The organism is Blautia sp. XA-2221, from assembly GCF_028767025.1.
Taxonomy (GTDB): domain Bacteria; phylum Bacillota; class Clostridia; order Lachnospirales; family Lachnospiraceae; genus Blautia_A.
The window spans coordinates 1-57,671 of record NZ_JAJQXX010000010.1 but is presented as its reverse complement, the minus strand read 5'-3'; the positions used below and the strand labels follow the sequence as shown (position 1 = coordinate 57,671).

The 57,671-nt window shown below is 45.0% G+C and carries 52 protein-coding genes, 4 tRNA genes, 1 pseudogene and 1 riboswitch; of the genes and pseudogenes, 10 read left to right on the top strand and 47 right to left on the bottom strand.

From position 1 onward, the window contains the following. Positions 1–105 precede the first annotated feature (105 nt). Entirely contained in the window at positions 106–4,572 is a 4,467-nt protein-coding gene (locus tag LU279_RS09495) for a PolC-type DNA polymerase III (protein ID WP_274422300.1), read from the bottom strand. A gap of 13 nt (positions 4,573–4,585) precedes the next feature. Continuing rightward, the gene (ispG, locus tag LU279_RS09490) at positions 4,586–5,641 is read right to left on the bottom strand and encodes a flavodoxin-dependent (E)-4-hydroxy-3-methylbut-2-enyl-diphosphate synthase (RefSeq protein WP_274422299.1); all 1,056 of its coding nucleotides are present in this window, start codon (positions 5,639–5,641) and stop codon (positions 4,586–4,588) included. Positions 5,642–5,994: 353 nt separating this feature from the next. On the opposite strand from ispG, the gene LU279_RS09485 reads away from it, so the two are divergent. Beyond that, positions 5,995–7,020, top strand: coding sequence for a branched-chain amino acid aminotransferase (locus tag LU279_RS09485; protein WP_274422298.1), 1,026 nt, complete (start codon positions 5,995–5,997; stop codon positions 7,018–7,020). Between the two features lie 85 nt (positions 7,021–7,105). Here the strand turns inward: LU279_RS09485 and LU279_RS09480 are convergent, their stop codons facing one another. Both LU279_RS09480 and thyA read right to left on the bottom strand, forming a co-directional pair. After that, entirely contained in the window at positions 7,106–7,597 is a 492-nt protein-coding gene (locus LU279_RS09480) for a dihydrofolate reductase (protein ID WP_274422297.1), read from the bottom strand. A 20-nt stretch (positions 7,598–7,617) separates the two neighbouring features. Then, the gene (gene thyA, locus LU279_RS09475) at positions 7,618–8,466 is read right to left on the bottom strand and encodes a thymidylate synthase (protein WP_274422296.1); all 849 of its coding nucleotides are present in this window, start codon (positions 8,464–8,466) and stop codon (positions 7,618–7,620) included. Between the two features lie 102 nt (positions 8,467–8,568). Here thyA and LU279_RS09470 point away from each other — a divergent pair, with 102 nt between their 5' ends. After that, on the top strand, positions 8,569–9,087 hold the full coding sequence (locus LU279_RS09470) for a VanZ family protein (protein ID WP_274422295.1): 519 nt from the start codon (positions 8,569–8,571) through the stop codon (positions 9,085–9,087). A gap of 73 nt (positions 9,088–9,160) precedes the next feature. Here the strand turns inward: LU279_RS09470 and LU279_RS09465 are convergent, their stop codons facing one another. From LU279_RS09465 to LU279_RS09455, 3 genes are all read right to left on the bottom strand, one after another. Continuing rightward, positions 9,161–9,661, bottom strand: coding sequence for a hypothetical protein (locus LU279_RS09465; RefSeq protein WP_274422294.1), 501 nt, complete (start codon positions 9,659–9,661; stop codon positions 9,161–9,163). Positions 9,662–9,751: 90 nt separating this feature from the next. After that, a complete protein-coding gene (gene malQ / locus LU279_RS09460) occupies positions 9,752–11,320 on the bottom strand; it encodes a 4-alpha-glucanotransferase (RefSeq protein WP_274422293.1) in 1,569 nt (522 codons plus the stop codon). Positions 11,321–11,696: 376 nt separating this feature from the next. Next, a complete protein-coding gene (locus LU279_RS09455) occupies positions 11,697–12,626 on the bottom strand; it encodes an alpha/beta fold hydrolase (RefSeq protein ID WP_274422292.1) in 930 nt (309 codons plus the stop codon). Between the two features lie 274 nt (positions 12,627–12,900). On the opposite strand from LU279_RS09455, the gene LU279_RS09450 reads away from it, so the two are divergent. The 3 genes from LU279_RS09450 (at position 12,901) to LU279_RS09440 (ending at position 14,536) form a co-directional block, all read left to right on the top strand. After that, positions 12,901–14,013, top strand: a complete 1,113-nt coding sequence (locus LU279_RS09450) for a DUF5067 domain-containing protein (RefSeq protein ID WP_274422291.1) — start codon at positions 12,901–12,903, stop codon at positions 14,011–14,013. A 146-nt stretch (positions 14,014–14,159) separates the two neighbouring features. After that, on the top strand, positions 14,160–14,375 hold the full coding sequence (locus tag LU279_RS09445; protein ID WP_274422290.1) for a DUF378 domain-containing protein: 216 nt from the start codon (positions 14,160–14,162) through the stop codon (positions 14,373–14,375). Further along, positions 14,375–14,536, top strand: coding sequence for a hypothetical protein (locus LU279_RS09440; RefSeq protein ID WP_274422289.1), 162 nt, complete (start codon positions 14,375–14,377; stop codon positions 14,534–14,536). The genes LU279_RS09445 and LU279_RS09440 overlap by 1 nt, the downstream gene beginning before the upstream one ends. 36 nt (positions 14,537–14,572) lie before the next feature. Here the strand turns inward: LU279_RS09440 and LU279_RS09435 are convergent. The 3 genes from LU279_RS09435 to epsC form a co-directional block, all read right to left on the bottom strand. Beyond that, positions 14,573–14,645: transfer RNA gene (locus LU279_RS09435), tRNA-Gly, on the bottom strand. Between the two features lie 5 nt (positions 14,646–14,650). Then, positions 14,651–14,721: transfer RNA gene (locus LU279_RS09430), tRNA-Gly, on the bottom strand. Between the two features lie 194 nt (positions 14,722–14,915). Next, entirely contained in the window at positions 14,916–15,848 is a 933-nt protein-coding gene (gene epsC / locus LU279_RS09425; RefSeq protein ID WP_274422288.1) for a serine O-acetyltransferase EpsC, read from the bottom strand. Between the two features lie 126 nt (positions 15,849–15,974). Here epsC and LU279_RS09420 point away from each other — a divergent pair. The 4 genes from LU279_RS09420 to pckA all read left to right on the top strand — a co-directional run bounded on the left by LU279_RS09420 (position 15,975) and on the right by pckA (position 19,362). After that, positions 15,975–16,062: transfer RNA gene (locus LU279_RS09420), tRNA-Ser, on the top strand. A gap of 52 nt (positions 16,063–16,114) precedes the next feature. After that, positions 16,115–16,185 (top strand) — tRNA-Trp (locus LU279_RS09415). Between the two features lie 79 nt (positions 16,186–16,264). Next, entirely contained in the window at positions 16,265–17,320 is a 1,056-nt protein-coding gene (locus LU279_RS09410; protein WP_274422287.1) for an RluA family pseudouridine synthase, read from the top strand. Between the two features lie 437 nt (positions 17,321–17,757). Beyond that, positions 17,758–19,362 carry a phosphoenolpyruvate carboxykinase (ATP) gene (pckA, locus tag LU279_RS09405; RefSeq protein ID WP_274422286.1) on the top strand — a complete coding sequence of 535 codons (1,605 nt, stop codon included), beginning with the start codon at positions 17,758–17,760 and terminating at the stop codon, positions 19,360–19,362. Between the two features lie 48 nt (positions 19,363–19,410). Here pckA and pepT read toward each other — a convergent pair whose 3' ends face one another. After that, positions 19,411–20,628, bottom strand: a complete 1,218-nt coding sequence (gene pepT / locus LU279_RS09400) for a peptidase T (RefSeq protein WP_274422285.1) — start codon at positions 20,626–20,628, stop codon at positions 19,411–19,413. 308 nt (positions 20,629–20,936) lie between these two features. Between pepT and LU279_RS09395 the strand changes: the two genes are divergently transcribed. Then, complete coding sequence (locus LU279_RS09395; RefSeq protein WP_274422284.1) at positions 20,937–22,169, top strand: 6-phosphofructokinase; 1,233 nt, start codon at positions 20,937–20,939, stop codon at positions 22,167–22,169. A 56-nt stretch (positions 22,170–22,225) separates the two neighbouring features. On the opposite strand, the pseudogene LU279_RS09390 reads toward LU279_RS09395, so the two are convergent. The 36 genes and pseudogenes from LU279_RS09390 to LU279_RS09215 form a co-directional block, all read right to left on the bottom strand. Next, positions 22,226–23,617: pseudogene (locus tag LU279_RS09390) on the bottom strand (uracil-xanthine permease family protein). Between the two features lie 187 nt (positions 23,618–23,804). Beyond that, positions 23,805–25,637 carry a S8 family serine peptidase gene (locus tag LU279_RS09385; protein ID WP_274422283.1) on the bottom strand — a complete coding sequence of 611 codons (1,833 nt, stop codon included), beginning with the start codon at positions 25,635–25,637 and terminating at the stop codon, positions 23,805–23,807. Between the two features lie 101 nt (positions 25,638–25,738). Further along, positions 25,739–25,987, bottom strand: coding sequence for a spore coat protein (locus tag LU279_RS09380; protein ID WP_274422282.1), 249 nt, complete (start codon positions 25,985–25,987; stop codon positions 25,739–25,741). A gap of 12 nt (positions 25,988–25,999) precedes the next feature. Beyond that, a complete protein-coding gene (locus LU279_RS09375; RefSeq protein WP_274422281.1) occupies positions 26,000–26,185 on the bottom strand; it encodes a hypothetical protein in 186 nt (61 codons plus the stop codon). 56 nt (positions 26,186–26,241) lie between these two features. Then, on the bottom strand, positions 26,242–27,687 hold the full coding sequence (gene glgA, locus LU279_RS09370) for a glycogen synthase GlgA (RefSeq protein ID WP_274422280.1): 1,446 nt from the start codon (positions 27,685–27,687) through the stop codon (positions 26,242–26,244). Positions 27,688–27,744: 57 nt separating this feature from the next. Then, positions 27,745–28,554, bottom strand: coding sequence for a sporulation transcription factor Spo0A (spo0A, locus tag LU279_RS09365; RefSeq protein ID WP_274422279.1), 810 nt, complete (start codon positions 28,552–28,554; stop codon positions 27,745–27,747). A 328-nt stretch (positions 28,555–28,882) separates the two neighbouring features. Beyond that, positions 28,883–30,091, bottom strand: a complete 1,209-nt coding sequence (gene spoIVB / locus LU279_RS09360) for a SpoIVB peptidase (protein WP_274422278.1) — start codon at positions 30,089–30,091, stop codon at positions 28,883–28,885. A gap of 78 nt (positions 30,092–30,169) precedes the next feature. Continuing rightward, complete coding sequence (gene recN, locus LU279_RS09355) at positions 30,170–31,861, bottom strand: DNA repair protein RecN (RefSeq protein WP_274422277.1); 1,692 nt, start codon at positions 31,859–31,861, stop codon at positions 30,170–30,172. Between the two features lie 12 nt (positions 31,862–31,873). Continuing rightward, positions 31,874–32,326, bottom strand: a complete 453-nt coding sequence (gene argR, locus LU279_RS09350; protein WP_138269984.1) for an arginine repressor — start codon at positions 32,324–32,326, stop codon at positions 31,874–31,876. A 21-nt stretch (positions 32,327–32,347) separates the two neighbouring features. Beyond that, positions 32,348–33,208 (bottom strand): NAD(+)/NADH kinase, encoded by an 861-nt coding sequence (locus LU279_RS09345; protein ID WP_274422276.1) that lies wholly within the window; start codon positions 33,206–33,208, stop codon positions 32,348–32,350. A gap of 12 nt (positions 33,209–33,220) precedes the next feature. After that, positions 33,221–34,030 carry a TlyA family RNA methyltransferase gene (locus LU279_RS09340; RefSeq protein ID WP_274422275.1) on the bottom strand — a complete coding sequence of 270 codons (810 nt, stop codon included), beginning with the start codon at positions 34,028–34,030 and terminating at the stop codon, positions 33,221–33,223. Further along, on the bottom strand, positions 34,027–35,922 hold the full coding sequence (dxs, locus tag LU279_RS09335) for a 1-deoxy-D-xylulose-5-phosphate synthase (RefSeq protein ID WP_274422274.1): 1,896 nt from the start codon (positions 35,920–35,922) through the stop codon (positions 34,027–34,029). The genes LU279_RS09340 and dxs overlap by 4 nt, the downstream gene beginning before the upstream one ends. 16 nt (positions 35,923–35,938) lie before the next feature. Continuing rightward, positions 35,939–36,838, bottom strand: a complete 900-nt coding sequence (locus tag LU279_RS09330) for a polyprenyl synthetase family protein (protein ID WP_274422339.1) — start codon at positions 36,836–36,838, stop codon at positions 35,939–35,941. After that, positions 36,816–37,052 carry an exodeoxyribonuclease VII small subunit gene (xseB, locus tag LU279_RS09325; RefSeq protein WP_022067043.1) on the bottom strand — a complete coding sequence of 79 codons (237 nt, stop codon included), beginning with the start codon at positions 37,050–37,052 and terminating at the stop codon, positions 36,816–36,818. Before xseB ends, LU279_RS09330 begins: the two co-directional genes overlap by 23 nt. After that, complete coding sequence (xseA, locus tag LU279_RS09320) at positions 37,049–38,260, bottom strand: exodeoxyribonuclease VII large subunit (protein ID WP_274422273.1); 1,212 nt, start codon at positions 38,258–38,260, stop codon at positions 37,049–37,051. The genes xseB and xseA overlap by 4 nt, the downstream gene beginning before the upstream one ends. A 2-nt stretch (positions 38,261–38,262) precedes the next feature. Continuing rightward, positions 38,263–38,784, bottom strand: coding sequence for a transcription antitermination factor NusB (nusB, locus tag LU279_RS09315; protein WP_274422272.1), 522 nt, complete (start codon positions 38,782–38,784; stop codon positions 38,263–38,265). Between the two features lie 31 nt (positions 38,785–38,815). Then, on the bottom strand, positions 38,816–39,202 hold the full coding sequence (locus LU279_RS09310; protein ID WP_274422271.1) for an Asp23/Gls24 family envelope stress response protein: 387 nt from the start codon (positions 39,200–39,202) through the stop codon (positions 38,816–38,818). A gap of 168 nt (positions 39,203–39,370) precedes the next feature. Further along, positions 39,371–40,960, bottom strand: coding sequence for a peptide chain release factor 3 (locus LU279_RS09305; protein ID WP_274422270.1), 1,590 nt, complete (start codon positions 40,958–40,960; stop codon positions 39,371–39,373). 142 nt (positions 40,961–41,102) lie between these two features. Next, positions 41,103–41,876: a SpoIIIAH-like family protein gene (locus LU279_RS09300; protein WP_274422269.1), complete on the bottom strand. Its 774-nt coding sequence runs from the start codon at positions 41,874–41,876 to the stop codon at positions 41,103–41,105. A gap of 10 nt (positions 41,877–41,886) precedes the next feature. Continuing rightward, on the bottom strand, positions 41,887–42,255 hold the full coding sequence (locus LU279_RS09295; protein ID WP_274422268.1) for a hypothetical protein: 369 nt from the start codon (positions 42,253–42,255) through the stop codon (positions 41,887–41,889). Further along, positions 42,194–42,763, bottom strand: coding sequence for a stage III sporulation protein AF (locus LU279_RS09290; protein WP_274422267.1), 570 nt, complete (start codon positions 42,761–42,763; stop codon positions 42,194–42,196). The genes LU279_RS09295 and LU279_RS09290 overlap by 62 nt, the downstream gene beginning before the upstream one ends. After that, a complete protein-coding gene (locus LU279_RS09285) occupies positions 42,760–43,929 on the bottom strand; it encodes a stage III sporulation protein AE (RefSeq protein ID WP_274422266.1) in 1,170 nt (389 codons plus the stop codon). Before LU279_RS09285 ends, LU279_RS09290 begins: the two co-directional genes overlap by 4 nt. Beyond that, on the bottom strand, positions 43,926–44,312 hold the full coding sequence (locus LU279_RS09280; protein ID WP_274422265.1) for a SpoIIIAC/SpoIIIAD family protein: 387 nt from the start codon (positions 44,310–44,312) through the stop codon (positions 43,926–43,928). The genes LU279_RS09285 and LU279_RS09280 overlap by 4 nt, the downstream gene beginning before the upstream one ends. 27 nt (positions 44,313–44,339) lie before the next feature. Next, complete coding sequence (gene spoIIIAC / locus LU279_RS09275; RefSeq protein WP_274422264.1) at positions 44,340–44,534, bottom strand: stage III sporulation protein AC; 195 nt, start codon at positions 44,532–44,534, stop codon at positions 44,340–44,342. A 37-nt stretch (positions 44,535–44,571) separates the two neighbouring features. Then, positions 44,572–45,090 carry a stage III sporulation protein AB gene (locus LU279_RS09270; RefSeq protein WP_274422263.1) on the bottom strand — a complete coding sequence of 173 codons (519 nt, stop codon included), beginning with the start codon at positions 45,088–45,090 and terminating at the stop codon, positions 44,572–44,574. After that, a complete protein-coding gene (gene spoIIIAA / locus LU279_RS09265; RefSeq protein WP_274422262.1) occupies positions 45,084–46,004 on the bottom strand; it encodes a stage III sporulation protein AA in 921 nt (306 codons plus the stop codon). Before spoIIIAA ends, LU279_RS09270 begins: the two co-directional genes overlap by 7 nt. A gap of 59 nt (positions 46,005–46,063) precedes the next feature. Continuing rightward, positions 46,064–46,612, bottom strand: a complete 549-nt coding sequence (locus tag LU279_RS09260; protein WP_274422261.1) for a 4'-phosphopantetheinyl transferase family protein — start codon at positions 46,610–46,612, stop codon at positions 46,064–46,066. Continuing rightward, on the bottom strand, positions 46,609–48,438 hold the full coding sequence (locus tag LU279_RS09255; RefSeq protein WP_274422260.1) for an ATP-dependent helicase: 1,830 nt from the start codon (positions 48,436–48,438) through the stop codon (positions 46,609–46,611). The genes LU279_RS09260 and LU279_RS09255 overlap by 4 nt, the downstream gene beginning before the upstream one ends. A gap of 12 nt (positions 48,439–48,450) precedes the next feature. Next, positions 48,451–49,899 (bottom strand): glutamate--tRNA ligase, encoded by a 1,449-nt coding sequence (gene gltX / locus LU279_RS09250; RefSeq protein ID WP_274422259.1) that lies wholly within the window; start codon positions 49,897–49,899, stop codon positions 48,451–48,453. 101 nt (positions 49,900–50,000) lie between these two features. Beyond that, positions 50,001–50,234, bottom strand: a complete 234-nt coding sequence (acpP, locus tag LU279_RS09245) for an acyl carrier protein (protein WP_022066858.1) — start codon at positions 50,232–50,234, stop codon at positions 50,001–50,003. 121 nt (positions 50,235–50,355) lie between these two features. Continuing rightward, positions 50,356–51,549 (bottom strand): FtsW/RodA/SpoVE family cell cycle protein, encoded by a 1,194-nt coding sequence (locus LU279_RS09240; protein ID WP_274422258.1) that lies wholly within the window; start codon positions 51,547–51,549, stop codon positions 50,356–50,358. 39 nt (positions 51,550–51,588) lie between these two features. Further along, the gene (locus LU279_RS09235; protein WP_274422257.1) at positions 51,589–52,716 is read right to left on the bottom strand and encodes an ABC transporter ATP-binding protein; all 1,128 of its coding nucleotides are present in this window, start codon (positions 52,714–52,716) and stop codon (positions 51,589–51,591) included. After that, positions 52,716–53,672 (bottom strand): FecCD family ABC transporter permease, encoded by a 957-nt coding sequence (locus LU279_RS09230; protein WP_442870152.1) that lies wholly within the window; start codon positions 53,670–53,672, stop codon positions 52,716–52,718. The genes LU279_RS09235 and LU279_RS09230 overlap by 1 nt, the downstream gene beginning before the upstream one ends. Before the next feature lie 111 nt (positions 53,673–53,783). After that, a complete protein-coding gene (locus LU279_RS09225; RefSeq protein ID WP_274422255.1) occupies positions 53,784–54,929 on the bottom strand; it encodes an ABC transporter substrate-binding protein in 1,146 nt (381 codons plus the stop codon). A 2-nt stretch (positions 54,930–54,931) separates the two neighbouring features. Continuing rightward, a complete protein-coding gene (locus LU279_RS09220) occupies positions 54,932–55,804 on the bottom strand; it encodes a hypothetical protein (protein WP_274422254.1) in 873 nt (290 codons plus the stop codon). A gap of 80 nt (positions 55,805–55,884) precedes the next feature. Beyond that, positions 55,885–57,180: a sirohydrochlorin cobaltochelatase gene (locus LU279_RS09215; RefSeq protein ID WP_274422253.1), complete on the bottom strand. Its 1,296-nt coding sequence runs from the start codon at positions 57,178–57,180 to the stop codon at positions 55,885–55,887. 213 nt (positions 57,181–57,393) lie between these two features. Continuing rightward, a riboswitch (cobalamin riboswitch) is annotated at positions 57,394–57,584 on the bottom strand. Between the last annotated feature and the right edge of the window lie 87 nt (positions 57,585–57,671).

Genomic DNA, 57,671 nt, shown 5'->3' with positions numbered 1-57,671 from the left:
TGCCGCAAAAATATCCTGTAATCCCAGATATTTTAAGGTTCTTATCCGTCAACTGTTCACTGCAAGCCAGCAGGCTGATACCGTGTGAACAGCCATATACGACCGTCACACCACATCAAACAGAGAAAACTGGTTGGACTGGGGAATATCTCCAAACAGTCCCAGATCATCCATAAGATCAATGACCGTCTTACTGACCTTGGTGCGGTCACGGAAATCATCCTTGGACAAAAATTTCCCCTGCTTTGCAGCCTCTACCACAGCCTCCGCAGCCTTATCTCCCATTCCGTCAATGCTGTTCAGCGGAGGGAGCAGCTTTCCGTCAATAATCTGGAATCGGTTTGCATGAGAACGGTAAATATCAATAGGAAGAAACTCAAAACCTCTGGCATACATTTCCTGGACAATACGCATATCTCTAATGGAATCCTGTTCCTTTTTTGACGCCTCATCGCCTTTTTTGCGAAGCTCTGCCAGATAATATTCCAGTCTGTCCCGTCCCATACACATGGTTTCATAGGAAAAAGCAGTTGCACGGATACTGAAAAACGCAGCATAATAGGCCAGTGGAATAAACACCTTAAACCAGGCAATGCGCCATGCCATCATAACGTAGGCTGCCGCATGAGCCTTTGGGAACATATACTTGATTTTTTTACAGGACCAGATATACCATTCCGGAACATTATGTTCCCTCATAGTAGCCTCCCACTCGTCACGAAGACCCTTACCTTTACGCACGCTCTCCATAATGGTAAATGCAAGGCTACTCTCCACTCCCATACTGATCAGATAGATCATAATATCATCTCGGGTACAGATTGCGGTAGAAATAGTAGCTTTTCCCTCCTGGATCAGTGTCTGGGCATTTCCCAGCCATACGTCCGTACCATGAGCAAGTCCCGCGATCCGGACCAGATCAGAAAAATATTTGGGCTGTGTGTCAATCAGCATCTGCATGGCAAAGTCTGTACCAAACTCCGGCACCCCCAGACAGCCAAGCTTACAGCCTCCAATATCCTCCGGAGTGATACCCAGTGCTTTTGTGCTGGCAAAAAGGGACATAACTTCTTTGCTGTCAAGAGGGATCTCCTGAGCATTCTTTCCGGTCAGATCCTCCAGCATACGGATCATGGTAGGATCATCGTGTCCCAGAATATCCAGTTTCAGAAGGTTTCCGTCAATGGAATGATAATCAAAATGAGTGGTAATGATATCGCTGTTCTCGTCATTTGCAGGGTGCTGTACCGGCGTGAACTTTTCGATTTCCTCACCTTTTGGAAGAACAATGATCCCTCCCGGATGCTGTCCTGTGGTACGGCGGATACCTGTGCATCCCTGAACGATCCGGTTGATCTCACAGTACCGCTTGTGCTGACCATGCTCTTCAAAATAATTTTTTACATAGCCGAACGCTGTTTTTTCTGCAAGAGTACCGATAGTTCCCGCCTTAAAGGTCTGTCCTTTTCCAAAAATAACCTCTGTATATTTATGGGCGTTTGCCTGATATTCACCAGAAAAGTTAAGGTCAATATCCGGTTCCTTGTCCCCTTTAAATCCCAGGAAGGTTTCAAAAGGAATATCAAATCCTTCTTTTATCATTTTTGTACCACAGTGAGGACAGTTTTTATCAGGCATGTCACAGCCTGCCATACCTCCGAATTTTTTTACTTCCGGAGAATCAAAATCACTGTATTTACAATTTGGACAGATATAGTGAGGAGGCAGAGGATTTACCTCTGTGATACCTGACATAGTAGCTGCCAGAGAGGATCCTACAGATCCTCTGGAGCCTACCAGATAACCGTCGTCATTTGATTTCCACACAAGCTTCTGGGCTATGATGTACATAACCGCATATCCGTTGGAAATAATGGAGTTCAGCTCTTTTTCCAGACGTTCTTCCACAATTCCCGGAAGCTTCTCCCCATAGATCTCATGGGCTTTTTTAAAGCAGATATCACGGAGATCCTGGTCGGAATTGGGAATCACAGGCGGAAATTTGTCCGGATGGATAGGAGATATTTTTTCAATCATATCTGCGATCTTATTGGTGTTGGTAATAACAACCTCTTCTGCCTTTTCACTTCCCAGATAGGAAAATTCCTCCAGCATTTCTTCTGTCGTGCGAAGATAAAGAGGAGCCTGATTATCCGCGTCCGAAAATCCGTTTCCCGCCATGATAATACGCCGGTAAATCTCGTCCTGAGGATCCATAAAATGAACGTCGCAGGTTGCCACCACCGGCTTTTTAAACTGTTCGCCCAGCTTTACGATTTTTTTGTTCAGCCCTATCAGATCCGCCTCTGAGTTTACAGTATCGTTTTTGTCGCTGGCGATCATAAACGCATTATTTCCAAGAGGCTGGATTTCCAGATAGTCATAAAAATCCACCAGTCGGGCAATTTCCTGATCCGGCGCATTCCGAAGAAGAGCCTGATAAAGTTCTCCCGCCTCACAGGCGCTTCCGATGATCAGTCCGTCCCTGTGCTCCAGAAAAACACTTTTGGGAACTCTTGGCCTTCTCCTGTAATATTTCAGGTGGGACTGACTTACAAGCTTATAAAGATTGATACGTCCAGTCTCATTTCTGGCAAAAATAACCGCATGGTAGGTGGGAAGCTTTTTGATAGTATCCACAGATACATTTCCCTGGCTGTTCAGGGCATCTACATCAAAAATATCCCTCTCTCTCAGCATTTCCACAAATTTTACAAAAATATCCGCGGTGCAGGCGGCGTCATCTACTGCCCGGTGATGATGGGCAAGAGAAACTCCCACTGCTTTTGCTACCGTATCCAGTTTGAACCGGTTCAGCGCCGGCAAAAGGAAACGTGCCATTCCCACTGTGTCAATGTAGGTAAAATCATCGCTGATGCCCTGCCGCTTGCAGTTTTCTATGATAAAGCTCATATCAAAATCCGCATTGTGGGCAACCATTACCGCACCCTGGCAGAATTCCAGAAACTTCGGAAGAATGGTTTCAATATCCGGAGCATCCATCACCATTGCATCATTGATACTGGTAAGCTGCTCGATCCGGTAGGGAATGGGAACCTTAGGGTTCACAAAAGTAGAAAATCTGTCTGTGATCACACCTTTTTCCACCCGGACTGCTCCGATCTCAATGATCCTGCAGGTCAGAGGAGAAAATCCCGTTGTCTCTATGTCAAATACCACAAAGCTTCCGTCCATGGACTGCCCCTTACTGTTGGTGACGATCCCCTTCAGGTCATCTACCAGATATGCCTCCATTCCGTAAAGCACCTTAAAATCAGAATCTTTCGGCACACAGCCTCCCCAGGCGTCAAAACAGTGGTTTGCCTCGGGAAATGCCTGAACAACACCGTGATCGGTAATGGCAATGGCTTTATGTCCCCACTCATAGGCACGTTTTACCAGAGCCTTTGCCTCGGTAACGCCGTCCATATCACTCATTTTTGTATGACAGTGAAGTTCCACTCTTTTCTGAGGACTGGTATCCATTCTTGTGCTGGTAAAATCTGCAATTTTTTTAATTCCGGCAATGGAGCCGATAGTCAGTTCACTGTCAAAACGGTCAATGGTGGTAACGCCCTTCAGCTTCAGAAACGCTCCCTTTTTGATTTCTTCTTTTACCTCCGGAACCTGCTCGTTCCTCAGGAACATTTTGATCACAATGGAATCCGTAAAATCCGTAACAGGAAAAATGAGAATAGTTTTTTCATTCCGGATTTCTCTTGCCTCCACGTCCAGAACCTGTCCCCGGATGATGACTTCTCCCATTTCTCCTGTAATACTCTCCAGAGGAATGGTTTCTCCCTCAAAATCTCTTCCATATATAACATCCGGATTACTGTCTCTGCGGAACCCTCCCCTGAAGTCGCCTCCGTGTCCTTTTTTGTCAAAGGACTTTTTCTCCTGCTTTCCTTTACCGGAAGCTTTTTTATTCTCTTTTTTGTCAGAGCCTGAAGAGGCATCCTCCTGTTTCGGCGTTTCTTCCTCTTTATCCAGCTTTGCATGTTTCAGGACATTTTCCACTTCCTGCTCAATCTGAAGCGCCGCATTCTTCCGATACCGGCTTTCCTGAGCCTCTTCAAACTGAAGCTCAATCTTCAGATTCATTCCGCAGCGCTCACAGAACACCTTATGAAGATATTCCACAAGAATCTCACTTTTTTCCCGGGCGATCACAGAATCCGGAAGCACCAGATCCATTTCCTCTGTGCCGGAAAAAGTGATCCTGGACCGTTTAAAAAGATTGTATTCCAGCATATTATAATTTCGAAGCTCCAGTTCCATACTGGACCGGTACACTTCCAGAAAATTATCCGGAGTATACTGCCTGGACAGGTGGAACTTTTCGATCACAGTTACCTGCATCTGGATTCCCGGAAAGCACTGTCTTTCAATCTGCTGCTGCAGTTCTATGATATATTTTTTGTGGATCCACCGCTCACTGCTGATATAAACCCACAGTCTGGTCTTATCCGGATTGCAGGACACTCTGGTAACAGCTACCATATCCAGAAGCTCCTGCAGCGGATCTTTGATCTTCAGATTTGGAAATACGTCAAAAAAATCTTTTTCCATTTTTTCCTCTTTCTTACTCTTCCCAGTGAAGAAGCTCTTCTCTCAGGGTATCCAGAAGCTGGTCCTCCGGAACCTTTTTTACGATCTCCCCTTTTTTAATCAGCAGCCCTACGCCTACTCCTCCGGCAATTCCAATATCAGCCTCTTTCGCTTCTCCCGGTCCGTTTACCACGCAGCCCATAACAGCCACTTTAATATCAAGAGGGATGTCCTGAACCATTGTTTCCACCTGGTTTGCAAGACCGATCAGGTCAATTCTTGTACGCCCACAGGTAGGACAGGACACCACCTCGATCCCTCCTTTTCGAAGTCCCAGCGTTTTCAGAATCCGCTTTGCAGATTTGATCTCTTCCAGAGGCGACCCGGTAAGAGAAACTCTGATGGTATCTCCGATTCCCTGAGAAAGAATGATCCCAAGCCCTACTGCTGATTTGATGTTTCCGGAATAAAGGGTTCCTGCCTCTGTAATTCCCACATGAAGAGGATACGTTGTCTTTTCTGCAATCAGTTCATGGGCTCTGGCGCACATCATAACGTCTGAAGATTTAATACTGATAACCAGATTGTCATATCCCATATCCTCAATGATCTTCACCTTGTCCAGAGCGCTTTCCACCAGCCCCTCAGCAGTGACACCATGATATTTTTCCACCAGTTCTTTTTCCAGTGATCCGCTGTTTACGCCTACTCGGATGGGAATATTTCTTTCCCTGGCCACATCTACAACTGCTTTTATTCTCTCTCTGCTTCCGATATTTCCGGGGTTGATGCGGATCTTGTCCGCTCCGTGCTCCATTGCTGCAATGGCAAGTCTGTAGTTAAAATGAATATCTGCTACCAGTGGAATATGGATCTGTTTTTTGATCTCAGAAAGAGCTTCTGCCGCTGCCATATCCGGAACCGCGCACCTGATGATCTCACAGCCTGCTGCCTCCAGTTCCAGAATCTGTTTTACCGTTGCCTCCACATCATCTGTTTTTGTATTTGTCATAGACTGGATCAGAATGGGATTTCCTCCTCCAATCTTTTTATTTCCGATTTTTATAACCTTCGTATGTTCCCGGTACATAATCTTCCTCCTGAAAAATATATTATGAAACACAAAAAACTGCCACAGCTTTTCCGGAATTTCCGGCTGTGTGACAGCCCTTTTTCTTTATCTCTGGATTTACAGAAACTTTGCTTTCAGATTATTTTCCATTTGCGCCATCTCCGACCTCTGTTTTCCTGTTTCCATCAGACTGCCTCTGCTTTTTGGAAACTGCTTCCGTGCAGACTGTAATTTTATTATAACGAAGTACCATTCAAAATACAAGTTTTCATTGAAGTTCACTGACAAAAGTGCTACACTGATTATATCTCACAGTAACGTGGCAAAGTATTTAAAAAACTGTTGTCACAGGATAACAGGAGGATGATATTATGGAAAAAAAGAACATTGACTGGGGAAATCTGGGTTTTGGCTATATCCAGACTGATTATCGTTTTGTCTCAGACTTCAAAAACGGTTCCTGGGACGAAGGAAAGCTGACAGAAGACGCAAATGTTGTGATCAGCGAATGTGCCGGCGTCCTTCAGTATGCACAGACTGTTTTTGAGGGAATGAAAGCATACACCACAGAAGACGGACGAATCGTAACTTTTCGCCCTGACCTGAATGCCGAACGTATGGAAAACTCTGCAAAAAGACTGGAAATGCCTGTATTTCCAAAAGACCGGTTCATCCAGGCTGTACTGGACACGGTAAAGGCCAATGCAGCCTACGTTCCACCCTTTGGTTCCGGGGCAACCCTTTATATCCGTCCCTATATGTTTGGAACCAATCCCGTAATCGGTGTAAAGCCTGCTGACGAATATCAGTTCCGTGTTTTTACCACTCCGGTAGGTCCGTATTTCAAAGGAGGAGTGAAGCCTCTTACAATCCGTGTTACAGATTTTGACCGTGCTGCCCCTCATGGTACAGGTCATATCAAAGCCGGACTGAATTATGCTATGAGTATACATGCGATCATGGATGCACATCGCCAGGGCTATGACGAAAATATGTATCTGGATGCCGCTACCAGAACAAAGGTAGAAGAAACCGGCGGCGCCAACTTTATTTTTGTCACAAAGGACGGGAAAGTGGTTACTCCGAAATCTGACAGTATTCTTCCTTCCATTACCCGCCGTTCACTCATCTATGTAGCACAGCATTACCTTGGTCTGGAGGCAGAAGAGCGTGAAGTTACTCTGGATGAGGTAAAAGATTTTGCAGAGTGCGGTCTTTGCGGTACCGCAGCAGTCATTTCTCCTGTAGGAAAAATCGTGGATCACGGAAAAGAAATCTGCTTCCCGTCCGGCATGACAGAGATGGGACCTGTGACCAAAAAACTTTATGAAACACTTACCGGTATCCAGATGGGACGTCTGGAAGCTCCAAAGGGCTGGATTCAGGTAATCGAATAAGCGCTTCCAAAAAGTCAAACGCTGCAGAGAAATACAAACTCTGCAGCGTTTTCTTTCGGAACCACGTCCGTCATATGTAATATTTTTATTTTACTCTTTCGTATTTTACAAATTCGTATTCCAGATCAAAATAAGTCTGTTCTTCACTTCTGGCTGTGATCTCCCATTCCGGGGACTCATCCAGATTTGGGAAATAACGGTCTGCCTCATATCCAAAATCAATTTTTGTCACATGAGCTGTATCGCAGTAAGGAAGAAGCTGTTTATACACACTGTCTCCGCCAACACAGTAAACCTGCTCTGACGGATATTTTTTTATTTCTTCCAGAAGCTCCTCGATACTGTGGACCACAGTAGCATCCTTTACCTTAAAATCCTGATTTGTGGTAAGAATAATGTTGGTTCTGTTTTTCAGGGGAAGTCCTCCCGGAAATGTTTCCAGCGTTTTTCTGCCCAGAACGATCACCTTTCCGGTTGTCTCCTGGCGGAACATCTTCATATCTGCCGGAATGGCTACAAGAAGTTTATTATCCTTTCCGATAGCCCAGTTTTTATCAACTGCTACAATTATATTCATGGTGTTTTTCCTTTCTGTTCTCAGATTGCAATAGGAATGTTTTTGATCTGCGGCCAGGTCTGATAATTTTCCACGATCAGATTGTCCACTGTAAAGTCATAAAAATCTTTAATCTCAGGATTCAGTTTCACAACAGGCGCCGGATACGGTGTTCTGCCGATCAGCTCTTTTATCACAGGAATATGTCTGTCATAAATATGACAGTCCGAGATCACATGAACAAGCTCTCCCGCCTCCATATCGCACACCTGGGCAAACATCATCAGAAGAATGGAATACTGGCATACATTCCAGTTGTTTGCTGCCAGAATATCCTGGGATCTCTGATTCAGGATTGCATTTAAAGTCAGTCTGTCTTTTCCCGGCTCCTTTGTTACATTAAAGGTCATAGAATATGCGCAGGGATACAGGTTCATTTCATGAAGATCCTGATGTACATAAATATTTGTCATAATCCTGCGGCTGTAAGGATTATGTTTCAGATCATACAGTACACGGTCTACCTGATCCATCATCCCCTCTTTGTACTCATGCTTCACCTGCATCTGATATCCATATGCCTTGCCGATAGAGCCTGTTTCATCAGCCCAGCTGTCCCAGATATGACTGTTCAGGTCATGAATGTTATTTGACTTTTTCTGCCAGATCCACAGAATCTCATCCATAGCGCTTTTCAGTGCGGTTTTGCGGAGAGTCAGAGCAGGAAATTCCTTCCTGAGATCATATCTGTTTACCACACCAAATTTCTTTATTGTATAAGCAGGAGTTCCGTCCTCCCATACCGGACGTACCTTTTCTCCCTCTGTGCTGGTACCGTTTTCAATTACGTCTTTGCACATATTAATAAATATTGTATCTGCAACACTCATGTCCGCGCCTCCCTTTTCATAAAGTTTTTTTATTATACCATACCCGGGCTGCGATTGCCAGAGTGCTTTACAAACTACTGCTGCCGTGCTATATTAATACCCATGAAAAAAATACTTATAACACTTTTAAAACCGCTTTCGTTTCTGCCAGCTTTGCTGATGATGTATATTATTTTTTCATTTTCAGCCCAGACCGGGGAGGTGTCCGGGAATCTCAGCTACAGAATCAGCTACCAGATTGTGGAAACCAAAAACGAACTTCTCAATACAGAAAAAAGCTATGAAGAGCTTGCATACGAGGCAGACCAGATTCATTACTATGTCCGCAAGGCTGCTCACATGACAGAATACTGCCTGCTTGCCGTTGCTGTTTCTTTTCCATTTTATGTATATCGTATCCGGGGACTGCGGCTGTTTCTTCTTGCCGGGATTATCTGTGTGGGATTTGCCGGTCTGGACGAATATCATCAGTCCTTTGTGGCCGGCAGATCTCCGGGGATCCGGGACGTAGGCTTTGACAGCCTGGGAGCTTTGATCGGAATCCTTCTGGTTCAGCTTTTTTGCTGGTCCACTCTGCACTCGCCCTCTTCCGGAAACAAAAAACGCCGAAGGAAACGCTAAAACTTCAGGACGGGGGAACATGGATGTCCATGTTCCCCCGTCCTTTTACCAATATTCTCATCTTTTCCGGAGCTTATTCCTGATCTCCGTCATTTTCCTGTTCTTTTTGTTCTTCAGAATCCTGTGCTTCCTGGGCTTCTTTTTCTGCTACATTTCCCGCAAGTTTTGCACGATCTGCAATGGTCATTCTCTTAGGCTCCTGAACCGGCTCAACAGGATGTTTCTTTTCCTCTTCTGCCGCAGCAGCCTTTTTGGCATCGCTTCTCTGTTTGGCGATTTTGGCTGCCACAAAAAGCATTCCTGCGCCAATTACCAGAAAGGCAGCCCCTGCAATAAAAAATCCCCAGCTTGCGCCTTCCTCGCCTTTCAGCACATTTTCGCAGAGCTTATATCCTGTATAAAGGAGATATACTCCGGCAAGAAGCAGCAGTCCAAAATTTGCTACAGGTCTTTCCTTTTTTTGCGGTTCAGAATCTGCCGCAGCCTTCTCATTGCTTTCGGATGCCTGGATCTCAGTTTCTTCTTTTACTTCTGTATCAACAGCCGTTTCCAGTTTTTCATTTTTTTCTTCCATATAAATGTTCCTTTCGTATGCTTTGTATTTTCTTATATCTTTTTGGATTGCTGATTTTACAGCCTCCATATATAGCAGAGATGGTACTGATCAACATTCTGTGTTGTCTTCTTCCCGTTCCTCTTCCGGATTCTCTTCACCTGACTGCTCTTTTGTTTCCGGCGCCGGTTCTTCCTTTTTCAGACGTCCGTAGATCCGGTTCAGTTCTCCCATTGTATAAAGGGTAATATCTGAAAGCTGTCCTTTTTGCATTCTCCATCTCCAGTTCAGTCCCAAAGTGGAAGGCGCATTCAGTCTTGCTTCGTTGCCCAGGCACAGATAATCCTGAACAGGAATGACAGCCAGATCTGCCACACTGGCCAAAGCTGTACGGATCAGCCCCCATACACAGTCATTCACAGGTCTGTCATAGCAGTTGATATATGCACGTACAAACTCATTGTCATGTCCCTGCAGCCTTTCCAGCCATCCCTTTGTTGTCTCATTATCATGAGTTCCTGTATACACCACACAGTTTCTGTCATATTTATGAGGAAGATATTCGCTGTTCTCACTTCCGTCAAAAGCAAACTGCAGTACCTTCATTCCCGGGAATCCTGTATCCTTCACAAGTTTTACCACACTGTCAGTCAAAAATCCAAGATCCTCTGCGATCACGCAAAGCTTCTGCACATTCTTTTTCAGCACGTCAAAAAGTTCCAGACCCGGGCCGTCTTCCCAGTGACCGTTTTCTGCTGTAATATCTCCGTAAGGAATAGAATAATATTCGTCAAAGCCTCTGAAATGGTCTATTCTTGCCACATCATACCGCTCCATACAGTAGGTCATTCTCTGTATCCACCACGCATAACCGGTAGCTTTATGCCTTTCCCAGTCATAAAGAGGATTGCCCCACAGCTGTCCGGTGGCAGAAAACGCATCCGGCGGGCAGCCTGCCACAGCCTTCGGACTACAGTCCTCATCAATCTGAAACAGCTCCGGATCAGCCCACACATCTGCGCTGTCAAGAGCAACATAAATAGGCACGTCACCTATGATCTTAATCCCTTTTCTGTTGGCATAGGATTTCAGTTTTCTCCACTGTTTTTCAAAAAGATACTGCTGGAAACAGTAAAATCCCACGTCCTCTGCCAGCTCGCTTTCCGCTCTTTTTACATATCCGGAACTGTGGTCTTTCAGCTCCTTAGGCCAGTCCAGCCAGCTCTCTCCGTTCCTGCTGTTTTTGATCGCCATATAAAGAGCATAATCCTTCAGCCAGATCTGATTCTCCCGCACAAAACTCTGATATTCTCTGTCGTTTCCCAGATCTGCTCTATCATAGGCTTTTCTGAGAAGTGGAAATCTGCCGTTATATATTTTTTCATAATCCACATAGCCAGGATCATCTCCCCAGCTGCAGGAAGTACATTCGTCTTTTGTAAGAAGTCCTTCCCTCACCAGTTCATCCAGATCAATAAAATATGGATTTCCCGCAAAGGTAGAACAGGACTGATAAGGAGAGTCTCCATATCCTGTGGGACCAAGAGGAAGGATCTGCCAATACTGCTGACCTGCTTTTTCCAGCTGATCCACAAACTCATAAGCTTCTCTGGAAAAACACCCGATTCCATATTCTGACGGAAGGCTTGAAACAGCCATTAAAACACCGCTTGCTCTCATTTATTTTTCTCCTTCGTGTTTTCGCACTAAATGAATCCGGCTTTTCAGGTCCATACATATACAAAGTCTTAGTTTTTGCCGGTCACCCGGAGAATATTATACCAATCCGGGTGCTTACGGTCAAGGAAAAAGCCGGGGACATCTCCCCGGCTTTTACACCTTTCAACACAGCGCTGTGCGGACACTAACACAAGCTCACCTCTGTCCTCCGTCTGTTTTTCTGACCTTCCGCAGCCCGCCAGACAAAGAACACATAAAAGGCATATAAAAATTATTTTTCGTATTTTTTTCACAGAGTTCTCTCCTTTATCCATACAGATATATTCCTCCATAGTATGGACAGAAAAGAACCTTCTATTCAGGAAGTTTCTTATACTCAGAAACCTTTCTTCCTGATATATATCGAGATATCTCTGAATACCCGCTCTCGGTCTTTTTCATTCAGGATCTCATGACGCATTCCAGGATAAAGCTTGCCTTTTACATCCCTGTATCCTGCCTCTCTCATTTTCTGAACTGCCGCTGCAAACTGACGAACATTACCCATACACGGATCGTCTGCCCCACTGATAAAAAGAACAGGCATATCCGGCTTCGTACAGTTCCAGTGTTTCACATCATAGGCTCTTTTCATCAGCTGGAACAGCGCCAGATAAGCGTCATCCGTAAACGTAAATCCGCAAAGCTCTGATTCCGAATACGCCTGATATACCTCCGGATCCGAACAGATCCATGCATTCCTGTTCTTTTCCTCACTGAATCTGGCTGCATAATTTCCAAAGGACAGCATTTCCAAAAGACGGCTTCTGTGTTTCATTCCAAACAGCTTTCCTTCCAGCTTTGCGATCACAGTTCCTGCAATTCTCGCCCGCCGGTTGCTGGGTGAACCGCAGACGATCAGCATATCCATACAGTCATCATGCTCTGCTGCAAAAGCCCGCACGGCCAGAGAACCCATGCTATGTCCCATGAGGATCAGTGGAAGATCCGGAAATTTCTCTCTGATCTGCCGGTTGACACTGGCAATATCCGCCAGCATGGCGTCCGCCCCTCCGCCGTACATATATCCCAGATCATCCCCGGAGCGGACACTCTGCCCGTGTCCTCTGTGGTCGTGGATCACTGCCACATACCCCAGAGAAGCCATGTACTCCATAAACGGCTCATACCGTTCCTTGTGTTCGCTCATCCCATGTACCAGCTGTATCACGCCTTTATACGGCATTTCCTCCGGACAGATACTGAGCGCTGAGATTCTCAGTCCGTCTGCATCTGATCTGAAAAACTGTCTGTATCTTTTTACCATATCTATATTCCTCCTGCATCTCATTCTGCCAGTTATTTTTTATTTTATTCCCTTTTTCTTTCCTTCCTGTAATTTATATGTAACCATTGTCCTCTAAAGTATTTTATGTTTTTGAACTATATTTTACCAGACTGCTGCAAACAGAGCCGACCACAACATTTATTCCTGAGATACAGGATAATCTTGTCAACCAACCGTGTGCTCTGGTATAATAAATTATGTAACATTTACACAGACACTTTCAAAAGACTATTTATAAAAACAAGGAGGAGCTATGGATCAACAAAATCAGGAGAACAGTCAGGGACAGATTACTGCTTCCGAAAACACCTCTCCTATCAAAAAGAAAAAGAAGAAAAAAGGACTGATCATTTTTCTTGTAGTCCTGCTGATTGCCGCAGCTGCCGGCGCAGGCTGCTACTTTATGGAGCGCCAGAAGCCTGTCTCCACAGTCAAATCATTTCTGGAACATGTGCGTACTATGAATTTTGAGGGAATGAAATCCCTGCTTCAGAGCAATGACATGTCCGCTCTTGACAACGCAGATATTACAAATGAAGCTTACCACGCATTTTTCCAGGGCGTCAACCAGAAAATGACCTATGAGATCAAAAAAATCAATTTCAATCTTGCCAGCGAAACTGCCACTGTTACCGCAAAAATCAAATATATTGACGGATCAGATATTTATAAGGAAACTATTACCGAATTTTTAAAACAGATTGTTTCCACTGCTTTTTCCGGTCAGGAGCTTACTGAGGAACAGACACAGCAGAAGCTCGCAGCCCTTCTGGAGGAAAAATCCAAAACTGTCAAAGATAAGTTTGCAGAAGCAGAAATTTCCTATCCTCTTATTAAAGCAGGAGGACAGTGGAAGATCGTATCTCTGGATGCAGAAACCGTTCGCATGATGTCCGCAAACTTTACAAATGTACAGGATGAGATCAATCAGTCTCTGGAAGAAATGGAAGCTTCTGGAACGCAGCCTGAGCAGGAAGCGCCTCAGGCGTCTGCAGACGGTAAGATTGATATGAGTAACGACAAATTTACCATTCACTATAAACAGCATCGGGTGACAACTGATTTTGCCGGAGCGCCATGTCTTCTTGTATATTATGATTACAGCAATAACGGAACTTCTGCTTCCAGCGCCATGGTTGATGTCAGTCTCCAGGCTTATCAGAACGGAACTCTTCTGGAACCTGCAATTCCGGAAGCAGATGACGAAGCCATTGATCAGTTTATGGCTGAAGTTCAGCCGGGACAGGCAGTTACTGTATGCCAGGCCTTTACTCTTCAGGATAAATCGGACGTAACACTCCAGGCAGGAGAAGCCTTCAGTTTCGGCGGCGGAACGGTTGCTTCTCAGATATTGAAAATCAAATAATTTGTTATGTAAAACATGGAAGTAATGCAAACGCTCAGACATTCTTTGATATAGCGTAGAATTTGTTAAAATATTCGCAGCTGAAAAATGCTGCGAATATTTTTTTATTTTTTCGAAATACTATATGCATGAAAGGATGGTGACTTATGGATTATAAATTTTTACAGTATTTTGCACTGACCGTTACTATTATAGGCGCGGTCAACTGGGGACTGATCGGCTTCTTTAACCTGAATCTGGTATCTCTGATCTTCGGAAGCATGAGCTGGATATCCCGGATCATTTACGGACTGGTAGGACTCTGTGGTCTTTATCTTCTTTCTTTATATGGAGTAATCGGACAGGAAAGGCAGGACATGTAATGGAGCCAGATACAGAAAACAAAACCACGAATTCATATTCTTCCGCAGTACCTGCGGAGCTTCCTGATAACTGTGTGGAAAAAATCCGTGATTTTGAAAGAGAACTGAATAAACAGGGATACTGGAATATTGCTCTTGTTGCTTATCAGATAAAAGAATAAAACAAAAAAGTCAGGAACAAGTTCCTGACTTTTAAGAGCGATAGACGGGGCTCGAACCCGCGGTCTCGACCTTGGCAAGGTCGCGCGTTACCAACTACGCCACTATCGCATAAGAGCGGGTGATGGGAATCGAACCCACGTATCCAGCTTGGAAGGCTGGTGTTCTACCATTGAACTACACCCGCAAGTGTTTGTCTTGTGAGAGTTTTTTGTGTTTCCCTCAACCGACTTCGTTAGTATATAATACCTCAACCCAAATGTCAACACTTTTTTTGAAAAAATTTTATTTTTTTTTAAAAAGTTACAGGAGTGCCTGTTCTGCAGGCTGATACAGCAGTACAGACACTCCTGTTTTCTGTTGATCTTATCCCTGATCCGGTTAATTTTCCCAGTCCCACACGTCAGCTTTGGAAACTGTGTTCCTTGGCTTTTTGATTACAAGCTCCGGACTTTTTGCGCTTACCTTCGTATTGGCAGGAATCGACGAGGTAATAAAAGTATTTCCTCCTATGATCGTATTCTCACCAATCACCGTCTCTCCTCCAAGGACCGTAGAATTAGAATAAATCGTCACATTATCACCGATCGTCGGATGACGTTTCACATCCGCAAGCTGCTGCCCCTGTCTGGTAGAAAGCGCCCCCAGAGTTACCCCCTGATACAGCTTTACATTTTTTCCGATCTCTGTTGTCTCGCCAATGACAACTCCGGTACCATGGTCAATAAAAAAATAGTCTCCAATGGTTGCTCCCGGATTAATATCAATTCCGGTTTTTCCATGAGCATATTCTGTCATAATACGTGGAATATACGGAACCTTTTCTATATAAAGAATATGAGCCAGACGATATACATAAATAGCAAACAGTCCCGGATAGGAAAAAATAATCTCTTCCTTACTTTTTGCCGCCGGGTCTCCGTCAAATCCCGCCTGGACATCCTTCAGAAGTTTTTTCTGCACTTCCGGAAGCTTTTCAAAAAAAACATCACAAATAGTTTCCGCTCTTGCACATGCCTCATCTTTCTGCATATCCTGATCTGCATAAAGAAATGCAATTTCCACCTGACTTTTCAGTCTGTCATAAAAATCATTCAAAAGAAAAGCTGTAAACTGCTCCGGAAACAATCTTGCCGCTGTATCCTCTCCAAAATATCCCGGAAATATTACAGACCGGAGATCTCTCACCAGATCAATGATCACAGATCTGTTAGGAAGGCTTCTGCCATTTTTGGGCATAAACAGTTCTTCCCTGTCATAATTCTCTGTAAGATTTTCTGCAGCTTTTAAAACTGCTTCTTTTTTTCTGCTCATAATTCCTCCTGTCTGCTGAATTCTTTTTATCTTATAATATAGTATAGCTTTTTCTATGCGTCAAGAAACAGATTCCAAAAATAATTTGACTTTCCCCGAAACAGCCGATATAATAAAATTTGTCATGGAGATGTACCCAAGAGGCTGAAGGGTCCGCACTCGAAATGCGGTAGGTCGGGTAACCGGCGCGAGGGTTCAAATCCCTCCATCTCCGTCTTGACAAACAGATTCTTTCGTAGTATAATGTTTTTGTTTGATGCACATACAGGGGATTGGTCAAATGGTATGATAGGGGTCTCCAAAACCTTTGGTGGGAGTTCGATTCTCTCATCCCCTGCTATTACAGATATCCGGAATTCTAAAATGGATTCCGGATATTTTTATTTTAGCTCTCTAAAATTCTCGGGAGGAAACATATGGAACGTATTCTTACCTTTACTGTAAATGAAAATTCCAATTCACACACAGTCGGCCAGGTTCTGCGCTTACAGGGAGGACTGACAAAACATCAGATCTCCCAGGCAAAATTCCGCCCACAGGGAATTTGCAAAAACGGAATCCAATGCCGGGTCACAGAGTCTGTTTTTCCGGGAGATGTGATCACTGTATGTCTGGAAGAGCCTGGTATGAGTTCTGCACATCTGGAATTCCCGTCTGATACTTCTCTGCCACCGCTGAAAATCCTGTACGAAGATCAGGATCTTTTTGTGGTAGACAAGCCGGCAGGAATTGTCACTCATCCCTCCGGACGGCATTACTGCGACAGTCTTGCCAATCAGGTTTCCCGGTACTTTTGTTCCAGAAATGAAAACATTGTTATCCGCCCTGTAGGAAGACTGGATCGTGAAACCTCGGGAATCGTTATCTTTGCCAAAAATCAGACCGCAGCTGCCAGGCTTCAGGCGCAGCGCTTCCACAATCAGTTAAAAAAACAATATCTGGCTGTGGTATCAGGATACCTGCCTGTTGATCCCTGCTCTGAAAAAAATATGCTTCCATCCTCTTCGGAGTTTTTTTCATGTGCACACACCATCAGTCTTCCCATTGGTCCGGATCCCAAAGATTCCCGTAAGATGACTGCATGGCTGTCAGACAACCTTGCTTCCGACGCCTTTCCTGCCAATCCTGAAAAAAATATCGCATCCCAATGTCCGGTAACAGCTCCAAACAAAAGTTTTAAGACCGCCGTCACCCATTATCAGGTGATCCACAGTACCTCCGACTGGTCTTTTGTCACGCTCTGTCTGGATACCGGACGGACTCACCAGATCCGTGTGCACATGAACGCCATCGGGCATCCCCTTCTGGGCGATACCTTATACGGAAATACTCCGGCATCTCATGCACCTGTTCCTTTTACAAGAGCTGCTCTCCATGCCTGGAAATTGTTTCTAAACCATCCTTTTGATGACAAAAGCCTTGTTTTTGAGGCTCCGTTGCCAAAAGATTTTTCTTCTATGATTCCATTCTGAGCCCTGGATGCTGCCGCCGCACGGGCGGAAACTTTACGCCCGTCACCGTCCACTCCGTTCCTTCTTTTTACTACTGCCTTTTCATTTATTTCATATCTTCCTTCATATTCCATAATACTCTGCCGTATCTTGCATCCCCCGTAAAATACTTTTTATCGGCTGTATAATTCCTTTGATTTCGGCTGCTATAGCAAAGTTTTTCCCTATCGGGATCGTATAACACCTATATTTCGGGTAATTTTTGTCCAGTTTTGTATCTGAAACATTTTACTGACTTTTTTGCATTGTTAAAAAATTATTTTTCAGTTGATTTTGTCCCGCATTTATGTATAATATATAGAGGAAAGCTATAGTTCCACTTCTTTCACAAGATAACATAAGGTCTGACAGTCAGGCTGTTATCCTATTACTATTTTAAGAAAAGAGGTAAATGTAAGATGGCAAAAATTGATTTAACCAAGTACGGCATTACCGGAACCACAGAAATCGTACACAATCCTTCTTATGAAATGTTATTCGAAGAGGAAACAAAACCAGAGCTTGAAGGCTTTGAAAAAGGCCAGGAAAGTGAACTTGGCGCAGTCAACGTTATGACTGGTATCTATACCGGCCGTTCACCTAAAGACAAATTCATCGTTATGGATGAAAACTCCAAAGATACTGTATGGTGGACTTCCGATGAGTACAAAAACGACAATCATCCGGCTTCCCAGGAAGCATGGGACAGCTGTAAAGAGCTTGCTCTGAAAGAGCTCTCCAATAAGAGACTTTTCGTAGTAGACGCTTTCTGCGGCGCTAACCATGACACACGTATGGCTATCCGTTTCATCGTTGAAGTAGCTTGGCAGGCTCATTTCGTAAAGAACATGTTCATCGTTCCTACTGAGGAAGAGCTTGAGAACTTTGAGCCGGATTTCGTAGTATACAACGCATCCAAAGCTAAAGTAGACAACTACAAAGAACTTGGTCTTAACTCTGAGACAGCAGTTCTTTTCAACATCACAAGCCGTGAGCAGGTTATCCTGAACACATGGTACGGCGGAGAAATGAAAAAAGGTATGTTCTCCATGATGAACTACTATCTGCCGCTTAAGGGCATCGCTTCCATGCACTGCTCTGCAAACACAGATATGAACGGAGAAAACACAGCTATCTTCTTCGGACTTTCCGGAACAGGTAAAACAACTCTTTCCACAGACCCGAAACGTCTCCTGATCGGTGATGACGAGCATGGCTGGGATGACAACGGTATCTTCAACTTTGAGGGCGGATGCTACGCAAAAGTTATCAACCTTGACAAAGATTCTGAGCCGGATATCTACAATGCGATCAGACGTAACGCTCTTCTTGAGAACGTTACTCTTGACAAAGACGGAAAGATCGACTTCGATGATAAGAGCGTAACAGAAAACACTCGTGTTTCCTACCCGATCGACCACATCGACAATATCGTTCGTCCGGTTTCCGCAGCTCCTGCAGCTAAGAACGTAATCTTCCTTTCCGCAGATGCTTTCGGCGTACTGCCTCCAGTATCTGTTCTTACACCAGAGCAGACTCAGTACTACTTCCTGTCTGGTTTCACAGCTAAACTTGCTGGTACAGAGCGTGGAATTACTGAGCCTACACCAACCTTCTCCGCTTGCTTCGGACAGGCTTTCCTTGAGCTTCATCCGACAAAATACGCAGAAGAGCTTGTTAAGAAGATGGAAGCAAACGGCGCTAAAGCTTATCTTGTAAACACAGGATGGAACGGCTCCGGAAAACGTATCTCCATCAAAGATACTCGTGGTATCATCGATGCAATCCTTAACGGAGACATCAACAACGCACCGACCAAGACTATTCCGCACTTCAACTTTGAAGTTCCGACAGAGCTTCCGGGCGTTGATACAAACATTCTTGATCCTCGTGACACCTACGCAGACGCTTCTGAGTGGGAAGTAAAAGCAAAAGATCTTGCACAGAGATTCGTTAAGAACTTCGCTAAATACGAAGGAAACGAAGCTGGCAAAGCTCTTGTTGCAGCAGGTCCTCAGGAATAATTCTTATAAGCGGCAAAAAAGGATGTGATTACTCACATCCTTTTTTTGTTACTGTGCAAATCTCTTTAAAATTCCCAGCATCACATTGACTGCTGTATCCATTCCCTCTGCCGTAATATGCTCATATGGTCCATGGAACGCATAGCCGCCTGTTCCAAGATTCGGACAGGGAAGTCCCCGGAAACTGAGCCGTGATCCGTCTGTGCCTCCGCGGATAGGATCTGTATCCGGTTCCATTCCCTGCTCTCTGATGGCATCCTTTGCATAATCTACAAGCTGCATACACGGTTCAATTTTTTCTGCCATATTGCGGTACTGTTCATGGATTTCAAGTCTTACCGTTCCCTGACCATATTTTTCGTTCATAAGCTTTTCAATATGTCTCAGAGTATTTTCTCTTGCCTCAAAAGAAGCTGCGCTGTGATCCCTGACGATATACTGAAGGGTTGCCTTTTCTACAGTGCCTTCCATTTCACAGAGATGGAAAAAGCCTTCATACAGCTCTGTATGCGCAGGAGTTTCCAGTCCCGGAAGCATACTATTGATCTCCATTCCAACAAGCGCTGCATTTACCATTTTGTTTTTGGCTTCGCCCGGATGAATATTAAATCCCGTAATTTTAAATATGGCATCACTGGCATTAAAATTCTCGTATACGATTTCATTTTCGCAGCCGCCGTCTGCCGTATAGGCATACTGCGCTCCAAATCCCGGAATATCCATCTTATCTGCGCCGCTTCCCACCTCTTCATCAGGGGTAAAAGCAATGCATACCTTTCCGTGAGGCATGGTTCCTTTAAGCAGCTCTTCCGCAACTGTCATGATCTCTGCGATCCCGGCCTTGTCATCCGCCCCCAGAAGAGTAGTGCCGTCTGTAGTGATCAGTGTTCTTCCCTTCAATTTCTTAAGATGAGGAAACGTCCGGACAGAAAGTACCTTTCCGCTGTCCCCAAGAACGATATCCTCTCCGCTGTAATTTCTGTGGATCTGTGGATTTACATGCTCTCCGCAAAAATCCGGAGCAGTATCCAGATGGGCAATCAGTCCAATGGCAGGTTTGTCCTCATACCCCGGAGTTGCCGGAATAGATCCGTATACATAACAGTTCTCATCCACTCTTACGTCCTTCACTCCGAGATTTTTCATTTCTTCTGAAAGAACCTCTGCAAGGTCAAACTGGCGTCTGGTACTTGGCGTTGTATTGCTGTTTTCATCACTTGTTGTATGGATTTTTACATAATTCAACAATCTTTCATATGCTCTCATAATCTTCTCCTGTTCTGATGATAAATGTACAGTGCAGCCTTCCGGACAAAAAGCCGCAGTCTTTTTCTGAATAAATCCATTATAATATAAGAATGTTTAAAATACAACGAAGCCTTTTTCTGTTTCTGGCTACTGTTCACGACCTTCACTGTAACTGTTGCTGTTCATTCGTTCCCGATAAGCTGTGTTACTATTCATAACTTTTACTGTACTGTAACTGAGTTTTTTCTCTGTTTGTCATTCCTTCCTTCATGTGGTATACTTGCATCAGTAAGAAATCCTACAATTATCCATATCGGAGGTACAAAATGACAAAAAAGAATCTGATCGTCGGACAGTCCGGCGGCCCTACAGCAGTGATCAACAGCAGTCTTTACGGAGTGGTTTCCGAGGGAATTGCTCATTCTGATGAAATTGGCGAAGTTTACGGTATGGTAAACGGAATCGAAGGCTTTCTTGAGGACAGGATTCTGAATTTCCGTGAAGCTCTGCCAGGCGAACAGCTGGATCATCTGAAACATACACCAGGCGCTTACCTTGGCTCCTGTCGGTATAAACTTCCGGAATCTCTGGAAGATCCGATTTACCCTCTTCTTTTCCAGAAATTTGAAGAACTGAATATCGGCTGGTTCTTCTATATCGGAGGCAACGACTCCATGGACACTGTAAGCAAACTTTCCCGGTATGCTGCTCAGACAGGCAGCTCTATCCGCGTGATCGGCGAACCGAAAACCATTGACAATGACCTTGTTCATACCGATCATACCCCGGGATACGGAAGCGCTGCAAAATATGTAGCGTCAACAGTACGTGAGATCACTCTGGATGCCAGTGTTTATGAAAAAAAATCCGTAACCATCATTGAGATTATGGGACGTCATGCCGGCTGGCTTACTGCTGCCTCTGCCCTTGCCCGTAAATACAAAGGCGACAATCCTTTCTTTATTTATCTCCCGGAAAGCGCTTTTGATACAGAAAAATTCCTCAAAGATGTAGAAAACGCTTTTGAAAAGAACTGTAATGTAGTTGTGTGCGTTTCTGAAGGAATCCATGACGCAGACGGTACCTTTATCTGTGAATATGACAGTTCTGTAGGTACAGATACCTTTGGTCATAAAATGCTTGCAGGCTGCGGAAAATATCTGGAAAATCTGGTTCGTGACCGTCTTGGCGTAAAGGCCCGTTCTGTGGAACTGAATGTAAGTCAGCGCTGCTCTGCTTCTCTTATCTCCGCCGCTGATCAGGAGGAAGCTGTTTCCGCCGGACGTTTCGGCGTTCAGGCTGCTTTAAACGGCGAGACAGGCAAAATGGTTTCCTTTGTACGCTGTCAGGCTGACGACGGCTCCTATAAAATGGAATGTGGACTGGAAGATGTAAATCTGATCTGCAATGAAGAAAAAGAAGTTCCGGCTGAATGGATCACCGAAAACGGTTCTGATGTATCAGAAGAATTTATAAAATATGTGACTCCGCTTGTTCAGGGCAGTGTCAACGTACCTCTGGGAGAGGACGGACTTCCTGTATTTGTTTACAGAAAATAAAAATCACCAGACATCATAAAAGAAGCTGCCGCTGGCAGCTTCTTTTATGATGTCTGTTATTCCGCAAATTCTCTGCGATCTCTCTCTAATTGTTCTTCTACTTCTTTTTGTTTACGCTCTTCTTCTTTTTTCTCATCCCTGCTTTTGGGGAGGATCACATTCAGAAGCACAGCAATGATTGTTGCAAGCACTACCGGAGATTTTCCAAAAATTACCGTAACCCATTCCGGAAAAGTAGAAAGCGCTGCTGTTGCCTGAGAAACACCTACTCCCAGCGCTGCTGCAAGACCTACGATTGAAGAATTGCGGTAATCCATTTCCGCGGAAGCTACCAGTTTCATTCCGGTCATTGCTATAGAAGCAAACACAGAAACCGTTGCTCCTCCAAGCACACACTGAGGAATGGTAGTAAGCAGCGCTGAAAATTTCGGAACAATACCTGCCACAGCAAGAATTACTGCTGCCAGTCCCAGAACACATCGGTTAATAACCTTTGTTGTGGTGACAATACCAACATTCTAACTGTAAGTTGCTGTTGGCAGACATCCAAAGCAGGCGCTTAAAATATTAGTCAGTCCATAAGCCACAATACCATTTTGAAGTTCTCCGTCCTTAGGTGTCCGGTTCATGGCTCCGATCGTAGTTGCAGAGTAATCTCCGATAGCCTGTACAGAGTTAATGGCAAACAGAATTCCAATAGCCACACAAGAAGAAATCTCAAATTCTATACCAAAATGCATAAACTCAGGGAACTGGACTACACCTGCCTCTCCCACACTGGAAAGATTCACCATTCCAAACGGGATCGACACAATATAACCTGCAATAATTCCAATAAGAATAGACGCCAGCTTCCAGATACCTTTTCCAAAATGATTCAGAGCTGTCACCACTGCAAGGGTAAAAAATGCAACTAGCCAGTTCTGCCAGGATCCATAGTTTTCACTTCCCACTCCTCCTGCCATATAGTTAATGGCTGTAGGATACAAAGACAGTCCTATAGTAAACACAACTGTTCCTGTGATCAGAGGCGGAAAAAACACTCGTATCTTTTTTACCAGAAGCCCCATAATAAGGGCCACGATACCACCTACGATCTGCGCGCCAAAAATCGTCGCAACCCCGTATCCTTCCGCAATAGCCTGCATACTTGGCACATAGGCAAAGCTGACTCCCATGATCATGGGAAGTCCTGAGCCAATTGCAAATTTTCCTTTTTTTCCAATAGGAAAAAGCTGGAGTAATGTTGCGAGCCCGGACATGAGCAGAGAAGCCTGTATCAGGATCACACGATCTTCCGAATTCAGACCGCCTGCGGCGGCTCCTGCCACGATAATTGCCGGTGTAACACAGCCGACGATCATTGCAACTACCTGCTGAAGAGCAAGAGGGCAGGCTTCACGCAGCCTGGGTATCCCATCCAGCTCAAAAATACTCCCTCGTTTCATAAAAACCTCCCGTTTCTTTTCTCATATGTCTGAGATTGTTTTGTTTATTATACCAGACAAAATATACAAAAACAATTAGTTTGACTAAAAGTTTTTGTATTAAATATCACCAAAAAACAGAAGAGATTTTTGTGTACTTTTTTAGCAAACATTCTTTTCCCTGTAAAAAGCCATCTGAATATTCTGATTAAGTCAGCAGCTCAAAGGTGTGATACAGATCTATTCTTCCATATCCCCATTCCGGATTCGGATACTGCATATCTTCTTCTCTGACTGCTCCTCTTCTCAAATAATTTTTTACACTGTTCCCGGAAAAAAACGGCTCATTGCCGCGAATAATGGCCCATTCAAATAACAGAGCTGCAATGCCTGAGGTCTGCGCAGCTGCAAGACTTGTTCCCGATGCCTGTGTGTATCTTCCTGCCGGCCCTGAAGCGGCAGTTTGCATATCCACCCCGGGCGCTGCAAAATCAGGCTTTACTACATTGTCTGTGTTATAGCCTCTGCTGGCTTTGCTGTAAAGGCTGTTATCTCTGTACTGATAAGCAGTCACAGTCATTCCGTTTGCTGCGTCTCCCGGCGCAGTTACTGTATACTCCGGAGAGGATCCCAAAAAATAAGTTTCCTCTGATATCATCCCCTGTACCGGAAGCCAGACATGAAATCTTGCAGAACTATTCAGCCTTCCTGAAATTTCCAGTTTCCAGATCCCCTCCGCAGGATGAAGGAAGCGAAAAAAGATCAGCGTGTTTCCGGATCTTCTTTCTATTGGAACATAGTTTACCATCACCCTTGTTTCCACAAATACAAAGGACAGCTCCTGTGTTCCATATTTTAGAGCGCTGCTTACCGGCAGCCTCTCCCCTGTGGGAGACTGAATGGTTACATTATAAAAATCAGGCGCCTCTCCCCAGAATTCCATAGAAAATCCATGCATGGCCTCCTTTTCCCCTACTCTCACTTCCAGAACATCAGAAGTATTTTTGTCATCCAGAAGCCCCATATAATGACGTCTTGCCAGACCTTCATTTCCCGCTGCCACAGACACACAGTTCTGCGTAAAATCAGCAATACTGCTGATATATTGACTTAAAGGCCCGTCTCCTTTGTGGGATCCCTGGCTGCTTCCCAGACCCACGCACATGGACAGAGGCTTCTGATGATGCAGGGCGCATTTTATCGCATAGGAAAGCCCCAGCATAATATCATCCTCCTGAAACACCTCAGCCTCAGGAGAAATCAAATACAAATCCCTGAGATATTCTTTTGCAGGCTTCAGTTTTACAATTACCAGTTCCGCCTCCGGCGCTGCCCCGGAAACGCCTTCTCTCAGATCTCTGTTTCCGGCTGCTATCGAAGCAAGCCGTGTTCCGTGTCCGTTGGTATCTGTAGAAGGAACAATCTCCTGCGGATTTTCAGACTGTAACGCCCTGTTGATCTCTTCCCGGGTAAAAACCTGTCCATAGGGCACTTCCTCCGATTTTCCTGAAGGCAGGCTCTGATCCCAGATACTTACGATCCGGCTCTGATCTCCATTTCGAAATGCCGGATGAGTGTAATCTATCCCGGAATCAATGATCGCGATCAATGTTCCGGCTCCTCTCAGTTTCAGGTATGGATGCTCATGAAGCCGATTGATACCCGAAGCATTCAGACTTCCCTGATCCATATATGTATAACACTTGGGAATGGAAAAATACGAATAGCTGTTGATCACGGATTCCGGTACCTGAGAAGCCGGTATATAAAGAACTCCAAAAAGTTCATTGATGATCTGAAAGCTTCTGTCTGATTCATAGCTGACATTCCCGTCCACATTGCGGTTATACCGGACAATAAAATTCTGATAGCTTTCATTCTGGGCAGGAACCATTTTTGTTTCAACAGACATTTTCTTTTTTTCTTCAAACTGAGGAATTCCCCCTTCCAGTTCCTCTGAAAAAGGCAATCTTGTTTCCTCCACAGTCAAATTTTTTTCTTCTGTCCAGAGCCCCGGTTCATAGTCTTCTTTTTTCAGCATAGCTTCTCCAAAGCACTTTTTATCAGACTATGCTGCTGTTCTGACAATATGCGCAAAAAGCTCCCGCAGATTTCTCTGCGGAAGCCTTTTTACACACGTTATCAACCCTGGTTCAATACAGAACGAACATGTTCTACTTCTTCTCTGGTTGCCTTTGCAGCCGGAACATAATATCCCTTTGTGCGGGCGATTTTATAAATCTCTTCCTGAGACATCTCGCACTGGTTACGGATCTGTTTCAGAGTCTGTTTCAGTTCAGGATTCTCTGTCTGAGGGATCATTTCGCCATAACGTACAAGTTCTCCGTTAATGCCTGCCAGGGTATCTGCTACCATCGCTTTTTCATTCATCTGTGCCACCTCCTACTGTAAAAACTGCATAAGCTGCTGCTTTGTCTGCTGTGCGGACTGCGCGGATTTCTGGAAAAACTGTTTTACTTCCATATCTTCCGCTTTCTGTGCATAGTCCTGCATTTTACAGTGTGTGGTTTCAAATCCGCCGATCAGATGACGCAGATTCTGTAAATCAAGTTCTGAAATATCTGTCATGATACTACCTCCTCAATGTTATTTTACAAAAGATAGTATCTCAGAAAATCATGGTTTTATTCACCGATCAGCCAGTTGTACATTTCCTCATACTGGCTTGCAGAATGTCCCCAGGAGAAATCCGCAGCCATAGCCCGGTCTACCAGTTTGTTCCATTCTCTCTTGTTGTCGTAGAATACTCTCTCGGCATTTCTCACAGTATCCATCATCTCATGGGCATTGTAGTTTCGGAAGCTGAATCCGGTTCCTGTTCCCTCAAACTCATTGTAAGGCTGAACCGTATCCTTAAGTCCGCCTGTCTCGCGAACGATCGGCAGGGTTCCGTAACGAAGGCTCATCAGCTGGCTGAGACCGCAGGGCTCAAACAGAGAAGGCATCAGGAACGCATCTGACGCTGCATAAATACGGTGGGACATCGGCTCGTCATAGTAGATCTGGGCAGAAACCTTTCCGTGATACTTCCAGTCAAAATGACGGAACATATTTTCGTAACGCTCATCTCCGGTTCCAAGGATCACAAACTGAACTGCATCCTGGCACATTTCATCCATCACATAAGCAATAAGGTCAAAGCCTTTCTGGTCTGTAAGACGAGAGACGATTCCGATCATCATTACCTTCGGGTCAACCTCCAGTCCCAGGTCTTTCTGAAGCTGAAGTTTATTTTTTACTTTTTCCTTGCGGAAATTCCGGGCATTATAAGTCTGTGTGATAAAAGGATCTGTTTCCGGATTAAACACATCATAATCAATTCCGTTGACAATTCCTCTGAGGCTGTTGGAACGGGCGCACATCAGCCCATCCAGACCTTCTCCGTAAAACGGTGTCTTGATCTCTTCCGCATATGTATTACTTACCGTTGTTACAGCGTCCGCAAAAACAATTCCGCCTTTCAGGAAATTGGCATCTCTGTAAGCTTCCAGTTTATCCGGAGCAAAATAATAATCGGACAGACCTGTGATTTCTTTTACAGTTTTTACATCCCATACACCCTGGAATTTCAGGTTGTGAATAGTCATAACTGTACGGATTCCTCTGAAAAACTCATTCTGCTGGAAAGAGTCATGAAGATACACAGGAACAAGGCCGGTCTGCCAATCGTGACAGTGGATCACATCCGGGCGGAAACCGATTACAGGAAGGACGGAAAGGACTGCCTTTGAGAAAAATGCAAATTTTTCCAGATCCCACGGAGCGCTGTCATATGGCTTTGGTCCGCTGAAATAATATTCATTGTCAATAAAGTAAAACTGAATCCCCTCATACTGCATCTGCATGATACCCACATAACAGTTCTTAAAGCCAAGATCCATATAAAAATGGGTCACATATTCCATTTTATCTTTCCATTCCTGTTTCATGCAGGCATATTTCGGAAGTATAACACGGATATCAAAATAGCGTTTATCAAAATATTTCGGAAGCGCCCCCGCTACATCTGCCAAACCTCCTGTTTTAATAAACGGTACTGCCTCTGATGTTGCAAATAAAATCCTTTTCATCTGTAAATACCCCTCCTTAATGACTTGAAGTTATTTTTATTATACTCCAACTCACTTCTATTTAAAAGAGTGTTTTTTGTATTCCAGCCGAATCTTATCTGCGATCAGAGCAATAAATTCTGAGTTGGTAGGCTTGCCTTTTCCTGTGCTTACCGTATATCCGAACAGCTCGTCAATGGTATCCATTTTTCCTCTGCTCCACGCCACTTCTATGGCATGACGGATAGCGCGTTCCACCCGGCTTGGCGTTGTCTGATGTTTCTTTGCAATGGTGGGATACAGAACCTTGGTAATGGAATTCAGCATTTCCATATCATTAACTGCCAGAATAATGGCGTCTCTCAGATACTGATATCCTTTAATATGCGCAGGAACCCCGATCTCATGGATAATATTTGTCACATCTCCCTCCAGATTATGAGTTCCGTAATCTGCCTTTTCTTCCTGCACTGCCTGACGGAGCAGCGGCTCACGGTTCCTTCTGTCTCCGGAGCGGCGCAGATGCTTGATCCTGTTCAGAAGCACCTGGTTGTCAAAGGGCTTCAGCATATAGTAGTCTGCTCCCAGATTAAATGCATCTTCTGTGATCCTCTCCTGTCCCACTGCCGATACTACAATAAAAGACGGCAGTTTCTTTACCGTCTGGTCATGGCTGCACTTCTCCATAACAGTCAGTCCGTCCATCTTCGGCATGATAATATCCAGAATGACTACATCCGGCTCTTTTTCCCTGATGATATTACAAATTTCCTCTCCGTTGTGCGCTTTCCCCACCAGTTTTAGATCATGATCTTCTTCAATCATTCTCCCCAGTACTTCTACCATTTTCTCGTTATCATCTGCAACTGCTACATTTAGTTTCTCCATAAGACCAATTCCCTCCTCATTTTTCACAGCCGCCCTTCCACAGCTGTGGTGAATTTTCGTTTTCTCTTTCATGTCACAGCTATTATAGTAGAACATCACAGGCGAAATCAAGCCGAAACTGGGTGAAATGCCGGTTTTTCTTTCGCCTTCTTTCGAGATTTAAGTACATTTTACCTCATAAAACCACATTCTCTCCTGGATTTAAATCCTGGTTTTGTGCAGTTTTATGAGGGTTTCCGCTGTTCTGACCTGTTTTTACATTTTTCTGCATTTCCTGCAAAAACTGGTTTTACAATCTGATTCTGTGTCTGTTTTTCTGAAACATTTATTACCCTTTTATATTTTCCAGCATGGTTTCCGCAAAAATCCCATATCCGCTTGTTGAGTCCTGTACAAATACATGAGTTACTGCCCCGGCAAATTTCCCGTTCTGAAGTACAGGACTTCCGCTCATTCCCTGAACAATCCCGCCTGTGATCTCCAAAAGTTCCGGATCTGTCACATGAATCACAAAGCTTTTGTTCGTGTCTTCATGGTTCATGTCAATCCTGGTGATTTCCGCATCATATTCCTTTACGCTTCCGTTCACACAGCAGAGAATGGATGCCGGTCCCACTTCCAACTCCTGCTTATAAGCTACTTCTGTTTTTTTCATGGGGATTCCGGCTCTTCTGTCATAAAAGGAACCATAAATACCGTTTTTGCTGTTTGTGTCAACAGCGCCTATGATCCGCCCGGGCTCATACCGTATCAGCCCTGAAAGCTCTCCCGGACTTCCGCTCTGTCCTTTCTGCACTCCAAGGATCTCTGCCTGGTATAAAGCGCCTTTACTGATGTGAAGAAGCTCCCCGGTATCCACATCACTGATTCCATGGCCCAGAGCGCCGTAGCGGCCTTTTTCATCCACACAGGTAAGAGTTCCGATACCCTGAGTATTGTCACGTACCCAGATACCCAGTTTATATTCTCCTCCGGTGTCTTTTACAGGAGTCAGTGACACCGGAATTTTCTCTCCGTTCCTTATGACGTCAAGAGTCACATCATCTCCGTCCAGAACTTCCAGATCCTCCATCAGATCTTTTTTGTCCGTTACCTTCTGTTCATTAAATGCCACAATGTAATCTCCGGGTCTGACAATATTTTTTGCCGGCTCCCTGGCAGTTCCTCCCTCACACAGAATCTCTCCTGTATCAATGATCAGAACGCCCTCTGTTTCCATATAAATTCCCACAGTGCTTCCGCTTACATACACAGAGCTGCTTTCTGTAGGAGTCACTTTAATATCCTTAAATGGTATCATTCCCAAAAGTCTGCAGGGAAGCAGGTAACTGCCCTCACCGGACACAGTGATCGCATCATCAAATTCCAGCAGCGGATGCTCCAGAAGCTTCTGCACCTCCCGGGCGCTGCTCTCTGACACATGTATCTCATCAGGAACCTTGCGGTCCATATAACGGTATCCCAGCCAGCTCATAGCAAGTACATCCAGCCCAAGACACCAGAAAAGAAATTTTCTGTATCTTCCTCTTCTGTTCATTCTGTCACATCCTTTCGCATAATAAAAAAGAGAGAACAACCTCTTCTGTCATCCTCTCTTATTATGCGGTGAATGTTTCTATTTCACTCTTGTATTTTTATGTACCTGTGCCAATTCTTTCATTTCCATTGCATTTTTGAGAACAGCATCTGTGATCTCAGCTCCGCCCAGAAGTCTGGCAAGCTCACGGACTGCTTCCTTTTCTCCAAGAGGATGGATCTCCGTGATCGTCTCACTTTCCTTCTGATGCTTTTCGATCTCAAAATGAGTATCTGCCATTGCGGCGATCTGAGGAAGGTGCGTAATACACAGAACCTGATGGCAGCTTCCGATCACAGCCATTTTTTCTGATACTTTCTGAGCAGTTCTTCCGCTGATACCTGTATCGATCTCATCAAAAATCAACGTTTCTATCTGATCTCTGTCTGCAAGAATAGCCTTGATGGCAAGCATGATCCTGGACAGCTCACCGCCGGAAACAATTCTTCCCAGAGGCTTCACACTCTCGCCGGGATTTGTGGAAATTTCATATTCAATGCTGTCATATCCGTTATCTGTAAATTCCTGCTTTCTCTGAAAATCAATGCGGAATTTAACATCAAGAAAATTCAGGTCACGCAGACCTTCAATGATCTTTTCTGTTAAGGTTTTACTGTAGTCTTTCCTGATTTCTGACAAAACATACGAATCTTTTTCCAGCTGCTCTTCTGCTTTTTTCAGATTTCTCTGAGCTTCCAGGAAATTTTCCTCATGTCTGGCAAGTTTTTCCAGTTTTTGCTGCTGTGTATTCTGGTATTCCAGGATATCCTCTATGGTGCGTCCGTACTTTGCTTTCAGCCCGTTGATCTGATCCAGACGTTTCTCTGTCTCATAAAAGGTTTCATCATCAAAGCTCAAATCCTCCACATAAGAGGAAAGTTCCCTGTTAAAGTCATTGAGAAGCCCGTCAATCTCCTGAAGAGTTTCTGCCATAGATTCCAGCTGAGTATCGTACTCTGTAACCCTGGAAAGCTCCCTGACTCCGGTTCCCACTGCTTCTCCTGCTCCCTGTCCCGAATCATACCCTGTAAGACTGTGAACGCTCTGAAGGGTTTCAAGAATCAGCTTTCCATTGTTCAGTTTACGATAAAGCGTTTCCAGTTCTTCATCCTCGCCCAAAAGCAGGTGTGCCTTCTCGATCTCACTGATCTCAAATTCCAGAAACGCCTTTTCCCGGTTTCTCTGTTCTTCATCTGTATCCAGCTCTTTCAGAGCCTTCATACATTTCTGGTATTCCCTGTAAGACTGTCTCACAGTTTCTTTTGCCGGCCGTATCTTTTCTCTTCCATATGCGTCCAGGATCTCCAGCTGTTTGTCCTGATACAGAAGGGACTGATGCTCATGCTGACCGTGTATATCCAGAAGACATTCTGCCGCCGCCTTCATCTGACCTACCGTACAGGTTTCGCCGTTGATCTTGTTAATGCTTCTTCCATCCGTAATCTTTCGTGAAAGAAGAACCTGTCCCTCTTCTGTAAAAACTCCAAGAGAATTGAGAGCCGCCTCTGCTTTTTTATTTTCTACCTGGAACAAAAGCTCCACCAGCGCGCTGGAAGCGCCTGTACGGATCATATCTCTGGCAGTCCGTCCCCCAAGGATCAGCTGCATGGACCCAAGAAGAACCGACTTTCCTGCTCCTGTCTCTCCTGTAAGAATATTAAGCCCCGGACCGAATTCTACCTCAATGTCCTCGATCAGAGCAAGATTTTTTACATGCAGATGAATTAACATTTTCTCGCCTTCCTATTTCTGCAATATACTTTTTAAACGTTCTGCCACACTGGAAGCCTCCTCCAGTGTTCTGGCCACACACATAACGGTATCGTCGCCTGCAATACTTCCCAGGATTTCCTCCCAGTTCAGAGCATCCAACGCTGCCGCCACGCCCATTGCCATACCGGGAACTGTGCGGATCACCAGAATGTTCTGTCCCTGATCAATGGTAAGAAGAGCATCATGAAGCACTCTGGTATATTTTTCTCCCAGTTCTGTAGGAAGCTCCTGCAGGATCACATAACGGGATTTTCCGTCTTTTCCTGTTACCTTCATCATTTTAAGGGCGCGGATATCTCTTGACACCGTTGCCTGTGTAACCTTGAATCCCGCCTCATTAAGACGGGACGCAAGCTCTTCCTGCGTATCAATATCATACTGCTGGATCAGTTCCTTTATTTTTTCATGTCTTGCTACCTTCACAATATACCTCCGTCCGGTGCCTTAATTATCGCGCATTTTCTGCCTCAGCACTTCTACAAAGCTTAAATGGTTCAGTTTCAGTATCCGGCAGCTTACTGAAGCCTTTTTTATTATAATTTTATCTCCGGTCACCATTGGGATCACCGTGTCTCCGTCAAAAGAAGCCAGACCTTTTTCTTCATTCTGTCTTCTTCCCTCACCAATCTCCACTGTGATCACATCCTCTGCCGGAAAAATAATACTTCTTGTATTCATGGTATGGGGCGCAATGGGGGTCATCAGAGTCATAGACGCATCCGGAGACACTACCGGTCCTCCGCAGGACAGACTGTAGCCCGTAGATCCCGTAGGCGTGGAAATAATGATACCGTCTGCATTATAAGAATTCAGATATTCGTTATTTACATAATTTTTAAAACGGACTACCCTTAACGGTCCTTCTCTGCAGATCACAATATCGTTAAGCGCCACATCCTCGCCAATGACCTTCCCGTTTCTCACCACACTGCCGGTGAGCATCATCCGCTCTTCAATCTCGTAATCATCTGCCATCAGCTGATCCAGAGACGGATAAATGGAATTTTTGTCCACCTCTGCCAGAAATCCCAGGGTTCCCAGATTCATTCCCAGAAGAGGGATCTCTCTGTGCACCACATCTCTCGCCGCCTGGAGAAGAGTTCCGTCTCCGCCCAGCACAAGGATACACTGAGTTCCCTCAGGAATCAGATCCGGATCCGTGTAGTGGAATTTTCCTTTCTGTTTGAGTTCTGCCTGCTGTACCCTGCATTCTTTTCCATGAGAAGTAAGATAGGTCTCTATTTCCTCAGTCAGTTTAAAATCTCTGTCCTTGGCATTGTTTGTAATAATATAAAACCTGTCCATAGTATCCCTTCCCTAATCCAGCTGGTCGTGTGCCTGACGCACAACAGCCTCCGGTTCCACTTCCAGAGCAGACTCTGTCAGAGTTCCCTCCGGCTGCTTTTTCAGATGAAGAAGATATTCAATATTTCCTTCCGGTCCCTTAATAGGTGAAAAAGAAAGATGACGCGGTTCAAGAGAAATGGACTGCGCATATGCGATCACTTTTTCGATAACCTCAAGGTGTACTGCCGGATCGCGGACAACACCTTTTTTTCCAACCTTTTCTCTGCCTGCCTCAAACTGCGGCTTGATCAGACACACAATCTCTCCGTTCTCCGTAAGAAGATTTCTGACCGGAAGCAGAACTTTGGTAAGGGAAATAAAGGACACATCAATGGAAGAAAAATCTGCCGGCTCCTGAAGATCTTCCGGAACCACATACCTGATGTTTGTTTTTTCCATGCACACTACACGGGGATCGTTGCGAAGCTTCCAGTCAAGCTGTCCGTATCCCACATCAATGGAATAAACCTTTACTGCTCCGTTCTGAAGCATACAGTCTGTAAATCCTCCGGTGGAAGCTCCCACATCCATGCAGACTTTTTTGTCAAGAGTTACATCAAAATGATTCATGGCCTTTTCCAGCTTCAGCCCTCCGCGGCTTACATAAGGAAGGGTATTTCCCCTTACCTCAATCTTAACCGTTTCCTGAAACATGGTTCCTGCCTTGTCTTCTTTCTGTCCGTCCACGTATACATCCCCGGACATAATATATGCCTTTGCTTTTTCTCTGGATGGCGCCAGGGCCCGTTCCACCATCAAAAGGTCAAGTCGTTTCTTCATTTCTGCTCCTTATACCCGTCCTCTTCTGATTTTTCTTCCTTTAATTCATTTTCTATGGCGCTGAAGATTTCTGCCGGAGACAGACCGATCTTAGCTCTCAGACTGTCAACCTCTCCATGCTCCACAAAGCGGTTCCAGATAGCAATGGGAAGTACCCTCGCCTCCGGATGACAGGCTTCCATATAAGCTGCCACATGTTCGCCAAAACCGCCGTTTTTTACATTTTCCTCCACAGTTACAAAAAGGCTGTGATCCTTTGCCAGCTCATCCAGAAGGGTGGTATCCAGAGGCTTGACAAATCTTGCGTTTACAAAGGTTGGATTCTCACCTTTTGCCTTCATTTGCCTGTAAACCTGCTCGCACACTGCAGTCATACTTCCCACTGACAGGATCGCTGTTTTTTCTCCCCGGTAAAGAACCTCACTTTTTCCATACTGGATGGGACTCTGAAACTCTTCCAGCCCCTGATATGCGCTTCCTCTTGGATAACGGATCGCACAGGGACCTGACATATATGAGGAAAATTCCAGCATTTTTGAAAGCTCCCATGCATTTTTGGGTGCCATCACCGTCATATTTGGTATCATGGTCATATATGACAGGTCAAAGCATCCCTGATGAGTTTCTCCGTCAGCGCCTACAAGTCCTGCCCGGTCAATGGCAAAGATCACATGCAGATTCTGCATACACACATCATGCAGGATCTGATCCACTGCCCTCTGTAAAAAGGATGAATAAATAGCCACCACCGGGATCATGCCGCCCAGGGCAAGACCTGCTGCAAACGACACTGCATGTTCTTCCGCAATTCCCACATCAAAAAAACGGTCCGGAAATTCCTGTCCGAATTTTTTTAGTCCGGTTCCCTCAGGCATTGCCGCAGTGATCCCCACCAGCTTTTTCTGCTCTTTTCCCAGAGCTGTCACAGTGTCTGCAAAAACGTCTGTATAGGTAAGACTTTTCTTTACTGACAAAGGTTTTCCTGTTTTTATGTCAAAAGGACCTGTCCCGTGGAAACGGTCCGGATGAACACAGGCCGGCGTATAACCTCTTCCCTTTTCTGTGAGAACATGGACGATCACCGGACCTTCTACTCGTTTTGCCTCATTAAAAAGCCGCATCATCTGGCGCATATTATGTCCGTCAACCGGCCCCAGATAGGTAATCCCCATATTTTCAAACAGCATTCCCGGAATGATCAGCTGCTTGATGCTGCTTTTGGTTTTTCGCATGGTGTCCACAATGGCCGGACCTATTTTCGGAACCTTTTTCAGTGTTTTTGTCACATTGATCTTCATTCCTGTATAGGACTCTGCTGTGCGCAAAGCACTTAAATAGGAAGACATTCCTCCTACATTTTTTGATATGGACATATTGTTGTCATTGAGTACAATAATAAAATTTGTTTTCAGCTCTGCCGCATTGTTCATGGCCTCATACGCCATTCCTCCTGTGAGAGCGCCGTCGCCGATCACAGATACCACCCGGTAATTCTGTCCCAGAAGATCTCTGGCTCTCACATACCCCAGACCTGCCGAAATGGAATTGGAGCTGTGACCTGCATCAAAAGCATCACAGTCGCTTTCCTTTCTTTTTGGAAAACCGCTCATGCCGCCTTCCTGCCTGAGCTTTGCAAAGCCTTCCTTTCTTCCTGTCAGGATCTTATGTGTATATGCCTGATGTCCCACATCCCATATGATCCGATCCTGAGGAAGATCCAGCACATTATGAAGGGCAAGAGTCAGCTCCACCGCTCCCAGGTTTGACGCAAGATGTCCGCCTGTACGGCTGACCGATTCAATTAAAAACTGTCTGATTTCTTCTGCCAGAAGCGGAAAATCCGCCAGGGCGATCTTATGAATATCATTGGGCTTATTGATCTTTTCCAACATCCTTCGTGTCCCTCTCTTACTTCCTGCGCCCTGCCATTTCCCTGATCAGAGCTGTCAGGAATTCATTTTTTCTATTCAGCTTTTCCAGAGAAAACACCGCGCTTTCAGAAAGCGTTTCCACCTGTCTGGACGCCTCCTCTGTACCGAAAAGTGTCACATATGTAACCTTATTATTCTTTTCGTCGCTGTGGACCGGCTTGCCAAGTTCTTCGCTTGTAGATGTCACGTCAAGAATATCGTCGCGGATCTGAAAAGCCAGTCCGATATCTGATGCAGCACTTTCTACAAGAGCAAGCTCCTGTTCATCTGCGCCGCCCAGAACTGCCCCTGCCATCATGGAAGCTTCCAGAAGAGCAGAGGTTTTATGTTTGTAAATATAATCCAGCATATCCTTGCTCAAGGGCTTGCCGTCATTTTCCACATCCACACTCTGTCCGCCCAGCATACCGGAAATTCCTGTCTTTTCTGCCATGATACGAAGAGCCTGTATCACACGAGAGTCTCCCGGAGCATGGTCAAAAGCCCGGAACATGGTTTCATAGGCATAATTTAAAAGAGCTGCCCCTCCCAGGATTCCCATGGCTTCCCCATATACCCTGTGAGCGGTCAGACGCCCTCTTCTGTAATCATCATTATCAATTGCCGGAAGATCATCATGAATCAGTGAATGGGTATGAATCATCTCGATTCCTGCCATAAAAGGCTCCGCAAGAGCCTCATCTCCGCCAAAAAGCCGGCAGCACTCCAGAAGAAGCACAGGGCGCAGACGCTTGCCGCCTGCACACATACTGTAATTCATTGTTTCTGCCATGGTTCTGGCAAAGCCTTTCTCTTCCGGAAGCCAGCGGCGGATCACTTCTTCTGCATGATCTGTCCGTTTTTTCAGTTCATCCTTAAAATTCCCGTAATGTTCCATCTTCATCCATCTGGAGCATCTTTTTTTCTACTGTGTCCAGTTTTTCGCTGCAGTATTTTAAAAGCTCCATTCCTTCTTTATAAAAACGGAACGAATCTTCCAGAGAGGTTTCACTGTCCTCCAGCCTTTCTGCCAGTTCTCCCAGCTTTTCAAAGGCTTCCTCCAGGGTCTTCTCTTTCTGGAGATCCGTTTCCTGGTTAATCGTCTCTGTCATGTTTCCCATGTTTCCTTTCTGATTCCTGTGACCGCAGCTTCGATCACACCGTCTGTCACAGAAATCTCCAGCCGGTCTCCCGGCTTTATGCCCGCCGTTGTTTTTACTGCCCTGCTCTGGCTGTCCGACACAAAAGCATACCCCTGACTAAGCTTGCCAAGGGGCGAAAGTCCTTTATAGCGTTCCAGATAAAGTCCCAGAACATGACGTTTTTCCTGAAGTTTCCACTTCATTGCCTCTCTGAGTGCATCCTCATAATCCAAAAGCGCCTGTCTTCTGTCTCTCAATCTGCTTTCCGGGCTTAAATACTGAAATCTCATCTGAATCTGATCCAGACGTAAACGCTCCAGATTTAATTTTGCATTCATCCCTCTATTCAGACGTTCCCGGAAACCGGCAGCATTCTCCACCAGTTTCCCATACTGAGCCACAGCCAGCTCTGCTGCTGCCGACGGCGTGGGCGCTCTTAAATCCGCCACAAAATCTGCAATGGTAAAATCGGTTTCATGACCTACCGCTGAGATCACAGGAGTTCTGCAGTCAAAAATAGCACGGGCTACTTTTTCTTCATTAAAGGCCCAGAGATCCTCTATGGAACCTCCGCCCCTTCCTACGATCATCACATCCACGCCGGCTTCATCCAGCATACGGATTCCCTTTACAATACTGTCCGCAGCGCCTTCTCCCTGTACCAGTGCCGGGTAGAGAATGATCTGGACATAAGGATTCCTTCTCAGAGAAATGTTACGGATATCCTGTACAGCCGCTCCTGTCGGCGCAGTTACCACGCCCAGTCTTCGGACAAATTTCGGAATGGGCTGTTTATATTCCTCGGCAAACATTCCCATTTCTTCCAGTTCTCTTTTCAGAGCAAGAAAACGTTCGTACAGAACGCCTTCTCCCTCCTGAGTGATTTCCTTTGCATAAAGCTGATAACGTCCGTCTCTCTCGTAAACGTCCACAGCTCCGCCCACTACCACCTGATCTCCGTCTTTCATTCGAAATGCCAGTCCACGCCTGTGTCCGGCAAACATCACACAGGAAAGCACTCCTGTTTCATCTTTCAGAGAAAAATAAATATGTCCGCTGGGGTGATATTTACAGTTGGAAACCTCACCCTTTACATACACCTTTTTCAGGACAAAATCCTGCAGGAACATATTCTTCACATAGCGGTTGACCTGACCTACGGAATAAACTCTTTTCATTTTCAGTTCTTGCTTTCTTCAGATGACGGATGTTCCTTTTTTTTCTGATTTTTGCTGGATCTGATAATGATCTTTGCCTGATGGGAAGGACGCTGTGTTCTGCGTACAGGACCGCCCTCTTTCTTTCCGCTTGCAATCTTTCCAAGGATTCCGTTTACAAAGGAACCGGAATCTTCTCCTCCAAAAAGCTTGGCAAGTTCTACTGCCTCATTGATGGCAACCCCTACCGGAATCTCCTCATCAAATTTCATCTCATAAAAAGCAAGGCGGAGAGCAGTCAGGTCAACCCTGTTCATTCTGCTTGTCTTCCATCCCTGGCTGTATTCATTTAATTCCTGATCGATTTCTTCAATATGTGCAAGAATATCATCGTATTTCTGCTTCATGACAACCTGTTCTTCTTCTGTCAGTTCCTCCAGGCTGTCAAAATAAAGAGAAAGCTGCTCCGGCATTTCTCCCTCTTCATTAAACTGTGTCATAAACAGCAGTTTAAAAATATGTTCTCTCTGTTCGTGTCTTCGCATAATTCCTCCTCATATAGAAAAAAGGAAAGGGTTACTTTCCTTTTTCGTTCTCCATATCTACACCAGCAATGCGGATATTTACATCTGCAACCTCAAGGCCTGTCATATTCTCAATAGATGTCTTTACCTTGTCCTGAACCTTCCGGCTGATGTCCAGAATATTTTTTCCGAAATCAATATTCAGTGTCAGATCCACTGTGACAACGCCTTCCAGAACAGTAACCTTCACGCCCTTGGACAGGTTTTTCATTCCAAGCTTGCTTACCAGCTCATTTGTGATGTTTCCACCCATGGATGCAACACCTTCAACTTCTGTAGCCGCAAGTCCCGCAATGATCGTCACCACTTCATCTGCGATCTTTACTTCACCGATACCTCCTACATCCTGTATTTTATAGGTTGTTCTTTTTTCTGCCATAATAACTCCTCCTAAGGATTCAGAATCAGATACTGCGGTTTGGGAACAGACTTTTTAAATGTTTCCTCTGTCCCTGTTAATAAGCTTAGTATATCAAATTTTCACAGAAAATAAAAGCATTTATTATTTATTTCATATCTGTTCTTCCGACAAATACAGGATTATTTCTTATTTACTGAACTCTGTCAGAACAAGGTCCGGATTACGATCCTGAGTCATACCTACGCTCCATGCATTTACAAACAGAAGCAGTGGATTTCCTTTCAGGTCTGTTACCTTTTTCATATCTGAAGTTCCTGTGATCTTAGCCACATCCACCTCATCCTTATTTGCGATCCAGCGTATATGCTCATAGGGAAGATTTTCCAGGCGAATCTCCACATTATATTCATTTTCCAGACGGTATTTCAGAACATCAAACTGCAGAACGCCCACAACGCCCACTATGATTTCCTCCATTCCGGTATTAAACTCCTGGAAAATCTGGATTGCACCCTCCTGGGCGATCTGATTGATTCCCTTTACAAACTGCTTTCTTTTCATGGTATCGATCTGACGGACACGGGCAAAATGCTCCGGCGCAAAAGTAGGGATTCCCTCAAAAGCAAACTTTCTGCCCGGAGAGCAGATGGTATCTCCAATGGAAAAAATACCCGGGTCAAACACACCGATAATATCTCCCGCATATGCTTCTTCCACTACATGACGGGATTCTGCCATCATCTGCTGTGGCTGAAGAAGGCGCATTTTTTTGTCGCCCTGCACATGATACACTTCCTGAGAAGCGTCAAACTTACCGGAGCAGATACGCATAAACGCAATCCTGTCACGATGAGCCTTGTTCATATTTGCCTGGATCTTAAACACAAAGGCAGAAAAATCATCAGACATGGGATCAATTTCTTCATCATCTGCAATACGTGGAAGCGGAGAGCTTGTCATGGACAGGAAATGCTCCAGAAAAGTTTCCACACCAAAGTTTGTCAGCGCAGAACCGAAAAATATCGGAGTCAGTTCTCCCTTGCTTACCAGTTCCTGATCAAAATCTGCACTTGCTCCGTCCAGAAGCTCAATTTCTTCCATCAACTGGTCCTTCTGATCCGCATCTACGATCTCATCAAGGCGTGCGTCGTCAATATCGATCTCCTCAATGACTCCCTCTTTTGTTCCCTTTTGTGTATCGGAAAAAGTCAGCACCTTATGGGTGTTTCTGTCATAAACACCGCGGAATTTTTTTCCGGAGCCAATGGGCCAGTTAATGGGGCAGGTTGCAATTCCCAGTTCCTTTTCAATCTCATCCAGAAGATCAAAGGTATCGTTTGCATCCCTGTCCATTTTATTGATAAATGTAAAGATCGGAATATGGCGCATTACACAGACTTTGAACAGTTTTCTTGTCTGGGCCTCCACACCCTTGCTTCCGTCAATGACCATAACAGCGGAATCTGCTGCCATCAGGGTACGGTAGGTATCTTCTGAGAAGTCCTGATGCCCCGGTGTATCCAGGATATTGATGCAGTAACCGTCATAATGGAACTGGAGTACAGAAGAGGTTACGGAAATACCTCTCTCTTTCTCGATTTCCATCCAGTCAGATACCGCATGGCGGGATGTTGCCTTTCCCTTTACGCTTCCTGCCAGATTGATGGCACCTCCGTAAAGAAGGAATTTCTCTGTCAGTGTTGTCTTACCGGCATCCGGGTGGGAAATAATGGCAAAGGTTCTTCTTTTTTCTATCTCTTTCGCATACTTGGACACGTTTAAGCCTCCTGTTTTCTATTCATACAATCTCATAACATACTCACACATTCTAGTATACAAAAGCCTGCACTGTCAAGAGCAATCGGACAGGAAAAATCCCCTCTCCCTGCCGGAAGAGGGGCATATTTTTTATATTCCGTCAGTCATAAATCCCTTCTGTCTGTATTACATACTCCTCTGAGGCAGATGCAGAAGCCGCTTCATCCTCGGGAGCTTCTCCGCTTCCACCGTACTCTGCTGTCTCCTCAACCTCTCCATTGGTTTCTTCCAGTTCCTGTTCCGTGGCATCTTCTGCTTCGTCACTGGTCTGGCTTAAAGGTGTGATCACAATATTTTCTGCTGCGATACCGGTCTTTCTTTTTACAATATCCTCAATCTGCGCCCTCTGAGCATCTTCCAGCGCACTGTCCGGCACAACAATATCTGCTGTCTCCCCGGTCAGATTCACAACTACATTCTCAAATCCCTTTGCCTCCAGAAGAAGTTCCGCCGCAGCTTCTTTTTCCGCAAGCTCAGTCATGGATACCATTGTGTTAATGGCTTCCTGCTTTTTCTCCTCACTGATATCTGTATTTCCAATGATCTCCTGAAGCTCTGCCTTGTTCTGAGAACGCACCTGCTCTCTGGAAAGCTTTGCCTGAGCTGCAAAATCAGAAGCGCCTGTAAGTACGGCTTCTCCGGGAGTTCCTGTAGTGGGGAGATCTCCCTGGCCATCTGCCCCGTTCTCATCCAGAAGGGCTGTTTCATCTGTCAGATCATACTCTACTTCTTCCAGGATACTGCTGCTGTCTGCGCTGGCCTCCTTATCCTTAAAGCCCAGATCTACATCCGCAAAATTCAGGTATCCGGCTACTGCGATCAGAATTGCCAGTGAGGTGATGATCACCTGATTCTTTTTCATGATTTTTTTCACTTTTCTCTCCTCATTTCATTTTCATTATTTTTATTTTATGGGCTTCAATCTGAAATAATGCCATTACAGCCTGCTGAATATTCTGTACCGTAACAGAATCATCCGCTCCCTCTGCCGCAATCAGCACTCCTGTCACCTCCGTATTTTCTGTTCCGTAAAATCCCTGTTTTCCCTCTCCGGTCATCAGAAGTACCTGTACCTTTCCCACACCTTCTGTATTTTCCAGAATAGATTCCAGCTTTGTTTCCAGAAGTGTTCTGTCCACCTCATATCTCTCTGTATTTTCCGCAGGATCCGGGCCCTTCTTCGCCTGTTCCCTACCGTCTGATACCGGAAGCGCGATCACTGTCAGAAGCATTCCCAGAAGCAGAAGGACCATCCACTGTTGTCCCGTCATTTCTGTCAGTAAGGATCTTACAGTCCTTTTCTTCGATTCCGAAGCGCTTCCTGAGTTCATCCCGAATCCCCCTTTCCTGTTCCCGGGTCAGCTCCTGTCTCACTGTCAGTACTGCGGATATCCGCTCTCCTTCTATATGTACGGCAGTCTTAGAAGGATTTATGCCTGATTCTTTTAATAATTCTTCAATTTTAAAAGAAATTTCATTTTCATACCCCTGTTTCAGATAAAAAGTCTGAAGTTCTTCTGCTTCCAGCTGTTCCATTTTTTCCTGTTCCCGGTAAAAGGTATCTGCAAAGCTTTCCAGAAACTGCCCGCTTTTTCCAAATGCTGCAAACACAGGCGTACAGAGCATATAGATCAAAAGAAGCCCCATAAACGAACGTACATAGCGTTCATATTTCCGGTCAGGAACCAGCTGAAGAACTGCTGTAAAAAACAGATAAAATACTGCAAGACTTTTCATCCACCGGTAAATTTCCTCTCTCATACACCGCCTCCCTGTATTCCTGCCATAATGATCAGAAAAGTCAGAATGCAGAGCGCCTCTGCTGTAAAAAGGATTTTCAGGAGAATTTCAAATCCTTCTCCCATAGTAGACAGACATTCCACCATCCGCTTATCCGATACCGGCTGGGACACTGCTGCCAGAAACCGGTATGTTAAAGACAACATCCCATAATGGATCACAGGTCCTGCTCCGGCTGCCACTGTTACCAGAAGAATCAGAACCCCAAGACAGTTCCGTACAAGAACTGCACTGGTGATCACCAGTTCTGTTACCATATTGACTGCGTTTCCCACTCCAGGCAAAGCTCCGGCTGCCTTTCCAAGCACACTTCTTTTCAGAGAGTCCATAACCGGAGACACCAGCCCCCGGACGATCTGAAGTCCTGCCACAAGCCCCAGAAGAGTCTTCAGCGCCCAGATGACCACTGTTTTTAAAAATTCCGCAAGCTTTCCTAGCATTTCTTCTCTGGACAGATGATTCACCAGACGCAACAGAACATAAATCTCTGCTGCCGGCAAAAGAATATTCAGAAGGATCCACTGGATCAGCCACACCAGAAGAAGCACACCTTCATAAAATACAGCTGCGGACAGCGCTCCGGAAGCTGCCGCTACCGTCATAAAGTATGCAGGAGACAGCGCTTTCATAAATTCCACGATCCAGGATATAGTTTGCTTTAGTGAACATGTTTTTTCATAAAAAGAATCCATAAGAAGCGTAAACAGAAGAATATACACCACATAAAAACTGACGTCTCCCACCTGTCCGTTTTCAAATACAGAGGCAAAATTTGTAAACACTGCCGCAAGAATCACCAGAACAAGAATTTTGGCAAACAGCGCCCTTTCCCTTTCAAATCCTGAAAAAAAAAGACTGCGCAGAAATTCCTGCACTGTCTCTTTTGAAATCGCTTCTTCCCCATTGATCAAATTCTTCAGAGCATCCTGAAAGGAAAAGCTTTCTGTCCCCAGAAGCTCGTCCAGCATATTCTGAACCTGACTGAAATCAAGCTCCGAAAGAAGTTCTTTCTGAATCTGCTCAGACGTATCAGGCTCCTCTGCTGCTCCCCGTACACATTCTGCTCCGCAAAAGGCCAGACATACGGTCCATAAAATAAAAATCCCGATCTTATAAAACTTTTTCATACAAAAAACTTCTGGATCGTATCCAGAAGCGCCATCAGGACCGGAATACTGAGTACCATAATAGACAGCTTACAAAACAGTTCGATCTGTCCTGCTGTTGCCTGATGCCCTGCATCTCTGCATATTCCGGCTGAAAACTGCCCAATGTAAGTGATTCCTATCATTTTTATCAGCGTTGCCAGACAGCCTTCATCCAGAGGAATGCTGTCTTTTAATTGCTCCACTGCGGAAAATATATATTCGATCTTTCCCACTGCAAGTCCCAGGATCATGAGTCCGATCCCAACAGTTACAAAAACAGCGTACTCCGGCTTTGTCCCTTTCAGAAAAAATCCCAGCATCACACCGCATACGCCAAGAAGAGAAATCTTTATAATATCCATACTCCGCTCCTTTCGCAGCTGCTCCGGCTACATAACAAAAAGAGCCTGTATACTTTCAAACAGGTCATAAATATAGGGAACGATCCAGAAGAGAACCACCAGAAGCCCTGCAAGACTTACCAGAAATGCCTGCTCATCTCTGCCGCTGTGTTTCAGTATCTGAGAAAGAACAGAAACAAGGATTCCCACTGCCGCTATTTTAAATATAATACCGACTTCCAAATCATCCTCCTTTCCCGGACTCTGCGCAGCTTTGTTTTTACCACAAAAGCACTCCCAGAAAAATCCCGCCCAGAATTCCAAGGCTTTGGCAAAGCTTCTTTTTTTGAGGAAGCTCACCGGCCAGAAAGTCCAGCCTTTTGCACAGCTCTTCTTCAAAAAGCTCCAGCTGTCTCAGCTGCATCTCTCTGTCCAGATAACCCAGCCGCTCTCCAAGAGAAGCGATCAGTTCCATTTCTTCTGCAGAAAAACCTGCGTCCCGGAGCTTTTTCTTTGCACAGTCCCGGAAGATCTTTCCAAGAGTCTGGCCTTCCTGACTTTTCAGCCTGTCCGCAAGATTCCGAAGGAACTCCCGGTACATACCGTCAAACTTTCCGGAAATTTCCAGAAACGCCTCCGGAAAACAGGTATTACCACAACGCACTGCTCCTTTTAAACATGAAGTCAGCCACAGAAATTTTTTCAGATTCTGTTCTCTTACTGTAAGTTCCATACTCTTTGCAGCCCCCATACCGGTTCCTGCAATAAGTATCATAAGAATACCTGCAAATTTCAGCATGGAACTCCCCTTCCGTCATAAATCCCTCTGATAATGCCTGCTCTTTTTTCTTTTCCCAGAACAATATACCTGTCAAATACGCGCATTTTTTTTAGTCCCGCAAAAAAGGGCGTGGCAAGCACAGATTCCAGATTATCTCCATGTGCAGTGGCGATCAGCCTGCAGCCGCTGTGGATCACAGCTTCCACTGCACGGAAATCTTCTTCTTTTCCAAGCTCATCCACTGCCACTACCGCCGGGGACATGGACCGTATCAGCATCTGCATCCCCTGCGCTTTTGGACAGCAATCCAGCACATCTGTTCTCATTCCCAGATCATTCTGAGGGATCCCCTGATAACAGCCGGCCAGTTCGCTCCTCTCATCCACCACTCCCACCGTAATACCCGGAACCTTTCCGAAACCGTTACTGAGCTGCCGGATCACATCTCTCAAAAGGGTTGTTTTTCCACATCTGGGCGGTGAGATGATCAGGGTATGAGCTGTCCATTTTTCTTTCCGGATATAGGGCATTACAGCGTCCGCACATCCTGGTATCTGATGAGCCAGACGCACATTAATACAGGAAATATATTTCATCCCCCTGATCCGGTCTCCATCCAGGATCACCTTTCCGGTAACTCCCACTCTGTGGCCTCCCTGTACGCTCATATATCCCTGACGAAGTTCATCCTCATAGGCATACAGAGAATATCCGCTTACATATTCCAGCGTTTCTTTCAGGTCTTCTCTTGTTACCACATAAGGCTCCTGACCCTTTGTCCTTAAAAAGTATTCTCCCTTGTCATAAGTAAGAAACAGCGGCCTTCCTGCCCGGAGACGGATTTCATACAGTCTGTCGTAATCAATCTCCGTCTGAACAAGAAGCCGCCGTATATTTCCGGCAAACAGATTCTGGATCTGACTGGCCTCCATTGTCCTCACCCCTCTTTACACATAATATATGAGGACAATCTCTGTTTCATTCCCGTATTTTACGGAATACTGATTTCCAGACGCTCCCATCTGATATCCAGAGGTTTCTCTGACCACACAGCGCCGCTGTATCCCGGCTCCATTTCCAGCATGGCATAAGAACCTCTGTCCATTGGGATGGTGCGGGGATCTCTGGAAAATCCCTCACCGGTCCATTTCATATATGCTTCACGAAGCACCCACTGGTCATAAAAAGCTTCCTTTACATGATCTGACTCCAGGATGTCCCGGAGCATGGATGCAGGCACCAGTCTCTGCAAACCTTTTTCATAATCCAGCTCTCTGTGTTCCTGAATGTCAATTCCCACTTCTTCTCCGGCGATCACACACACAACATACTTTCCGGAATGGCTGATGTTATAATGGATTTTCGGCTGTAAAGTAAAAAACGGCTTTCCATGCTCTCCTTTTGCTCTTGGCTCAAAAGCAAGCTTCCGTCCATACTCTTTCAGAAGCGCTTCTTCCAGAAGCTTTTCACCTGTCATATGTCCCATGTTTTTGTGCTCATACTTCGGGGGGATCTCTGTAAAATAAATGACTGCTTTCATATTCCAGCCTCCTTTAAAAATCTGGACGGTTCTCTGTCCTTTTCGTACTGCCGCTTCACATAACATAAAGTAAGTTTTTTCTTTGCCCGGGTCATCCCCACATAAAACAGCCTTCTCTCTTCTTCCAACGCCGGCTCGAGAACTGCTTTTTTGTAAGGAATACTGCCTTCATTTACATTCAGGATATAAACACAGTCAAACTCCAGCCCCTTTACCCCGTGCATGGTAGAAATCAGAACGCCTTCTGTCTCCTTTTCCTGCTTCTTTGCCTGTTCGTTCAGTCTCTGCGTATAATCTTCTATGTAAGCCTCCCATTCTTCCAGACTGTTTATTCCTCTGGCACTTTCCAGAAGACGGTCCAGGATCTCACTTAATTCCTCTGGTTTTATTTTACGATAACGTGCATATTCATGCAAGTATTCTTCATATCCCATACCCTTCCTGATAAAATTTATGGCTGCATAAGGGGGCAGGCCTTTCAGAATCCTGAGATGGGTTTCCAGAGTGGTGATCCTGTCGCACATCCAGTCTTTATCCTTATAAAATTCTTTCAGCTGCTCAAAAGACAATTCATTTGAAATTGCCAGGGCATCCCGTGAAATATAGCGATTCGGGCGGTTCATGATCTCCAGAAAATTTTTCCGACAGTTCTGCCCTGCTGCCAGTCTCATATATGCCATCATGTTTCTGCATATCCAGTGATGAAAAAGATTCGGAAGAGTTTCTTTCATGGTAAAAGGTACCTGCCGCTCCATCAGCGCTCCCACAAGACCTTCTGCCTCCTGATTAGTCCGGAGAAGTATGGCTGTATCTTTCAGATCGTCTCCTGCGTCCAGCCTCTTTCGCAGATTTCCAGTGATCTCCATATACTCTTCCCTGGGATTTGGAAATTCCAGAAGACTTACCGGTTCGCCCTCCGGATTAGGAGTAGACAGATCTTTTTGGAAACGTGTTTTATTTTCTCCAATCACGTTCATGGCTGATCCCAGAATTTTCTTTGTACATCGGTAGTTTACATTTAAAACCACTGTTTCCGCTTCCGGATAATCTTTTGTAAAATTCAGCATGATCTCCGGTCTTGCCCCGCGGAAGTGATAAATAGACTGATCGTCATCCCCTACAATAAACAGATTATTATCAGGCTTTGCCAGAAGCCTGACAATATCATACTGAAGCTGGTTGATATCCTGAAACTCATCCACCAGAATATACCGGAATTTATTCTGCCAGGCTTTCAGAATGTCCTTCCTCTGCTGAAAGAGATCATAGCAGTACAAAAGCATATCGTCAAAATCCAGCTTTCGCCTTGCCGTACATTCCTTCCGGTATCCCTGATATATCTGTCGGAATACCTGATCCGGGCAGCAGGAAGAATAATAATGTTCCAGTGAAATCCGGTTTCCTTTTACCACACTGATCTCTTTTGCCAGCTCTCCGGAAAAATCTCCTTCTTCCGCAAGCTCCCCTGCCAGTTCCAGGGTAAGTTCTTTTAATATATTATTTTTTTCTTCCTCTGACAGAATATTGGCTGCGGTAAATCCATATGCCTGCTTTAAAATAGCATAAAATACACCGTGAAAAGTTCCAAACGTCACAGGACTGTGTTCCTGTCCGGTAAATTTTAAAAATCGTTCTTTCATTTCCTTTGCCGCAGCTCTGGAAAATGTCACAACAAGAATCGAAGCCGGAGAGATCCCACATTCTTTTGTCATATATGCAATTCGTTCTACTGTTACGGAGGTTTTCCCCGATCCGGGGCCTGCCAGAACCATCATAGGTCCTGACAGGTGGGCGATTGCCCGTTTCTGAGATGGATTACGTTTCATATAAGTCCGTTCTTAGCTGAGTTTTTCAATAGCTGCTTTGACACGCTTCAGAGTTTCTTCCTTACCAATGATCTCCATGATCTCAGTTGCTCCGGCAGGTGTCATCTGCTTGCCGGAAACTGCAGTACGGAGAGGCCACATAACATATCCGTTCTTGTAGCCCTTTTCTTTTACAAATTCACTTAAAGAAGCAAACAGCGGATCATTTGTATATTCCTCCTGGGCCTCAAGTACAGGAAGAACTTCTTTTAATACGGCAAGAGCAGTCTCTTCTGTTGTTTTCATTTTTTTGTGGCAGTACATGGAGGAATCATACTCCGGAACTTCCTCAAAGAAGTCGATCAGAGCCGGAATATCCGGGAATACCTCGATTCGTGTCTGCACCATTCCTGCAATCTTGCGGAAATTATAGTCTTTTTTCAGCACTTCCTTCATATATGGCAATGCTTTTTCATAAAAAGCTTCCGGTTCCATTTTTTTGATATATTCACCGTTCATCCAGCGCAGCTTCTGAATATCAAAAACAGCCGGAGATTTGCTGATGTGGTGATAGTCAAAGGCTTCTACAAGCTCTGAAAGAGAATAGATCTCTCTGTTTTCCTGAGGACTCCAGCCCAGAAGAGCCACAAAGTTTACAATAGCCTCTGTCAGGAATCCCTGATCTACCAGATCCTCATAGGAGGAATGACCGGAGCGCTTGCTGAGCTTCTGATGCTCCTCATTTGTAATAAGAGGACAGTGTACATAAACCGGGATTTCCCAGCCAAATGCCTCGTAAATACGATTGTATTTCGGCGCAGAAGAAAGGTATTCGTTTCCGCGGACTACATGGGTGATTCCCATCAGATGATCGTCCACTACGTTTGCAAAGTTATAAGTAGGATAGCCGTCAGATTTGATCAGGATCAGATCTTCCATTTCCTCATTATTTACTGTAATATCTTCGTAGATCACATCATGGAAAGTAGTTGTTCCCTCTGTTGGCATATTAAACCGGATTACATGAGGTTCTCCTGCTGCAAGACGTCTTTCCACTTCTTCCTTCGGAAGGTTCAGACAGCGTTTGTCATAAATGGAAATTTCTTTTCCTGCCACTACACGCTTCATGGATTCCAGCTCTTCCTGTCCGCAGAAACAGTAATAAGCATCTCCCTGATCCACAAGCTTTCTGGCATATTCCAGATAAAGACCGGAAGCCTGACGCTCACTCTGTACATAAGGGCCTACGCCGCCGTCTTTGTCCGGACCCTCATCATGAAGCAGTCCTGTCTTTTCCATGGTGCGGTAAATAATATCAACCGCGCCTTCCATATAACGCTCCTGATCTGTATCCTCAATACGGAGAATAAAATCACCGCCCTCATGTTTGGTGATCAGGTATGCGTATAATGCCGTACGCAGATTTCCCACATGCATTCTTCCTGTGGGACTTGGCGCAAATCTTGTCCTTAACTTTGTCATAATCTCTCTCCTGTTTTCTTTATACTGTGAAATTCCCTGAGACATCTGTGCCTCAGGGAATTTAGCGTCGCCGTCTGATACACGACAACCGTTTAACTCAATTATGCTTCGATGCCTCTGTTTTTCAGATATTCGATCACATCTCCTACGGTAGCAAGATCTGCAAGCTCCTCCGCAGGAATCTCGATGTTATACTCATCCTCCAGTGCCATTACAAGCTCAAAAAGATCCAGTGAATCTGCCCCCAGGTCATCCTTAAAAGAAGTTTCTAAATTAATCTCATTTTCATCACAGCTTAACTGCTCTGCGATCATTTTTTTCATTTCTTCTAACATTACTATCTTCTCCTTTATCAAATATGCTACTTTGATGTGGAAAGTATATATTCTGTACATCTATTTGTCAATAGATTTCCACGATTTTCTCTTTTTCCGGGCTCTGTCTGCCTGGCATTCCTTACATATCCTGAAATTTTATCTGCCGTGCCACACTTAATGCCAGTCCCATTTCCGCCATCAAAAACATGATGGACGTTCCTCCGTAACTGATAAACGGCAGGGTGACTCCGGTATTTGGCATAAGGTTTACCACAACCGCAACATTAAAGATTACCTGCAGCGCAATGTGGATAAAAATCCCGGTTACCATCAGACTCCCCAGAAGATCGGATGCATTCTGTGCAATAAAAAACAATCTGTACAGAAGATAGGCAAACATAAGGAGCAGCATAACGCCTCCCACAATTCCCAGTTCCTCACACACAATGGAAAAAATCATGTCATTCTGCGCCTCAGGAACACTTCCCAGCTTCTGGATACTGTTTCCCAATCCTCTTCCCATAAGGCCTCCGGAACCGATGGCATAGAGAGCCTGAAGAGTCTGGTAGCCCATTCCGTCTGCAAACTCTTCCGGTCGGAGCCATACAAGAATTCGTCCGATTCGGAAACTTTCATTTGTTTCCGGATCCACAGTAAGATACAAAAGCATAACTATTCCCACCAGAAGAACCGCTCCCACTGCCCCTATTGTCAGGAACAGCTTCGTATTCGGATGAGCAATAAAAATAAGACCTGCAGTAATGCCAAAGATAATGATAGCGGTACTGAGATTCTCTGTAAAAAAATAAGCACCAAAAGCAAGCGCTCCTCCTTCTCCTGCCAGTATCATACAGTTCCTCAGCGTTTTTACCTGCCGTCCCATATTTACGATCATATAGGGCAGACACACGATCACTGCAATTTTTGCAATCTCCGCAGGCTGAAACTGAATACCCAATTTCAGCCAGCGCCTCGCCCCGTTTACCTCCTGTCCCAGCGGAGTAAACTTTACCAAAGCCATCAGGACAAAAGCGGATATATATAAAATTGCAGTAAATCTGCCAAGGATATGATAGTCAATTTTTGATATTGCAACTGCTACAATAATACAGCCGGCACTGATCAGTGCCTGTTTCTTAAAAAAATACATGTCATCGCTGTACTTGACCTCTGCCATATAAGAACTGGTACTGTACAGCATAATAAGGCCAAAGCAGGTAAGAAGAATGATCACTGCCAGAAGACTGTAGTCATAATAGTCCACCCGCTTCCGTCTTCCCTTTTTTTTCCTGCTGCGGCCGTCCGGCTTTTTCTTCTGTTCTGGTCCTGCCATGAAAACACCTGTCTCTTTCTGTTTCAAACAAAATATGTATCAAGTGTTCCTATTATAGCAGAATCCTCTGTCCTGTGCAAGTTTTCCGGCTTCCTCTGCCAGTTTGCAAAGCTGTCTGTTCTTTTCATTCACAGGGCCGAACTCGTCTATACAGCAGATCACATGGGTGCATTGTTCCATCACCTGCACTGCTTTCTGATAGATTTCCTCCCTGATCAGCGAAAACGGACGTTCCTCTATTACCTCTGCCGCCAAAGCTCTGGCAACCTCACAGTCCACATCATTTCCATGTAGGATACCTGCCGCAAAAGGAATACCGGCTCTTTGAAGCTTGCGATATACGGGAATACCGGTGCCGTTTCCTCCAATCACAAATACCTCCGGTTTTCCTTTTGGCTTTTCCATTTCCAGACACCCGAACGCGGCATTGTAGCTTCCCGTTGTGATCCCATAAAGATGATGTACATACTCTGAACTGAAAATCTCCTCCGGTGGTCCGTATTTTTCTATTTTATCTCCATGCACGCAGATCACACTGTCCGAGATTTTCTGGGCAAGATCCAGCTCATGAAGGGACATCAGAACCGCTGTTTTTTTCTGGACCACCATATTCTTCAGAATTGCCAGAAGTTCAAGCTTATGCCGAATATCAAGAAATGACGTAGGTTCGTCAAGTACAATAACCTCCGGCTCCTGGCAGATGGCTCTTGCAAGAAGAACCCTCTGTCTCTGACCGTCACTGATAGCTGTAAAATCCCTGTCTTTAAAATCCAGGGCATGAACCAGTTCCATTGCCTCATGAACCTTTTCCCAGTCTTTTTCTCCCAGGATCCCCAGCGTTCCTGTATATGGATAACGGCCTGTTGCCACAATATCCTCACAGGTCATAAGCTCCGGCCGGATACGTTCTGTCATCACAACCGCCAGCCTTTTTGCCACATCCTTTCCGGACATATGGCTCATCACTTCACTGTCCAGGTATACTGTTCCGCCAACCAGCTTCAGCTGTCTTGTCATACTTTTCAGGATTGTGGATTTCCCTGCGCCGTTAGGGCCGATCAGCGTAAGTATCTCTCCTTTTTTCAGACGGATTTCAATATCTCTGATCAGAGGCTTCCCGTCATAACCTACTGTCAGCTGCTCTGTTTGAATAAAATACTCTTCCATTATGCTGACCTCTTTCTCCGAATCATAATATAAATAACGACAGGCGCGCCAAACACCGCAGTTACTGAACTGATGCTAAGCTCCGTAGGCGCAAAGGCAGTCCTGGCAATCAGATCACAGAAAAGACAGAACACTGCGCCTCCCAGAAAGCAGGCAGGAATCACCAGAAGAGGGCGGGCTGTTTTTAATAAACTTTTTACCAGATGAGGAACCGCAATCCCCACAAAGGAAATCGGTCCTGCAAATGCAGTGACGCAGGCTGATAAAATACTGGACAGAAGAATCAGAGCCACACGGAAGAGTTTGATATTTACTCCCATGTTCTGAGCATAGCCTTCTCCCAGCTGATAAGCGCTGATAGGCTTTGACATCAGAAATACCAGAAGCACGGTAACTGCCGTCACCACTGCCATCATCCGTACATTTTCCCAGTTCATACCGGAAAAACTTCCCATGGACCAGTTATGGAGATTGACAATATTGGAGTCGTCTGCAAACGTGATCACGAAATCCGTAATGGCAGAACAGATATACCCGATCATAATACCGCTGATAATAAGAGCAGACATCTGCTTTACCTTTTTTGCAACAAGAAGCACAAATCCCATAGAGATCATGGAGCCCACAAATGCAGCCAGGATCAGAACCGCAGAAGAGGCAACCATGGATTTTCCCAGAAGAAAGATCATAACAAGGGAAACGATCAGTTTTGCCCCTGATGAAATCCCAAGAACAAAAGGGCTGGCTATGGGATTTCCAAAAAATGTCTGCAAAAGGAAACCGGATACAGACAAAGCGCCTCCCAGGATAATAGCTGCCAGTATTCTGGGAATCCGGATTTCCCAGACGATATTAAGAGCTGTGTCCTCTCCCTTTCTCAAAAACAGGATTTCCATAATCTCTCTTATAGAAATCTCAATGCTTCCGGAATTAATATTCCATACTATAAAGAGCATCAGAAGCAATGCCAGAAAGCCAAAGGCAATCCAGTATCTGAAATGTAGTTTCTTCCGCATGTTTCTATCCTTCCTGTCTGTTTACCAAAACCTGCTATCTTATCTGCCCGCTTATTTCAGCCGATGCATATAGGTCAGAGTGTCCAGACTGTCATCTTCTGTTGTCAGCATGGTGTGGATATCCTCGATCATGGTTCCCAGTCCCATGGTATCCTGAAAAAGATTCTGTTCTGTACACCATACATTTCCGTTTTTTACTGCCTTAAAATCATTGAGAAGAGAGCTTTTTGCCAGAAGCTGATCAATGGTGGTCAGCTCACCGTCAATGGTACTGTTATAAATAATATAATCCGCATCCTTTGCTCCGGCATAAAATTCTTCCATCTGCATATTCATAGTGGAAAGTGCGCTGTCGTCCCCCCCAAGCGTATCAAAAATGTATTTTCCGCCTGCCAGCTCGATCATCTTTGCCACATAATCATTGGATTTGCGCACATTTGCAGCGCCTACCGAATTTATGTAAAAAAATGCCACTGTCTTTCCTGTATTTTTGCTGTTTTCCAGATTTTTCACCTTATCTGCCTGTTTCTCAAAAAGTTCCTGGGCCAGTTCCTCCTTATCCAGAAGCACTCCGTACAGTTTCAGCCATTCTGTCCTTCCCAGAGGATGAGATTCATAACTGGAATGTTCCACCAGAACCGGGATTCCAAACTGTTCCAGTTTTTCTTTTACTTCAGGCATATGGTAGATCATGGTAGACTCTACAGCAAGGCCGCAGTTTTTGCTTAAAATCAGTTCATAATCCGGAGCGCTGTATTTCCCTGCAAAAGAAATACTGCCATCCTCCAGCGCCTTTTTTACCTCTTCAATATACCAGCCGTCTGCATCTGTGCCGGAAAGACTGATGTGATCCAACCCATCCAGCGCACAGAACAGATTCATGGCAGAGGTTGCCACGAGATAAATGTTCTGCACCGGTTTCTGAATGACCGCAATACTTTTGTCCAGAGATTCCGGAGCCTTTTTCCCTTCCGGCACAACCAGAAAACGGTCCTTATCTGCAATTGTGATCAAAGCATAGTCCTCTTTATAATAATCTACAGAAAACTGCTCTGCATAATCAAGCTCCATACTGTGATCGTAAGTAAGTCCGGGAATCTCCGGCGGCTCATTCTGGTTCTGCGATGCCAGAACCGGAACGATACTGCCCAGAATCAATGTCACACTTATAATAAAACAGGTAACTATCTTTTTCATATTCACTCAGCCTTTTTCAAAGATCCGGAATCAAACTGCAGCGTATAGTCGATCTCATGGGGTTCACTCATGGCTACGGTATCTGCCTTTACTTCAAGAGCAGTGTCAAAAGCTGCAACCGGAATCTCAAACACAGAATTTCCTTCTGTATTTACCATCTCATACTTCTCCCCGTCCACGATCATATAATCGTAATTTGGACTGCTCCAGGTAATAGTTGCCACAGCCTTTCCGTCCGAAATCTTCATTTCTGCCGGGCTCTCTACCGTTGCCTTTCCGGAACCGCCTTCCAGAGCCACTTCCACCGTATAGTTTCCATCTTCAAGTTTCAGCTCTTCTGTTGTCTTTCCTTCTGCTGAACCACCAGTCTCTTCGCTGTCCTCTGCCGGCTGAGGATTGGAAACACTTACCTTATGATCGTACCACTTTCCTTTTTTGCCAAGAAGCGCCACATCAAACTCCTCATCGAGAGCCGGAACCGGAATGTCAAAGCCATTCACAGTTTCTTTATAACCATCACTGTATGTGACCTCATCCTCTGTCGGCTCCAGAACTTTTGCGCCCTCTTTCTGTGCGTCCTCTGCTGTCCCGGCAAACAGATTTACAATGCTTTTGGAAACAAGGCTGACATGAATGGTCATTTTACCGTCCTTCACGGTCAGGGTTCCCTTTCCGTCTTTTGCCTCATTCACATGGAACATATTGCTATCCGTGTCAAAGTCAGCTGTGTAAACACCGTCTTTCAGTTCATCTTTTGCTTTGTTCTCGACAGCAGTTTCTGTCTGTGTTTTTTCCTCTGCCATAACGGTGCTGTAGCTTCCCATAACCGTTACTGCGCTTAACATACACATGGCAATCATTGTTTTTCGTTTCATCCCATAAATCTCCTTTCAAAATAACTGCCCGGAAGTTTTATAACATTCCGGGCAGATTCTTTCATTCCTTATTTCTCTTATTATTCTGCAGTATCGGCTTCTGCTGTTTCAGCTTCTGCCGCTTCATCCTCTGCGGCTGCCTCTGTTCCAAGAGAATCAATCGCTGCTTTTGTGTGATCCACATAAAGCTGTTTTACTGCATCAATTCTTCCCAGTCCGGCAATCTGAGCATCTACACTGTCAAAGTTACCGGATGCCTCAAACATGGATTTCCAGGAATCTTCCTCGCTTCCTGCCATATCATTGTTTGCATGATCTCCGGCAACTACCATAAGCGGGCGAAGGATTACTTTTTTATAGCCTGCTTCTTTCACCTTTTCGATCACTGCTTCGCAGGCAGTATCTTCCGGCTCTCCTTCTACAGTGCCGATAAATGCATTTTTAAATCCAAGCTCTTCCATCTGGGTCTGCATCTGACTGTAGCTTACCTTTGCTGTATGAGAGGTTCCATGACCCAGGAATACAAAAGCAGTGCCATCCTCTGCGGCTGCTTCCATGCTGTCAAATCCTGCTTCCTGAACTGCTGCATCTGCAACTGCCTGAGCAACTGCGGCTTTATCTTCATTGATCACTGTTGCATCATCCCCAACTTCACCAAGCATAGGCTCTGCAATTGCAACAGATTCAAATTTATCTTTATACTGTTCAAGAACTTCTGCCATCTCATCATATTCCGCGCCATGCATCAGATGTGTCGGCTGTACTACCAGGTTTTTAACTCCGTTTTCTACTGCGCGGTCAAGAGCCTGCTGCATGTTGTCGATCACTTCTCCGTCTCTTGCCTGAACATGATTGATAATGATCTGAGCTGTAAATGCTCTTCTCACTGCCCAGTCCGGATAAGCTTCCTGCAGCGCATCCTCAATTCCTTTAATGTCCTCAACACGGCTGTCATTATAAGAAGTTCCAAAGCTTACTACCAGAAGTTCATTCTCGCCGATCTCATCTGCATTACGGGCGTCATCCTTTGCAGCATCTCCGGTGTCCAGACCAAAGTAATCCGGGCTGGCATTCTCGCCTTCCACCAGTTCTTTCTGTGCATCGGTAAGAGCATCCCAGGCTTCTTTTGCAGCTTTGCAGTCATCATCTGTTGTTTCTGTTCTTTCCTGAACATAAATTTTGTCGATCAGTGCTGCTGCATTATCTGCTGCCTGCTGATCTGCGTCTGCGCTTTCTTCTCCTGCAGTTTCTGTTTCTTCTGCTGCAGCCTCAGTTGCAGTCTCCTCCTCAGAAGCATAAATGCTTGAAGGTCCCATTACAGATACAGTTGCTACAGCCATTAATAATGCCAGTGCTTTTACAGTTTTGTTTTTCATGTTTTTATCCTCCTTTATTTTACACTGTACGGAAAATCTGTCCGCTGTATGGCAGTTCTCCCATCAAATGAATAAAAAAGTACGGAGAAAAACTTTCCCACAAAACATTTTCCCATTGCCTGAACTTTCATAAAAATAAAAAAACCTTTACTCATGGTAAAAGGTCTGCGGAAATATACGGTACAACCAATTACTCGTGATTCGGGACCACTGTCCCCGTACCAATATCAGGCAGGTTTCCTGGCTTATAATTCCACATACAAAGCAGCCTTCCCAGTTTCCCAGTGGCTGTAAAATACAAAACGCTTTGTACTCCTTAAATACAGTGACGAGATCGTGCAGGATTCTCACCTGCTTCCCTTTTAACCGGATATGATTTCGGCACCTGATATTCTTTTTATTCAATTTTTTAAATTATATCACTCTTTTTTGACAAATACAAGCATCCTCGCAGAAAAATACGATAAAACAGAGCAATGCGGAAACTGTTC

Bases quoted from the DNA above. Each gene is read 5' to 3' on its own strand.
- LU279_RS09495 (WP_274422300.1), bottom strand. From the start codon at position 4,572: ATGGAAAAAGATTTTTTTGACGTATTTCCAAATCTGAAGATCAAAGAT.
- ispG (WP_274422299.1), bottom strand. From the start codon at position 5,641: ATGTACCGGGAACATACGAAGGTTATAAAAATCGGAAATAAAAAGATT.
- LU279_RS09485 (WP_274422298.1), top strand. From the start codon at position 5,995: ATGGAAAAAAAGAACATTGACTGGGGAAATCTGGGTTTTGGCTATATC.
- LU279_RS09480 (WP_274422297.1), bottom strand. From the start codon at position 7,597: ATGAATATAATTGTAGCAGTTGATAAAAACTGGGCTATCGGAAAGGAT.
- thyA (WP_274422296.1), bottom strand. From the start codon at position 8,466: ATGAGTGTTGCAGATACAATATTTATTAATATGTGCAAAGACGTAATT.
- LU279_RS09470 (WP_274422295.1), top strand. From the start codon at position 8,569: ATGAAAAAAATACTTATAACACTTTTAAAACCGCTTTCGTTTCTGCCA.
- LU279_RS09465 (WP_274422294.1), bottom strand. From the start codon at position 9,661: ATGGAAGAAAAAAATGAAAAACTGGAAACGGCTGTTGATACAGAAGTA.
- malQ (WP_274422293.1), bottom strand. From the start codon at position 11,320: ATGAGAGCAAGCGGTGTTTTAATGGCTGTTTCAAGCCTTCCGTCAGAA.
- LU279_RS09455 (WP_274422292.1), bottom strand. From the start codon at position 12,626: ATGGTAAAAAGATACAGACAGTTTTTCAGATCAGATGCAGACGGACTG.
- LU279_RS09450 (WP_274422291.1), top strand. From the start codon at position 12,901: ATGGATCAACAAAATCAGGAGAACAGTCAGGGACAGATTACTGCTTCC.
- LU279_RS09445 (WP_274422290.1), top strand. From the start codon at position 14,160: ATGGATTATAAATTTTTACAGTATTTTGCACTGACCGTTACTATTATA.
- LU279_RS09440 (WP_274422289.1), top strand. From the start codon at position 14,375: ATGGAGCCAGATACAGAAAACAAAACCACGAATTCATATTCTTCCGCA.
- epsC (WP_274422288.1), bottom strand. From the start codon at position 15,848: ATGAGCAGAAAAAAAGAAGCAGTTTTAAAAGCTGCAGAAAATCTTACA.
- LU279_RS09410 (WP_274422287.1), top strand. From the start codon at position 16,265: ATGGAACGTATTCTTACCTTTACTGTAAATGAAAATTCCAATTCACAC.
- pckA (WP_274422286.1), top strand. From the start codon at position 17,758: ATGGCAAAAATTGATTTAACCAAGTACGGCATTACCGGAACCACAGAA.
- pepT (WP_274422285.1), bottom strand. From the start codon at position 20,628: ATGAGAGCATATGAAAGATTGTTGAATTATGTAAAAATCCATACAACA.
- LU279_RS09395 (WP_274422284.1), top strand. From the start codon at position 20,937: ATGACAAAAAAGAATCTGATCGTCGGACAGTCCGGCGGCCCTACAGCA.
- LU279_RS09385 (WP_274422283.1), bottom strand. From the start codon at position 25,637: ATGCTGAAAAAAGAAGACTATGAACCGGGGCTCTGGACAGAAGAAAAA.
- LU279_RS09380 (WP_274422282.1), bottom strand. From the start codon at position 25,987: ATGAATGAAAAAGCGATGGTAGCAGATACCCTGGCAGGCATTAACGGA.
- LU279_RS09375 (WP_274422281.1), bottom strand. From the start codon at position 26,185: ATGACAGATATTTCAGAACTTGATTTACAGAATCTGCGTCATCTGATC.
- glgA (WP_274422280.1), bottom strand. From the start codon at position 27,687: ATGAAAAGGATTTTATTTGCAACATCAGAGGCAGTACCGTTTATTAAA.
- spo0A (WP_274422279.1), bottom strand. From the start codon at position 28,554: ATGGAGAAACTAAATGTAGCAGTTGCAGATGATAACGAGAAAATGGTA.
- spoIVB (WP_274422278.1), bottom strand. From the start codon at position 30,091: ATGAACAGAAGAGGAAGATACAGAAAATTTCTTTTCTGGTGTCTTGGG.
- recN (WP_274422277.1), bottom strand. From the start codon at position 31,861: ATGTTAATTCATCTGCATGTAAAAAATCTTGCTCTGATCGAGGACATT.
- LU279_RS09345 (WP_274422276.1), bottom strand. From the start codon at position 33,208: ATGGACAGGTTTTATATTATTACAAACAATGCCAAGGACAGAGATTTT.
- LU279_RS09340 (WP_274422275.1), bottom strand. From the start codon at position 34,030: ATGAAGAAACGACTTGACCTTTTGATGGTGGAACGGGCCCTGGCGCCA.
- dxs (WP_274422274.1), bottom strand. From the start codon at position 35,922: ATGTTGGAAAAGATCAATAAGCCCAATGATATTCATAAGATCGCCCTG.
- LU279_RS09330 (WP_274422339.1), bottom strand. From the start codon at position 36,838: ATGGAACATTACGGGAATTTTAAGGATGAACTGAAAAAACGGACAGAT.
- xseB (WP_022067043.1), bottom strand. From the start codon at position 37,052: ATGACAGAGACGATTAACCAGGAAACGGATCTCCAGAAAGAGAAGACC.
- xseA (WP_274422273.1), bottom strand. From the start codon at position 38,260: ATGAAAAGAGTTTATTCCGTAGGTCAGGTCAACCGCTATGTGAAGAAT.
- nusB (WP_274422272.1), bottom strand. From the start codon at position 38,784: ATGCGAAGACACGAACAGAGAGAACATATTTTTAAACTGCTGTTTATG.
- LU279_RS09310 (WP_274422271.1), bottom strand. From the start codon at position 39,202: ATGGCAGAAAAAAGAACAACCTATAAAATACAGGATGTAGGAGGTATC.
- LU279_RS09295 (WP_274422268.1), bottom strand. From the start codon at position 42,255: ATGGTCCTTCTGCTTCTGGGAATGCTTCTGACAGTGATCGCGCTTCCG.
- LU279_RS09290 (WP_274422267.1), bottom strand. From the start codon at position 42,763: ATGAGAGAGGAAATTTACCGGTGGATGAAAAGTCTTGCAGTATTTTAT.
- LU279_RS09285 (WP_274422266.1), bottom strand. From the start codon at position 43,929: ATGAAAAAGTTTTATAAGATCGGGATTTTTATTTTATGGACCGTATGT.
- LU279_RS09280 (WP_274422265.1), bottom strand. From the start codon at position 44,312: ATGGATATTATAAAGATTTCTCTTCTTGGCGTATGCGGTGTGATGCTG.
- LU279_RS09270 (WP_274422263.1), bottom strand. From the start codon at position 45,090: ATGCTGAAATTTGCAGGTATTCTTATGATACTTATTGCAGGAACCGGT.
- spoIIIAA (WP_274422262.1), bottom strand. From the start codon at position 46,004: ATGGAGGCCAGTCAGATCCAGAATCTGTTTGCCGGAAATATACGGCGG.
- LU279_RS09260 (WP_274422261.1), bottom strand. From the start codon at position 46,612: ATGAAAGCAGTCATTTATTTTACAGAGATCCCCCCGAAGTATGAGCAC.
- LU279_RS09255 (WP_274422260.1), bottom strand. From the start codon at position 48,438: ATGAAACGTAATCCATCTCAGAAACGGGCAATCGCCCACCTGTCAGGA.
- gltX (WP_274422259.1), bottom strand. From the start codon at position 49,899: ATGACAAAGTTAAGGACAAGATTTGCGCCAAGTCCCACAGGAAGAATG.
- acpP (WP_022066858.1), bottom strand. From the start codon at position 50,234: ATGTTAGAAGAAATGAAAAAAATGATCGCAGAGCAGTTAAGCTGTGAT.
- LU279_RS09240 (WP_274422258.1), bottom strand. From the start codon at position 51,549: ATGGCAGGACCAGAACAGAAGAAAAAGCCGGACGGCCGCAGCAGGAAA.
- LU279_RS09235 (WP_274422257.1), bottom strand. From the start codon at position 52,716: ATGGAAGAGTATTTTATTCAAACAGAGCAGCTGACAGTAGGTTATGAC.
- LU279_RS09230 (WP_442870152.1), bottom strand. From the start codon at position 53,672: ATGCTCTTTATAGTATGGAATATTAATTCCGGAAGCATTGAGATTTCT.
- LU279_RS09225 (WP_274422255.1), bottom strand. From the start codon at position 54,929: ATGAAAAAGATAGTTACCTGTTTTATTATAAGTGTGACATTGATTCTG.
- LU279_RS09220 (WP_274422254.1), bottom strand. From the start codon at position 55,804: ATGAAACGAAAAACAATGATTGCCATGTGTATGTTAAGCGCAGTAACG.
- LU279_RS09215 (WP_274422253.1), bottom strand. From the start codon at position 57,180: ATGAAAAACAAAACTGTAAAAGCACTGGCATTATTAATGGCTGTAGCA.